The sequence below is a fragment of the Winogradskyella costae genome (genome assembly GCF_013403865.1).
Taxonomy (GTDB): domain Bacteria; phylum Bacteroidota; class Bacteroidia; order Flavobacteriales; family Flavobacteriaceae; genus Winogradskyella; species Winogradskyella costae.
In genome coordinates this window covers 288,357-346,027 of the sequence record NZ_JABFDK010000001.1, presented here as the reverse complement: position 1 = coordinate 346,027, position 57,671 = coordinate 288,357, and the positions used below count along the sequence as shown (strand labels likewise).

Here is a 57,671-nt window from a genome sequence, read left to right as displayed (position 1 = left end):
ACCTCCCTGACTACCACCTCCTTGAGTGAAAGCCGGATCTAATGGTTCTACATCACAAGAGGTTATAAGAGTTAACGTGAATAATGCTAAGGCTAATTTCTTCATTTGTTTTTTAATTTTTGTTAGTTATTTTTAGAATAGTCAATAGCTTTTCCAATAAGCGTTGCACTTGTGCAATCTGTTATAAGTACATTAACTAAATCCCCCACTTTATAATGTTCTTTTGGAAAAACTGCAACCGTATTGTCTGAAGTTCTTCCAGACCATTGTAAATCCGATTTTTTAGAAGCTTTCTCAATTAAAATCTCTACGGTTTTATTGAGATGCGCTCGGGTATTAATTTCGCTATATTTTCGTTCCAATAGAATAATTTCCTTTAAACGACGCTTTTTAATAGTTTCGGGTACATCATCTTCCATTTTACGACCAGCTAAAGTTCCAGGACGTTCAGAATAGGTAAACATATAACCAAAATTATATTTTACATATTCCATTAAAGATAACGTGTCTTGGTGATCTTCTTCTGTTTCAGTTGGAAAACCTGCAATTAAATCGACACTTATAGAACATTCTGGGATGATACGTTTTATATTATCAATAATCTTAAAGTACTCTTCTCGAGTATGCAAACGATTCATTTCTTTTAAAATACGATCGCTTCCACTTTGTACTGGCAAGTGAATGTGATTACATATGTTATCATATTTAGCCATGGTTTCAATAACATCCATGGTAAAATCTTGCGGATTAGATGTAGAAAATCGAATGCGCATTTTTGGTTGTGCCTTTGCGCATAATTCTAAAAGATTTGCAAAATTAACAGCTGTTGCTTTTTGAAAATCAGAAGCATTGTCAAAATCCTTCTTTAAACCTCCTCCATACCATAGGTAACTATCGACGTTTTGTCCTAAAAGTGTAATTTCCTTAAAGCCTTTAGCCCATAAGTCATTTACTTCTTCTATAATACTTTGAGGGTCTCTACTTCGTTCTCTTCCTCTTGTAAAGGGAACAACACAGAAGGTACACATGTTATCACAGCCACGTGTAATAGAAACAAAAGCTGTAATTCCGTTACTGTTTAATCTTACTGGTGAAACATCTCCGTAAGTTTCTTCTTTAGAGAGTATAACATTTATAGCATCTCTGCCTTCGTCTACTTCGGCTAATAAATTAGGTAAATCTTTATAAGCATCCGGACCGACAACTAAATCGACAATCTTTTCTTCCTCTAAAAATTTAGTTTTTAGTCGTTCTGCCATGCAACCTAAAACGCCAACTTTCATTTTTGGATTTATACGCTTTACGGCATTATACTCTTGTAGTCGTTTTCTAACCGTTTGTTCGGCTTTATCTCTAATTGAACATGTATTTACCAAAACAAGATCTGCTTCTTCAAGGATTTGAGTGGTGTTAAAACCTTGCTCAGACAGAATAGAGGCTACAATTTCACTATCGCTAAAATTCATAGCACAGCCATAACTCTCAATAAATAATTTGCGTTGGTTACCTTCTTTCTTGTCTATGATTAAGGTTTCTCCTTGTTTGTTTTCGTCTATAATTTTTTCCATCAGCTGTAGTGAATACTTCAAATCTCAATAAGTATGCAAAGGTAATATTATTTTATAGATTGTGACAAAGTGGCAGTTATAATGTTTAATTTTAATTTAAAAGCTGTTTTAGAGTAGTGTTTTTCTTGACTATCTAATAAAAATAGATTTCTTTTGGCGAGCTAAATTATATGACTAAAAATGAACCGTACAGAAATTAAAAGCAAAATTCAAAATGCGAATGCACTAGATTTTGGAATTATCTTTAATCAATCCATAGAATTATTTAAAAAAGTTTGGGTACAAGGATTGGTAATGTTATTACTAAATATTGTTTTGGCAATACCAGTAATAATGATTGTTTATATACCTCTGTTGTTTGTTGGTTTTGCTAATGCTTTAACTGTTAGTGATAGTTATGATTCATATGGGTTCTATGGTAACTCAGGAATGGGGATTGCTTTTGGGTTGGTGTTTTTCATCGTTTATATTTTTCTCATTGTAGCTATGAGTGCAATTGGACTTGGTTTAAAAGCTGCCTTTTATAGAATATGTAAATTCAAAGATTTAAAGCAATCAGGGAAAGAAGACTATTTCTATTTCTTCAAAAAACCGTATTTAGGTAAAACGATTAAGTTGGGGGTTGCATTTACGGGGATTGCGCTTTTAGCAACGCTATTGTGTTTTCTTCCTATAATATACGCAGTTGTTCCTTTGTCTTTTATTGTTGTTGTTTATGCTTTTAATCCTGATTTATCGGTTTCTGAAATTATTGGATTAGGTTTTGATCTTGGTAATAAAAAATGGTTAATTTCATTTGGGTTAATGTTTGTAGCCGGTTTTTTAGCCATGATAGTAGGATTCTTAATGTGTGGACTTGGGGTGTATGTTACTTCTTCATTTGGTTATTTGCCGTCGTATTTTATATATAAAGATGTTGTTGGCTTTGATGAAGAGGATGATCAAATGCGACGAATTGAACAATTGTCTACATTTTAACGCAACCCTTTAATCCGTTTTACATCTATACAATAAACATACTCTTATGAAACTTAGAAAAGTTATAATGTTTTCGTTGACCTCAATGTTATTGATGAATTTTCAATGCAATGAAGATGATGTAGTGCTATTACCATGTGGATTAGAAGTCGTAAGCAATAATGAAGCCTATGAAACAGCAGAGTCTGATAATTTTGGTGTGTTAAACGTTGATTTGAGTGGTGATTGTTTAACAGTTGATGTGACCACTAGTGGTTGTGATAGTAACGATTGGGTGTTAACATTAATAGATTCAGGAAATATTGCCGAATCCATGCCGCCTCAGCGTTATTTAAAATTGACACTTTTTAATAATCAAGTTTGCTTAGTAGTGCTTGAGAAAGCTGAGACTTTTGATTTGTCTTCATTACGAGTCGATGGAACCAATGAGGTTTTGTTAGATATTGAAGGTTTGCCAGAATCCGTTTTGTATACCTATTAATTAAGATTTAAAAATTTTTATAAATCGAAGAAGCCTTATAATTTGTAGGGCTTCTTCTGTTTTTTATTACACTTGCATTACGACAAAATGTATGGTATTTACGACCAAATTAGGATTGTAACTTAATTTTCATATACATTTGTAAACGCAAAAATTTAAGAATGTCAAAGAATCTCGTTATTGTTGAGTCACCTGCAAAGGCTAAAACTATTGAAAAATTTTTAGGAAAAGATTTTAAAGTGGAGTCCAGTTTTGGGCACATTGCAGATCTACCATCTAAAGAATTAGGAGTTGATGTAGAAGGAGACTTTATGCCTAAATATCAGGTTTCTAAAGATAAGAAAGATGTCGTTAAGAAACTAAAAGACTTAGCAAAGAAAGCAGATATTGTTTGGTTAGCAAGTGATGAGGATCGCGAGGGAGAAGCAATTGCTTGGCATTTAGCAGAGACTTTAAAATTAGATAAAGAGAAAACAAAACGTATTGTATTCCACGAGATTACAAAGACGGCTATACAAAAAGCGATAGAGAATCCTAGAAGTATAGATTATAATTTAGTGGATGCACAACAAGCAAGACGTGTTTTAGACCGAATTGTAGGTTATGAACTATCACCCGTATTATGGAGAAAAGTTAAAGGTGGTTTATCTGCAGGTAGAGTACAATCGGTTTCGGTTCGTTTAATTGTAGAACGCGAGCGCGATGTGCAAGCTTTCAAATCAATGGCTTCTTATAGAATAGATGCTGAATTTACTAATGAAGACGGAAATTCGTTTAAAGCAAAATTGCCTAAGAATTTTGATTCTGAAAAGGAAGCATTAAAATTTTTAAATGATAATTTGGGTGCTACATATGAAGTTTCAGACTTACAAAAGAAACCTGCAAAGAAGTCACCAGCCGCGCCATTTACAACATCTACACTTCAACAAGAAGCATCTCGTAAATTAGGTTTTTCTGTTAGCAGAACCATGACAAACGCACAACGTTTGTATGAAGCCGGTTTTATAACTTATATGAGAACAGATAGTGTAAACTTATCTGATGAAGCTAAAAAAGGAGCAGAGAACGAAATTACTTCAGCTTACGGTGCTAAGTTTAGTAATCCAAAAAATTATAAAGGGAAATCTAAAGGAGCGCAAGAGGCTCACGAAGCTATACGACCTACTGATTTTTCAAATCACACTGTTAATGCAGAACGCGACCAAGCAAGATTATATGATTTAATTTGGAAACGTGCGATTGCCTCTCAAATGAGTGATGCTAAATTAGAACGTACCAATCTTAAAATTCAGATTAATTCTAAGAATAAAATTAGCGAACAGTTTACAGCAAATGGAGAAATCATCACATTTGAAGGGTTTTTAAAAGTATATTTAGAAGGGACTGATGATGAAGATGCAGAACAAGAGGGTATTTTACCAGACTTAAAAGTTGGTGAGCCTTTAAAAAACAAATACATCACAGCAACCGAACGGTTTACAAGGCCGCCAGCAAGATTTACGGAAGCGTCTTTAGTAAAGCAATTAGAGGAATTAGGAATTGGTCGTCCGTCAACTTATGCTCCAACAATTTCTACAATTCAAAATAGAAACTACGTAGAAAAAGGAACGAATGAAGGTGATGAAAGAAGCTATAAGCAATTAGTATTCGAAAATCAGACAATAAAAGATAACATGCTTTCAGAGCAAACGGGCTCTAATAAAGGGAAATTGGTGCCTACAGATATTGGTATTATTGTTACTGATTTTTTAGTTAACCATTTTGAAAGTATTCTAGATTATAACTTTACGGCAAGAGTAGAAGATCGTTTTGATGATATTGCTGAAGGTAAGGAAGATTGGCGTGCAATGATGAAGGATTTCTACAAAGGCTTTCATCCACAAGTTGAAGATGTACAAGAAAATGCAGAACGTGAATCTGGAGAACGTGAACTAGGCATTGATCCCAAAACAGGTCGAACAGTTTTAGTACGACTTGGTAAATTTGGACCATTAGTACAGTTAGGTAAACCTGACGATGAAGAAGAACCTCAGTATGCAAGTTTATCACCAGATCAACAATTAGGTTCTATAACTTTTGAAGAAGCTATGGACTTGTTTAAACTTCCAAAAGCATTGGGTCATTATAAAGACGAGGAGGTTGAGGTTAATAACGGACGCTTTGGACCATATGTTAAATTTGGGAAAAAATATGTGTCGTTACCCAAAGGCGTTGATCCATTGAGTGTAGAGATGGATGAAGCATTAATATACATTAAGGAGAAAGAAAAAGCAGATGCTCCTATATATATGTATAAGGATATAGAAGTTACAAAAGGTAAAGGCCGTTTTGGACCATTTATAAAATGGAACAATATGTTTATCAATGTGAATAAAAAATACGATTGGGATAATTTATCTGAAGAAGATATTATTACTTTGATTGAAGAAAAAATTCAAAAAGAAATTGATAAGGTTATTCATAACTGGGAAGATGAAGGAGTAAGAGTAGAGAAAGCTAGATGGGGAAGGCACAACATTATAAAAGGCAAGCAAAAAGTAGAGCTTGCCAAAACGGTGGATGTAACAAAAATGACCTTAGAGAAAGCGCAAGAGATTTTGGATAAAAATGCTCCAAAAAAGAAGGCTACAAAAAAGAAGGCCCCTAAGAAAACGGCGGCGAAGAAAACAGTAACAAAGAAGAAAGCTACAACAAAAAAGAAATAATTGGATATGAATTTTAGTTTCCTTACGCCTATATCAGATGCGGTTTTAGCTCATAATGAACTAACAGCGCAGCAGGCGCTAGGAAAAAAAATAAAGGTGCATTCACGTCAAAACGGTATTCCAGATTTGGAAAACGTTCAAATGGCAATCATTGGTGTTCAAGAAAATAGAAATGACGTCAATTTTATTGGTGCGCATGTTAATTTTGATTCTATACGCAAAACACTTTATACATTATTTCCTGGGAACTGGCATACCACATTAGCTGATCTTGGTGATATTGAACCTGGTGAAACGGTTGAAGATACGTATTATGCTATACGTACGGCGATATCTGTTCTGGTAGAAAAAAACATCATTCCTATTATCTTAGGAGGAAGTCAAGATTTAACTTATGCTAATTATCGTGCCTACGATTCACTGATGCCTATGGTGAATGTGGTAAGCGTAGATAGTAATTTCGATTTAGGTGATGCAAATCTTCCAATTAAGAATAATAGCTACGTCGGTAAAGTCATTGTGGAAGAGCCTTATAACCTATTTAATTATTCTACTATTGGCTATCAAACATATTTTAACAGCCAAGAAGAAATAGATCTTATAGAAAAGTTGTACTTTGAGGCCTACCGTTTGGGTGAGATTTCTGGTGACATCAGTAGGGTAGAGCCTTTGATGCGTGATGCTCATATTGTATCAATTGATTTAAAATCGGTTAGAGCTTCTGAAGTGAGTGAAAATCAGAAGTATTCTCCGAATGGTTTTTCAGGAAAAGAAATTTGCGCTATCAGTAGATACGCAGGTATAAGTAATAAAGTGTCATCATTTGGAATTTATGAATATCAGGGATCCAAAAATGACAGTTCAACGTCAATGCTAATCGCACAAATGATATGGTACTTTATTGAAGGTGTAAACTGTAGAATGAAGGATGACGATTTTAATAATGAAAAGACTAGTCAAAAATATAATGTTTTAGTAGAGGATGATGAATTAATTTTCTACAAAAGCTTAAAAACAGGGCGCTGGTGGATAGAAATTCCATTTTTACCAAATGTTAATAATAAATTAAAAAAGCATACGTTATTACCATGCATGCATTCCGATTATATACACGCTACTCAAGGTGAAATACCAGAGCGTTGGTATAAGGCTTACCGGAAGAATAGCTTTTAAAATGTACGCTTTATCGGATTTTAACACTTTTTTAATCGACGAAATACTTATTTTAAGGGTAAAGTGCAAAAAAAAGATAAAAAAAGTTGTTTATTCGGAAATATATAAATATGTTTACGACCTCAAAAATAATAAGGACTAATTTAACCTAGAGTTACTATGAATATTAAGAAGTTTATTTTACTAACCACAGTACTAGTTATGGTAGCCAGCTGTAATTCTGGAGATCGAGGACAATTGGTTGGTGTACAAGGTAAGAAATGGCATCCAGAAAAGCCCTATGGTATGACATTGGTGCCAGGAGGTGCTTTTATTATGGGTAAATCAGATGATGATTTAGCTGGAGTACAAGACGCGCCAACAAGAACAGCTACAGTTCGTGCATTCTATATGGATGAAACTGAGATTACAAATAGTGAGTACCGTCAGTTTGTAGAATGGGTAAGAGATTCAACTCTAAGATTAAAATTAGCTGAAATGGCTGATTTAGAAGGTAAGACACCTGGTAGTGGAGATATTGGTGAGTTTGCATATTTAGATGCAAACCCAGAAGATCTTAACGCTTACGAGAGCTACATGGTTAATACCTATGGGAACGAACAGAGAAAAATTAATCGCGACGCAAAGTTACATTTCAACACAGATGATTATCCAGATGAGTTGTATGCAGAAGTGATGGATGGTATGTATTTACCATTAGAAGAATCATATAACGGTCAACGTACTTGGGATGTAAAGCAATTTAAGTTCCAATATACTTATATGGATATTCAAAAAGCAGCAAAGGATAGAGGTTTAAAGCGTTCTGAAGTAATTATTCAACAAGAAGTTGAGATTTATCCAGACACAACAGCTTGGATTAGAGATTTCGCTTATTCATACAACGAGCCAATGCACAACGATTATTTCTGGCATGATGCTTATGGGGATTACCCTGTTGTGGGTGTGTCTTGGAAACAAGCACAAGCGTTTTGTCAGTGGAGAACCTTATATCATAACAGTGATAGAAAGAAAAGAGGATTGAAACCAGTAAACTCTTACAGATTACCATCTGAAGCAGAATGGGAGTATGCAGCACGTGGCGGCTTGCAAGGAGCAACATATCCGTGGGGTGGACCATATACAAAAAACGACAGAGGTTGTTTTATGGCTAACTTTAAACCATTAAGAGGTGATTATGCAGCAGATCAGGCTTTATATACTGTAGAAGCAGATGCTTATGACCCTAATGATTTTAATTTATACAACATGGCTGGTAACGTATCAGAATGGGTAAATGGTTCTTATGATCCTGCATCTTATGAATTTGCGTCATCAATTAATCCAAATGTAAATGATCCTAACAATGCACGTAAAGTTGTTAGAGGTGGTTCTTGGAAAGATGTTGCTTACTTCTTACAAGTAAGTTCTAGAGACTATGAATATGCAGATTCAGCAAGAAGTTATATCGGATTTAGAACAGTTCAAGATTACATGGGGACTGAAGTGACTAAAAACGCTGCAACAAATTAATTCAAACTTAAAAAACTTAACTTAAACCTAATATTAATCCTAAAATGAGTATTAATAACCAAGCTCATTTGAAAACAAAAACTTAAAATCATGGCACAAAAGAAATTATCAACAATGAATATGGTCTACGGACTTGGAGCTGCAATTGTAATTATTGGAGCATTATTCAAAATTCAACACTGGCCAGGAGGATCCCTTATCCTTACTATAGGTATGATTGTTGAAGCAATTGTATTTACTATATCAGCATTTGAAAAACAAGGTGATGATTTAGATTGGTCATTAGTATACCCTGAATTAGCAGGTGGTCAAACTTTAGGATCTAAAAAGAAAGCTATTGAAGAGCCTAAGGATGCAGATGGTATGTTATCAAAAAAATTAGATAACTTATTGAAAGACGCAAAAATTGATGGTGCACTTATGGCTAGCCTAGGTGATAGCATTAAAAACTTTGAAGGTGCAGCTAAAGGTATCTCACCAACAGTTGATTCTATGGCAGCTCAAAAGAAATACAGTGAAGAAATGTCATTAGCGGCAGCTCAGATGGAGTCTTTAAATAGTCTTTACAAAGTACAAATGGATAGCGCAAATCGCCAAGCAGCTATCAATGAGGAAGCTGTTGAAAATGCGACTAAATTAAAAGAACAAATGCAATCATTAGCATCTAACTTATCATCTTTAAACGGTGTTTATGGAGGTATGTTATCTGCAATGAACAAGAAATAATTGGTTTTTATAATCGAATTAATTAATAATTAAAAACTAATTAGAAAAATGGCAGGAGGAAAACAGTCCGCAAGACAAAAAATGATTAACCTTATGTATTTGGTATTCATTGCAATGATTGCAATGACCGCAAGTAAGGAAATATTATCAGCATTTAGTCTATTTGATAAGAAATTTGAAAATGCAAATGAGTTAGCAGTAAATTCAAATACAACCTTACTAAAGGGGTTAGAAAAACAGGCTGAAGAAAAGCCTAATGAATTTGGTGTAACATATAATAATGCAAAAAAGATCAGTTCTTTATCTGATGAATTTTATACATTTTTAGAAACTCAGAAGAGAATGATCCTAGATAAAGGTGAATTTGCAGAAGAGTATAAAGAAAAAGGCCTATTACCAGCTGAAAAGATGGATAAAGGAGATGTATTAGATGAACAGTGGTTTACTGGTGACCGTTTAACAAAAAATGGTGATGCGTTTGTTGCAAGAATTGAAAAGTACAAATCAGATATTAGAGAGGTTTTAGGTGAAGACGTTGCTTTTAACCCAGCTAAAGAAACACTTGAAACTCGTTTTACTACAGCTGATATGGAAAACAGCGAAGGTAAAAGTCAGAGTTGGTTAGAATATAACTTTAAAAGTTTTCCAGCAGTAGCTTCATATACTAAGCTTACAGCTATGCAAAATGATATTAAAGCTACTGAGGCTAATCTTTACAATGTATTTTTAGGTAACACCGTAGATGAAGTAACATCTTTAAAGAATTATACAGCTATTGTAATTCCAGATAAAAATGCATTTTTTGCTGGTGAAACATTTACAGGAAGAGTAGTTCTAGGTAAGTATGCGAATGTAATCCCAACAAAATTAAAAGTTGGAGAAAATGAGTTGGATTTAAATAGAGAAAATGCTATTGATTCTACAGGAGCAGCACGTATCGAATTTAAGGTAGGTAATGTTGGTCAACATGACATTAACGGCCAATTTACTTTTTCAGAGAAGGGACAAGATTTACCAATTGATTTTACAGGTCAGTATGTTGTAGTGCCAAGACCAAATTCTGCTACAATTTCAGCAGATAAGATGAACGTTGTTTATCGTGGTGTTGCTAACCCAATGACAATTTCTTTTGCTGGAGTGCCAGATAATAAAGTTTCTGCAAGTGGATCTGGTTTATCTAAAACATCTGGTATTGGTAAATATGTAATGAATCCTGGTACAGGAAGAGAAGTTACTATTAACGTATCAGCTACTTTAGACGATGGTACTAGAGCAAGTGATCAACAAACGTTTAGAATTAAAGATATTCCAAAACCTACTGGTACTATTTCTGGTCAGGATGGTATGGTAAGATTACCTAAACGTAACTTAGAAATTGGTACAATTGGTGCTAAACTTGAAGATTTCGTATTTGATTTACCAATCAATGTAACGTCATTCCAAGTAAAAGTGCCTGGTCAACCAACAGTAAATGTTGCTGGTACTAAAATGAATAGCCAAGCAAAATCTGCCATTGGTAGAGCACGTGCTGGTGATGTAGTTACAATTTTTAATATTAAAGCTAAGATTCAAGGGAATTCAAGCTATAATTTAAAAGGTGTATCTCCTGTAACGATTGAAGTGTCAAATTAATCACTAATTTAATTAGATATTAAACGTTATCATTAAAGAAAATCCCAAATTATAATAAAAAATAAGATGAATTTAAAAAGCTTTTTATGTATAGGATTAGGTGTTTTAGCCGCAAACTCTATGTTTGCCCAAGCTAACATCCTAAATGCAAAAATACCAGAAGAAATTGGTATGAAAACTGAAGCGCAGTTACTTCTAGATAACGACAAGCCTTTAGAATATGGATATGTCGGTGATAGAGATATCTTATTTTCTAAAATGACATGGGAGAAAATTGTTTTAGACGAACGTGCTAACTTTCCTTTATACTTTCCTATTGAAGATAATTTAGGAGATGACAGAAAATCTTTATACATGGTGCTATTGCAAAATGTTAAAGATGGTACTATCCCTAAGGTATATGCGGATCCATATTTTACAGAAGAACGTACTATGGAAGATTTAGAACCTGCATTAGTTATGGAACGAATTACCGATGTTGGAATTGATTGGATGAATGCTGAAGGTGTTACTGATACAGCTTTGGTTCCTGAGGAATACAAGATTCGTAGAGAGATTGGTCCTGCGGATATTAATTCTTATTTAGTGAAAGGCCTTTGGTATTTTGATAAGCGTCAAGGAGAATTAAAGTTTCGTATCTTAGGTATTGCGCCAGCAGCGCCAGATGTAAACTTTATTGATTCTGATGATGAAACTAATAAAGAACCTATCGGTTTATTTTGGGTGTTTTTTCCAGAAATTAGAGATATTCTTCATGAAGCAAAAGCGTTCAATAACAAGAATAGCGCTGTGCCATTATCTTTCGATCATTTATTAAACAGTAGACGTTTTAGTGGTTCAATCTACAAAGAGGAAAATGTTTATGGTGACAGAGAAGTTAAGGAGTATGTTGCAGAAAATGCATTAATGCAACTTTTAGAATCAGAACGTATCAAAGACAAGATTAGAAACTTTGAACAAGATATGTGGAGCTACTAATAAGCTTTAACATAAATAATCTAAACGCTCACTTAAAAAGTGAGCGTTTTTTTTGTTTTTAACTGATATTTATGCGAAAGCAAGAATCTTATAATAAAGATTAAAATTAGATTCCTGCCTTCGCAGGAATGACAAACATTTATTTACTTTTGCTGTAATGAAAGAAGTAGATTATATCATCGTAGGATGTGGCTTAGCTAGCATCTCCTTTTGCGAGCAATTAAGAGCAAACGATAAAACGTTTGTAGTATTTAATGATGACTCTCAGAAGTCGTCTATAGTCGCTGCAGGATTGTATAATCCGGTTATATTAAAACGGTTTTCAGAAGTGTGGAAAGCTAAAGAGCAATTGAAACTAGCGTTACCTTTATATTCTAAAATTGAAAGCGAATTACATATAAAGATAGATCATAAACTTCGAATTTTAAGACGTTTTACATCCATAGAAGAGCAGAATAAATGGTTTACGGCATCAGATAAACCATCTTTAGAATCTTATCTTTCACTTCACTTGATAAAAAATAATACATCTGAAATTGATGCTCCGTATGGGTTTGGTGAAGTATTGCATGCTGGTCGTTTAGATACAGAAATACTCATTGAGAATTACAAGTGTTTTCTAAAAGAGAATAATTGTTTAGAAGAACGATCATTTGTTCATCATGATATTCAATTTAAAGATGATGCCATTTGTTATGAAAACCTTAGAGCAAAACAAATAGTATTTGCCGAAGGTTTTGGTGTGAAACAAAATCCGTATTTCAATACAATTCCGCTTACAGGTTCAAAAGGAGAAATCTTGACCATAAAAGCACCTGATTTAAAAATTGATTATGCTATAAAGTCTTCAGTATTCATCATTCCATTAGGTGATGATTTATATAATGTTGGTTCTACATACAATAATGATGATAAATCAAATGCACCAACGGACTCAGCGAGGGAAGAATTAATTTCAAAATTAAAGACATTCATAAACTGCGATTTCCAAGTCGTTAATCACGTTGCAGGCGTTAGACCTACAGTAAAAGATAGACGCCCTTTAGTTGGTAGACATTCAAAGCACGCTAATCTTTATGTACTTAATGGATTGGGGACAAGAGGAGTAATGATTGCGCCATATGTTGCTGATAAACTATTTAAATTTATAGAAAATAACGAAGCGTTAGATGATGAAATTGATGTAAATCGCTTTAAATAATTAGGGTTAGTTTTTTTTCAAATGCTGGTTTTCTGCTAATTCTTTATTGTAGCTCATAAATAGGTTGATCCATATATTGCGAGATAAACGCATTATTATAGGCATAAACCCAATAAGGGTAGCAATAATTGCAATAAAAGCAACAGTTAAAGACGATCCTAAAATATTATAGCTAGTAATAAAAGCAGCGACAGCAAAAGCGATACCAACAGCGTAACTGACATACATAGAGCCATAAAAAAATGAAGGTTCTATTTCGTATTTTGTCTTACAATGCGAGCATGTGTCTTGCATTTTTATAATCTCAGAAAGTGCATAAGGGTTTTTATTCTGATACATCGATTCTTGGTGACATTTCGGACAGACACCAAAAAGAATACTATAAAGTTTCATTCCTTTTCTAATCATAACTAAAACCTTTACTTTTGCGTTTTTCTAAATCAATGCGAAGATAAAATAATATAACTGAAGCATTGTAACAATTGTAACTGAAAAGGCAATTGTAATATTCATAAAACTTATGCTAAATATCCATAATCTTTCGATCTCATTTCAAGGAGAATACCTTTTTGAAGAAATTACATTTAAACTCGGACTTGGTGACCGTATTGGTTTAATTGGTAAAAATGGAGCTGGTAAGTCTACGATGCTTCGAATACTGTCTAAAGAACAAGAAGCCGATTCTGGTCAGATTGCCGCAGATAAGGATATGAAAATCGGATTCTTAAAGCAAGATATTGATTTTGATTTGGGTAAAACAGTATTAGAAGAATCTTATCAGGCTTTTAAAGAAATTAAAAAATGCGAATCGCAACTCGAAGAAATCAATATACAATTAGCAGAACGGACGGATTACGAAAGTGAAGCTTACCATCAATTGATGGTTGATTTGAATGACGTGCAGCATCAATATGAGATTTTAGGAGGTTATAATTACCAAGGAGAAACTGAGAAAATTCTTCAAGGTTTAGGTTTTAAACGTGAAGATTTTGATAAATTAACAGATACGTTTTCTGGAGGATGGAGAATGCGAATAGAATTGGCAAAATTGCTGCTTCAAAATAACGATTTGTTGTTATTAGATGAGCCGACCAACCACTTAGATATAGAATCCATTATTTGGTTAGAAAACTTCTTAAAAGGCTATAGTGGCGCAGTCGTCATTGTATCGCATGATAAGATGTTTTTGGATAATGTTACCAATCGTACTATTGAGATTTCATTAGGTAGAATTTACGATTATAATAAACCCTATTCTCAATTCTTAGTATTAAGGAAGGAGATGAAGGTGCAGCAATTGGCAGCTCAAAAAAATCAAGAGAAGAAGATTGAGCAAACCGAAAAACTTATTGAGAAATTTAGGGCTAAAGCGTCTAAAGCTACAATGGCTCAATCGCTTATTAAAAAATTGGATAAGATTGATCGCATTGAGGTCGATGAAGATGATAACAGTGTAATGTCATTAAATTTTCCAGTTTCTGTTACCCCAGGAAAAGTGGTGGTTGAGATTGAGAATATTTCTAAAAGTTATGGTGACCTACAAGTATTGCATAATGTAAATTTAGCGGTTCCTAGAGATATTAAAACGGCTTTTGTTGGTCAGAATGGTCAAGGGAAGTCAACCTTAGCTAAAATTATTGTTGGTGAAATTAAACACGAAGGAAAACTAAACCTTGGACACAATGTACAAATTGGTTATTTCGCGCAAAACCAAGCAGAATATTTAGACGGAAATAAAACCGTATTAGATACTATGATTGATGCTGCAAATGAAACGAACCGAAGTAAGGTTCGAGATATTTTGGGGTCCTTCTTATTTAGAGGTGAAGAAGCTGAAAAATATGTGAGAGTCCTATCTGGTGGTGAACGTAACCGTCTAGCTTTGGCTAAATTATTATTGCAGCCACTGAATGTGCTTATTATGGATGAGCCAACCAATCACTTGGATATAAAATCTAAAAATGTATTAAAAGAAGCCTTAACTAAATTTGAAGGCACATTAATTTTGGTGTCTCACGATAGGGATTTCCTTCAAGGATTGACGGATACTGTTTATGAATTTAAAGATCAGAATATAAAAGAATATTTAGGTGATATTGATTTTTACTTAGAGCAACGAAATCTCGAAAATTTAAGAGAAGCCGAAAAACGTACTGTTATAGCAGACAAACCTAAAGAAAGTAATAAGCAGAGTTACGAAGATCAAAAGAGATTAAAATCTTTAAATAATAAGTTAAGCAATATCGAATCTAAAATCAATCAGCTTGAAAAAGATATTAAATCTGATGATTTAAGATTGGCGACTGATTATGATAAAACAGCTTCAGATCCTAAATTTTTTGATGATTATCAGAAAAAGAAAAAATCTTTGAGTAAATTGATGGAAGATTGGGAGGCCGTTCAGTTTGATCTAGATGCTATTTCTTAATAATAATTAAGATTTTTTTAACGGCTTCACTTGGCTATAACGTTAGCTTTGTAAATAATTGACGACCAACGAGCTTATGTTAAGAAAAATTATTTTATCCGTTTTAGGAGTTGCATTAATAATAGGTGCAATCATTTTTGCAAATTATCTAATAGATAACAAACATAAACCAAAACCTGTTATACCTAAAGTGGTTAAGACGGTACTTGTAGACACCGTTAAAAACACAACTATACCCATCGTAATTGCAGCGAATGGAAACCTTACTGCTTTACAACGCGTAGAGTTGTATTCTGAAGTTCAAGGATTATTTATAACGGGTGCAAAGCTGTTTAAACCAGGTCAGAAATTCAATAAAGGTGAAACCTTAATTCGCTTAGATGCGTCAGAGTACTACGCAAGTGTACAATCCGCTAAAAGTAACTTGTATAATAGTATTGCAGCTATTATGCCCGATTTACGGTTGGATTTTCCAGATGTATTTCAAAAATGGCAAACTTATTTAAACGGATATGATTTAAATAAAACAACTCCAAAACTACCTGAAATTTCAGGAGAAAAAGAAAACTACTTTATTACAGGGCGTGGCATAGTAAGCGCGTTTTACAACGTTAAGAACTTAGAACAACGTTTAACAAAATATAGAATTACAGCACCATTTTCTGGGATACTAACTGAAGCATTGGTTACAGAAGGGACTTTAGTAAGAAATGGTCAGAAATTAGGAGAATTTATAAATCCGTCAGTTTATGAAATGGAAGTGGCTATTAGTAAGTCTTTTGCAAATGTTTTAAAAGAAGGAGAGGATGTTACTTTAACGAGCTTAGATCATACTAAAACCTATGAAGGTAAGGTGTCTCGTGTTAACGGAAGCATAGATGCAACAACCCAAACCATTACGGCTTATATAGAAGTTAAGCATTCCGATCTTAAAGAGGGGATGTATTTAGAGGCCAATTTAAATGCAGAAGAAGTTGTAAATGCTATAGAAATTGACAGGAATCTACTGTTAGATAGTCAAGAAATATATGTAATTAAAGATAGTTTGCTAGATGTTATTGCTGTAAAACCAGCGCATTTTTCTAATACCAGTGTTGTGCTAAAAGCAGTGCCAGATGGTACTATAATTCTAAGAAAACCGGTTCCTGGTGCTTATGCAGGTATGCATGTAAAGGCAGCGCCTAATAGCAATGAAACTTCTGATTCAATTCAATAATGAGAAAAATAATTGAATATTTCATCAGGTATCATGTTGCAGTAAATGTACTAATTCTTGCATTTATTGTTTTTGGTCTTATCGGGGCTTTATCTCTAAAGTCATCATTTTTCCCACTAACAGAAACAAAAATTATTACAGTTAGTATTACATATCCTGGAGCCTCACCACAGGAAATTGAAGAGGGTATTGTACTTCAAATTGAAGATAATCTAAAAGGTTTAAAAGGTGTTGATAGAGTTACTTCTACATCACTAGAAAATAGTGGTTCTATAACTGTAGAGATTGATAAAGGCGAGAATATAGATTTCATGCTTTTGGAAGTTAAGAATGCGGTAGATAGAGTTCCGTCATTTCCAACAGGTATGGAGCCCTTGGTGGTTTCAAAACAAGAAATTGTTAGAGAAACCATTTCTTTTGCTATAAGCGGTGAAAATATTCCTCTGGTTACTTTAAAACAGCTGGCGCGGCAAGTAGAAACGGATTTAAGAGGAATTGAAGGTATTTCTCAAATTGAATTATCTGGTTTTCCTGAAGAAGAAATAGAAATAGCCGTTAATGAATTAGATTTATTAGCCTATAACCTTACCTTCGAAGAGGTGGCTTCTGCCGTGAGTAGTTCAAATATTTTAGTAACAGGGGGTAATGTAAAAACGGTTGCTGAAGAGTATTTAATTAGAGCCAACAATAGACAGTATTACGGTAATGAGCTCTTAAATATTATTGTTAGAGCTTCTTCCGACGGTAAGGTAATTCGTTTAAAAGATGTTGCAATTGTCCGAGATCGTTTTTCTGAAACGCCAAATGCCACTTACTTCAATCAGAATTTATCAGTAAATATAGCCGTTACTAGCACTAACAATGAGGATTTAATTTCTTCTGCGAGTAAAGTAAATGAATACATCGAAGGTTACAACCAGATGTATAACAACGTGCAACTAGAAGTTGTTAATGATAGATCAATAACCTTAAAACAGCGTACGCAACTATTAGCCGAAAATGCTATTGCGGGTATGTTATTGGTGTTGCTGTTTCTATCTATATTTTTAAATACAAGATTAGCATTATGGGTTGCCTTTGGCCTGCCGATTTCGTTCTTGGGGATGTTTATTTTTGCATCTCAATTCGATGTTACCATTAATGTTTTATCACTTTTTGGTATGATTATCGTTATTGGTATTTTGGTAGATGATGCCATTGTGATTGCTGAAAATATTTATCAGCATTATGAAAAAGGTAAATCTCCGATTCAAGCTGCAATAGATGGTACCATGGAGGTGATACCTCCTGTAGTATCAGCCATTATAACAACAATTTTAGCATTTTCATTATTTTTCTTTTTAGATAGTAGAATAGGAGAGTTTTTTAGTGAGGTTGCTGTAATTGTAATTTTAACACTTATAGTTTCATTAATAGAAGCACTTATAATTCTACCAGCGCATTTAGCGCATTCTAAAGCCCTGAGAGCTCAAAAGGTAGATGAAAATCCATCAAAAATAAAACAGTTTTTCTCGTTTATGAAAAACTTAAATAAAGGTGGAGATCGTTTTATGTCTTTTCTAAGGGATAGAGTTTATACTCCGGCTTTAGGCTTTGTTTTAAACTTTAAGATTTTATCTCTAGGTATTTTTATTGCCTTATTAGTATTAACTCTTGGTTCATTAGGGGGAGGGGTTATCGGAGTTACAATATTCCCGAGAATTGCGAGTGATTCCGCTAACATTGAATTGGTAATGCCAGCAGGTACGAATGTGAAAATTACAGATTCTATAATTTCATTGATTGAAGAAAAATCATTTATTGTTAATGAGGAACTCACAGAGAAATATCTAAAAGGTACCGGAAAACAATTGTTTGAAAATACGATTGTTGATATTAATAGTAGCTCTAGTGCACGATTAAGAATTAACCTTCTGCCAGGTGAAGAGCGCCCAGATGAAATAAAAGCAGATTTAGTTACCAGTAGATTAGAAGAATTGGTTGGTCCTGTAATAGGAACAGAACGTCTTATTTACGGATCTGGTGGTAATTTTGGGGGTAGTCCTGTATCCGTATCTTTATTAAGTAATAATATTGATGAGCTTAAAGCGGCTAAATTAGAATTAAAAAAATATTTAGAAACCAATCCATTGCTTAAGGATATTGGTGATAATGATCCTGCTGGTATAAAAGAAATTCGTTTAGAGTTGAAGGAGAGTGCTTATTTATTGGGTCTCGATTTAAGAACCGTAATGGCTCAAGTAAGGTCAGGGTTTTTTGGCTCGCAAGCGCAACGTTTTCAACGTGGGCAAGATGAAATTAAAGTTTGGGTACGTTACGATAGAGAGAATAGAAGTTCTATTAACGACTTAGATGCCATGCGAATTGTAACACCAACAGGTGAGCGTGTGACTCTAAAAGATATAGCAAGTTATAGTATTGCTAGAGGTGATGTTGCAATTAATCACTTAGAGGGTAAACGAGAGATTCAGGTTTATGCCGATTTAAAAGATCCTAGTACTAGTAATACAGACATTTTAGAAGATATTAAAACAGTTTTTATTCCGCAATTACAATCCAAATATCCTACTATTAATGCCTCATTTGAAGGGCAAAATCGTGAGGCCGATAAATTAACAGGCTCTTTAGCCATTGCAGGACCGGTTATTTTATTATTAATTTATATCACCATTGCATTTACATTTAGAAGTTATTCACAGCCGTTGTTACTTTTACTGCTAATTCCTTTTAGTTTAACAGCAGTAGCTTGGGGACATTGGTTGTTAGGTTTTCAGGTGAATATATTATCGCTTTTAGGGATTATTGCGTTAATTGGTATTATGGTCAACGATGGTTTGGTGTTGATAGGAAAGTTTAATAGTAATTTAAAAGAAGGAATGCCTTTTGATTTGGCATTGTCTGAAGCCGGAAAATCCCGTTTTAGAGCTATTTTCTTAACATCACTAACAACTGTTGCAGGTTTAGCTCCTTTATTATTAGAGAAAAGTAGACAAGCCCAGTTTTTAAAACCGATGGCCATTTCAATTTCTTTCGGCATTGCGTATGCGACTATTTTAACCTTATTAGTGCTGCCATTATTTCTATCATTTAGTAATAATATTAAAAAGAATAGTAAATGGTTAGTGACAGGGAACAAGGTTACTAAAGAGGAAGTAGAACGCGCAATAAAAGAACAAAATGAAGCAAATGATCATTAAAAGTAAACTTATCGTGTTGTTTTTGGCATGCTGTGTTGGTTTGCAAGCTCAAGAAATTTTAACTAAGGAAGATGCTGTTTCTAAAACTTTAGATAACAATTACGGTGTTAAAATCGCAAAAAATGCGGTGACAGTTGCTGAGAACAATACTAATATACTTAATACTGGCTTTTTGCCAACAGTTACAGGTAATGCTGGGGCAAATTATAATTTAGATGATTCAGAGGTCTCATTTTCGGATGGAAGAGCAGACGCGGTTTTAAAAGGTGCAGAAAGTTCAAATTATAATGCTAGTGTGAGTTTAAATTACACACTTTTTGACGGACTAGGGAGGCGTTATAATTACAAACGGTTAAAGGAGCAGTATCAATTAACAGAATTACAAGCACGAGAAACTATCGAAATTACGATACTTCAGTTGTTTTCTGTATATTATAATGTGGCTCAACTTTCCGATAATTTAAATGCCTTAGAGGAAACGCTTAACAATACGAAAGATAGACTAATACGGGCTGAGTATCAGTTTGAATATGGTCAAAACACCAAGTTAGAAGTGCTAAATGCCGAAGTCGATATTAATACCGATAGTATCAACATTATTAATACAAAGCAAGATATTAAAACGGCTAAGCGCGACTTAAAATTAGTTTTAGGAGAAGCGTATTCCAGTGATTTTAATGTAGAAACAGAGGTGGAATTTACACTTCAGTTTCAAAAAGAAAGTTTATTAGAAAAGGCAAAATCTCGTAATGTTGCATTACTTCAAACTGAAAAAAATATAACGATTAGCCAACTAGATATAAATTCGGGTAAGTCGGGATATTTACCAACAGTAGGATTGTCAGGTTCTTATGGTTGGAATAGAAATAATAATAATACGGCTTCACCAGTACTATCCTTAATTGGGACGGGATTATCAGCAGGTGTTAATTTAAGTTGGAATCTGTTTGATGGTGGAGCAACTATGACCAGAGTAAAGAATGCTAAAGTGAATCTTGAAACACAAAAGCTTCAAAAGGAAAGTATTTTACTAAGTATAGAACGTGACTTTAATAATGCTTGGGATAATTACCAGAATAAACTTGAAATTTATACTATCCAAGAAAAAAATATTATTACGGCTCAGAATAATTTTGATCGTACCCAAGAAAAGTTCAAAATTGGACAAGTTAATTCTATTGAATTTAGACAGGCTCAGGTCAACTTGCTTAATGCTGAATTAAGCCGGAATCAAGCTAAGTTTTCGGCAAAATTATCTGAATTAGAGGTGCTTCAAATTAGTGGGGAATTATTGAATGTTCAATTGTAAATGTTATGAACGAACATTTTTTTCAATGCCCCTATTGTTGGGAGCAAATCTCAATGTTAATTGATTTGTCTCAAAATGATCAAAATTATATTGAGGATTGCGAAATCTGTTGCAATCCTATTCAACTCTCAATAGCAATAAACGACCAAGAAATTAATAGTTTTGAAGCAAAAAGCATAGAACAGTGATACTTTTATATATAGCTGATTTTTAGTGTTTTATCGTTTAGACACGTGTAGTTCGTCGAAAAAATTTGCAGTTTGTGGTAATTGGAGTTATATTCGTGGTGTTAATGTGTCCCTCCGCAAAACCCAACTATTATGAAGACACTAAAAATATCATTATTATTCTGTTTAGTTTCAGTATTTGCTTTTGCTGAAGTTTCCAAAGATCAAAAAGCAGCACTTGTGGATTTATACAATGCTACTGATGGAGATTCTTGGACGCAATCGTGGGATTTAGACCAACCTGTTTCAAAATGGTTCGGTATAACTATAGAAAATGAAAACATTGTTTCATTAAATTTAAGTTTTAATGGCTTAAATGGAACCCTTCCAGAATCAATTTCAAAACTGACCTATTTAAAATCTCTTAATTTATCTTTTAATAAAATTGGAGGTGAGTTACCAAATACATTAGTGCATATGATTAACTTAGAAGAGTTAAAATTATTCTCTAATGTTTTTAACGGTAAAATTCCATCTGATATCGGAAACCTAGGAAAATTAAAATCATTAGAATTATTTAATAATGATCTTGTCGGTGAGATTCCTTCATCAATAGGAAACCTTACAAAGTTAGAAAGTTTAATATTAAGTAGTAACCAACTAATAGGTCATCTTCCTTCAAATTTAACTAGTTTAAAGTCTTTAAAAGTATTAAGCGTTTTTGATAATAGATTATTAGGAACGATACCTGCTTCTATAGGTGGACTAGCGCAATTAGAAGAGTTAGTCTTATCTAACAATGCATTCTATGGCGAGTTACCAAATGAATTAGCGCAGCTAACCAATTTAAAAACATTACTACTAGGACAAAACCAATTTAAAGGCAACTTTGCAGCGTTAAAAGAGAAGTTTCCTAATATTGTAGATTTTGATTTAGATGATGTTAATAGAAATAGTGCATTAGCAACATTAGATTCTGAGGATGAGGATGATAACTAATAATTAACCATCAATGCCATAAGCTAACGCTCAAATAAACTTTTATTTGAGCGTTTTTTTTGATTTATATTTTGGTATTCTAAAAAAAGTATTATCTTTGCAGTCCCAAAACGATATGTCGGCATTATGAACCGAAAGTTAAAAGCTAAGAAAATCGTTTTTTGATTAACATCGCGGGATAGAGCAGTAGGTAGCTCGTCGGGCTCATAACCCGAAGGTCACTGGTTCGAGTCCAGTTCCCGCTACTAAGTAAGACAAGGCTTTCGAGAAATCGAAAGCCTTTTTCGTTTCTTGTACATGGTCTTCTTATCAATATATCCTTATAACGCATTTTCTAATCGGTATGGTTTGCTCACCAATAGCATCAATAATTAATTGTATTGCATCAACTAAGAAGAGTTAATACTCATAATTTTATGGTAAGGAAGTTAAAGGCAGTTATCTCTGTTTAGTTTTATTACTTTCTTTAAATTAAATAAATGTTTAACCAATAAATTTAAAATTATGAAAATTAGAAATTCTATAGTAACGATGGCATTGATGTTTGTAACCGTATTTGCATTTGCTCAAAATAAAGATGACAAACGTGTTATGAAAGATGCCGAAAAAGCAAAATCAATGTTAAAGAGTTCAGATGTTGGCTTGGAGAAGTTTTTTAGTAATTCTACTGGTTATGTCGTATTTCCAAATGTTGGAGAAGGAGCATTAATTGTAGGAGCAGCTTCAGGTAATGGTGTCGTTTATGAAGGTGGAGTACCAACAGGTATGGCTGATATGAAAAAATTAGATATCGGATTACAAGCAGGTGGAGAGGCCTACATGCAAGTCATTTTCTTTGAAACAGAAGATGCATTCAATGAGTTTAAGCAGGGAAACTTTGAATTTTCTGCTGAAGCAAAAGCTGTTATAGTAGATAAAGGAGCTAGTAAAAATGCCAATTATAATGATGGTGTTGTCATTTTTGCGAAATCTAAAGCTGGTGCAATGGCCGATGTTTCAATTGGTGGTCAAAAATTTAAGTATTCAGAATTTTAGATGAATATCTAAATTTTAACCATAGAAAAAGCCGATTAGTTTAATCGGCTTTTTTGTACTTTGAAGAATTCGATTTAATGAAGTTATCATTTATTTTGCAGAATTTGATAATTCGTTAAAATAACATGATGAAATATGCGAATTTTAATATTAAATTTGAATAGTGATTATGTTCAACCTAAAGAACAAAGCTAGACGATGAAATTATTGCTAAAATTCGATTTTACTAAAGTTTGCAATGCTGTCTTAAAACAGAAGTTGCAGGCCCATCAATTAAAATTTCGGCAAACAGCATTTGGTGAAATAGAATTGATAGATAAAGCTTCAGAAGAACAATTAAAGGTGTTTTATGATGATATCAATTCTTTTGGGATTGAGGTTATAGAGGATCCTAAAAAAATTGTCATTCAAAAAATAAAGGATGTCATTGTAGATATGGTTTTTAACGAAAGGGATATACAAGTTAAGACGTCTGTGTATTTAGCGGAGCAGTTAGAAGAGAATTATAATTATCTCTCTAATCTATTTTCAGAAGTGACTTATACTTCCATTGAAAATTTTATTATATTACAGAAAATAGAGTATACAAAGATACTATTGACAAGCGAAGAACTTTCGCTCACCGAAATAGCCTTTAAACTCAGCTATTCTAGTGTTGCACATTTAAGTAAACAGTTTAAAAATACTACGGGTATTACACCGTCAGCTTTTCAGCGAATTATTGCTAAGAGAAAACAAATAAATTAACTTAACTGAAGTTTTTGTAAATATGAATAGCGATTATATTAACATAGCATTGGCTGATGATGATGAAGATGATAGGTTTTTCTTTACGGAGGCCTTTGATGAGTTAAAGCTTAAGAGTAAAGTTCTGCTTTTTAAGGATGGTATAGAATTAATGGAATATTTAAATGATTCCGATAACATGCTTCCAAGCCTTTTGTTTTTAGATTTAAATATGCCTAAGAAGTCAGGATTAGAATGTCTAAAAGATATTAAAGCGACCAAGCGACTAAGTGATATGGTGATTGCTATATACTCTACATCAGCATCTGAAGAAGATATCGAAAACACCTTTGTTAAAGGCGCTAATGTATACATTAAGAAACCGAATGATTTTGAGAAGCTCAAAAAGGTGCTTTCAGAGGTCGTCACCACTAATTGGCAATATCATACTAGTGGTTTAAATAAAGACAATTTTTTATTAAGATTATAAATTATGCCAACACCTTCAAATAAATATCTGAGAACCGCTTTTATAGCCGGGCTTTTCGTTATTTTATGTATAGGAGGTTTTACGTATAAACATATTAGTGAGCTATCCCAAACATCTAAAGTGGTTAAGGATAATTACTCGTTACGAAATGAGTTAGAGCTTATTATTTCTAACCTTAAGGATGCCGAAATAGGACATAGAGGCTTTTTGCTAACGCACGACTCTCTGTTTCTTAATCCGTATGAAGAGAGTTTGCAAAAAGTAACTAGCAATCTTGTCAAATTAGATACTTTAATTGTTAGTAATGGAGAGCAAGTAGAAAAATTGAAGCAGTTAAAAGGAGACATTAATAATAGATTTAAGAATTTTGATAAATCTTTTAGTCTTGCTAATGACGATTCAATACTAACGCGAGATTTATTATTCTTACTTCATGAAGGTGAAATAAGGATGGATAGAATCCGTGCAGACATTACTGAAATGTTAGCTTTAGAGCAGCGTTTATTAACCCATAACCAAGAAGTTAATGAAAAAAAGATAGGTTTAACACCTTTGTTTTTTTATGGATTATTAATCGTTACTTTGATTATTCTTTTATTAGCTTATGTTAAAATGACTACGGATTTAAAGGCTTTGAAAGAGAGTAATGTCGAATTGGAAATCTTTGAAAAACTCACTAAGCAATCCGAGATTGTGAGCAATACTAGTACTTGGGTGTGGTATATTGAAGACAATGAATTTGAGTTTTCAGATAATTTGTATCGTTTAATAGGTGAAGAACCACAAAGTTTTGAGCCAACATTAGAAAATTTTTACAATTACGTACACGAAGAGGATATTAGTAATTTAGGAGAGCAAGTCAATATGATGATGCGAGAGGAAGAATTACCCTTTACAAGTTTTAGGGTAGTGCATAGAGATGGGACCATTAGACATTTAAAAGCGTATTCTAAACTTATGGATGATACTGAAGGTGACGCAAAAATGTTAGGGGTAACGATTGATGCTACAAATGAAGTTGAGAACTATCGTATTATTGAGCAGCGCAACCAGGAGTTGGAGCGTACCAATAAAGAGTTGTCTGCTTTTAATTATGTTGCGAGTCATGACTTACAAGAGCCTTTAAGAAAGATTCAGACTTTTATGTCGCGATTAGAAAGTAAAGAGAAAGATCATATTTCTGAAAGCGGGCAAGTATATATTCAAAGAATGAAGTCCGCATCTGCTAGAATGCGTATGCTTATTGAAGATTTATTACAATATTCTCGAACAAATACATCCGAAAAAGAATATTTGAAAACGAATATGAACATGCTACTAGAACATGCTAAAACAGAGCTTATAGATAGTATTGAAGAGAAACATGCCAAAATTATATGTGATGATTTACCAACTATGGAGGTTATTTCATTTCAAATCCAACAACTATTCATTAATTTAATAAGTAATTCCTTAAAGTACAGTAAAGATAAAGTACCACCAGTAATTGAAATTACGCATCAAGAGGTGCTTTCTAAAGATATAAACGAGATAAAGGACTCTTTATATAAGTATCATCATAAAATTACCTTTAAGGATAATGGTATTGGATTTGAGCAAGCTTATGCCGAAAAAATCTTTTTACTCTTTAATAGACTTCACGGTAAATCTGAATATTCAGGTACAGGCATTGGTTTAGCAATTTGTAAAAAAATTGTAGAAAATCATAAAGGAGTTATAATGGCCGAGGGTCACCCTAACGGAGGTGCCTCGTTTACTATTTATTTGCCATTTCTAAAATGATATAAATTAAGCGCATTTTTAAAATAGTATAAACATTTTATAAAATTGTATAACACGCTCTATTCTCAATTCGGCATATTTGTTGGAAGTTTCGTGTTCTACATCTAGATAACTGCTTAAACTAATTTTTATTAACCTGTTTATGGCAAATTTTATTAACGTGTTAGAGCTCTGAATAAAATTGCTTTACCACCATGAAGACTTTTCTTTATACGTTTTTAGTTCTATTAGTTATCCTTTGGGCCATAGGATTTTTTGTTTATGCCTTGTCTGCTCTTATCCACATTTTGCTAATCGTAGCTGTTATTTTATTTTTAGTTATTAGTAAGACTAATTCTAAGGATTAACTTTCATTACTCTTGAAGTCATACAAATTCAAATTTTCTGATTTCATAGCTTTCTCCATTTTTCATTTTATTAAGCCGCCTTGTTATATGTATGTATAAGACGGGATTATGATGAGTTCAGACTTTATCCAAAAGTCATCTAGTCTATTGCTTTTTATGTTTTGTTTAACACTATTTCGCAATAATGTAACAAAAGGAAGGAATTGTATAACACAACAAGCCTGAAGAGTTCGTTACTTTGACATAAGAAAAATAACCTAATCCATCATACCATGAAAATCACATCTAAACATTTACAAAAGCAGTTTGCAAGAGTGGGAAGAATTTTTCCAAAACGCAAATTTGAGGCTGCTTATTCAGATCTAGACTATTCAAAATTGAATGCTGTTGTAAGCACAAGAAAGTCCTTTTAAGCAAACAATATTTAAAATCTATATTACTAAAAGTAATAGGATTTTTAAAAATTACTATCTAACCAAAAATAAACACATATGAAAACTATAGAGATTAAAGCAAATAATTTACAAGTTATGTTTCACGCTTTAAATAATGAAGTTGGTGGAACTTTTACAACAAACCGAAGAGAAGTTGAATTAAAAATTGATAACGAGTTAGGTGTAGGCCTAATTAGAGGGATAGAATTAGAAAGACATACTGTATTTATTGAGTTCGATGTAAAATTTAAGGAAGACGTAAAGTTTATAGTGGAAAGTTCAAAACGATCAGTTGTTAACTTTTTATATTGTTCAGAAGGGAAGTTAAAGCATTCGTTTAATAACAACGTAACTTCAGATACGGTCGAGACTTTCCAAACAGGTATATCTGCCAATATAAAAACGAACGAAAATCATATTAGCTTTTTTAAAGATGTTTATGTTAACTCTACAATTATTTCAGTTAATACATCTGAAAAGAGTTCAGCTAAGCATCATATTAACAGTATGGTCTCAGAACTTTTTATCTCTGGAAAAACAGCAGACTATTGTTATGTAGGCTCTTATAACTTAAAAATCGCAGAAAACATTAAGCAGTTAAAGGCGATTAAACAGGATGGTGTAGTAAAAACATTATTGATCCAAGGTTTAGTTAATTTTATATTAGCAATGGAAATAGAACAACACTCAATGGATGTAAAAAGTTCTCAAAACCCTACAGGATCATTAACTAGTTTTGAATTAAAACAAGTAAAAGAATTATCAGATTTTATTAATAATTTCCCTGAAACGAATTTAAGTGTAACGGAATTAGCAGCAAAGATTTCTATAAGTCCGGCTAAAGTGCAAGAAGGATTTAAGTTAATGCACGGTAAAACGTTAAATAATTTTATCAGATCCGTAAGAGTAAAAAAATCTGAAGAACTAATTAAAAACACAGATTTAAATATTTCAGAGATTGTATATTCTCTTGGTTTTTCAAGTAGAAGTTACTTTTCTAAAATATTTAAAGCGCAATACAATTGCTCACCAATTGAGTATAAGCAAAACATTAAGTTAGCTGCAACAGCATAATATATACAAAAAAGAAAGTGAAAAAGTAGCAATGTTGAAGAGTCACATTGAGTGCGGTCTAATAATTATAGGGATTTAATACTTCGGCTGCACTCAACTTGACATTATTGGAATTATTGAATAATATAAAGGTTAAGTTAGCTGTAACAGCATAATATATATCAGATGGAGGTTGTATAAATATCAATTAAGATATTCATACAACTTCTTTTTTATAAATTCATAACCAAAAAATAATGCAAATTTCTATTTTTGACTTATGAATGATAATTTTATAAATGAATTCTTCGGAATAGGGATTCAGAATGGAAAAACACCAGAAAATTTAGGTGTGCTTTGGAGATCAGCACAGAATTTAGGAGCAAGTTTTATTTTTACAATAGGTAATCGTTATGCTAAACAAGCATGTGATACGCACAATGCAGTAAAGTCAATGCCCTACTTTCATTATGACACTTTTGAAGAATTCTTTAATAACATCCCCAAAGGAGCAAGGCTTGTTGGGGTAGAGCTAACAAAAGAGGCTGCACCTTTAGAAACGTTTAATCATCCAAGGAGATGTGTGTATTTATTAGGTGCAGAAGATCACGGATTGTCTCACCAGGCAATTGAAAAAAGTCATTTTTTAGTAAAATTTCAATCGTACTTAAGTCTCAATGTTTCCGTAGCGGGTAGTATAGTGATGTACGATAGAGGAATTGATAAACCTAGGGTTTAACTCAATTAGAAAAAACATAAAAAAAACCTTGAACGATAAATTCAAGGTTTTTTTTAGTTTTATATATTTAGACTTTTAGCCGTTCATAGAAATTAAGAACTCTTCATTATTTCTTGTTTGCTTAAAGCGGTCATTAATAAATTCCATTGCTTCAACTGGGTTCATATCCGCAAGATACTTACGCATCACCCACATTCTTTGAATTGTAGTTGCGTCTAATAAAATATCATCACGTCTTGTACTCGATGATGTTAAATCGATAGCGGGGAAAATACGACGGTTAGAAATCTTACGATCTAATTGTAGTTCCATGTTACCCGTTCCTTTAAATTCTTCAAAGATTACTTCGTCCATTTTAGAACCTGTTTCAGTTAATGCAGTCGCTATAATGGTTAATGAACCACCATTTTCAATATTACGTGCAGCACCAAAGAAACGTTTTGGTTTGTGTAGCGCATTAGCATCGACACCACCAGAAAGAATTTTACCAGATGCTGGTTGTACAGAGTTATAAGCTCTTGCTAAACGTGTAATTGAATCTAAAAGAATCACCACATCATGGCCACATTCTACCAAGCGTTTTGCTTTTTCTAAAACGATATTTGCAATTTTCACATGCTCGTGTGCTTCTTTATCAAAAGTAGAAGCGATCACTTCTCCACTAACATTACGTTGCATATCTGTAACTTCCTCAGGACGTTCATCAATTAATAAAATCATTTGATAAACCTCAGGATGATTCGCTGCAATAGCATTGGCAACATCCTTTAGTAGCATTGTTTTACCCGTTTTTGGTTGCGATACAATCATACCACGTTGTCCTTTACCAATTGGTGCGAACAAATCCATAATACGCGTAGAAATCGTGGCTTGCTTTTCTGCGATATTAAATTTCTCTTGTGGAAATAATGGTGTTAAATGTTCAAAAGCAACTCTGTCTCTTACCACATTAGGCAACTGACCGTTAATTTTGCTCACCTTAATTAAAGGAAAATATTTTTCGCCTTCCTTTGGTGGACGTACATTTCCTAATACAGTATCACCGACTTTTAATCCAAATAATCTAATTTGGGACTGAGATACATAAATATCATCAGGAGAGGATAGGTAATTATAATCCGAAGATCTTAAAAAACCATATCCATCTTGCATAATGTCTAAAACACCTTCACTTTCAATGATCGCATCGAATTCAAAATCGGGCTCGCGGTAGCGGTTTCTGCTATCCTTGTTTCCATTACTTTTCGAATTGCCATGTGTGTTACCATCCTTAGCGCGTGGTTGTCTGTTCTCGTTGTTTTGTGGACGTCTTTTGTCGTCTTTACGAGGATTAGGCTTCTTTTGTTCTTGAGGTTTCTTAACGGGTTTATCCGTGTTAGTTTTGTCCTCGTTAGTCTTGTTTTCCTGTGGCTTGCGCTCCTGAGGTTTGCGAGGATTAGGTTTATTTGGAGTCTGAGGTTTCGGTTTAATGTCCTCTTTTTTTTCCGTTGACTCTAAAGGTTTTTGTTCTTTAGGATCTTTCGCTTTTTGTGGAACTCTAGCGCGTTTTGGAGCCGGTTTATCTTGCTGTGGCTTTGCGGCAGGTGAAGTTTCAGTAGCTACATTGGCTTTAACAGCACTAGGATTAGCAGCTTGGTAATCTAAAATTTGATAAACCAAGTCTAGCTTCTTTTGTGTACGGTATTTAGGTACGTTTAGTTGTTTTGCTATCTCCTGTAATTCAGGAAGTTTTTTAGCCTTTAACTGAGAAATTTCAAACATTCTGTATGTTGTATATGTATTATAATTTTGATATTATTAATTCAATATTTTCTAAATGAAATAAAAAGAAAAAAAGTGAGATTAATTTGGAAGATTAGGAGGATGCAACTCAGTACGTTACTTCTTTCTATTGCAATAATACAATTTTATTTTAAAATAATTTCTATCTTTTTAAAAAATAAACTCCTAATTTTGCAGAGCTTTTTTAATAAAAGATATGATTCAACGCATTCAAACTCTGTATTTACTTTTAACTGTTATTATTTCAGGAGGTTTAATATTTGTCTTTCATTTATGGACGGACAATGAAGGACTAAAAGTATACGCTATAAATAATTATTTGTATTTAGGTTTGTTTTTAGGCTCAGCTTTATTAGCTTTGACATCAATATTTAGATTTAAAGACAGGAAATCTCAATTTGTTTTGGGGCGACTTAATATAATATTAAACTTTATTTTACTAGGAATCTTTGTATATCAATCGCTAAGCTTATCTGGAGAAATTAACGTTTCTGAGAAAGGTATTGGGATTCTTCTTCCTATTTTTTCTATTGTGTGTTTAGTCTTGGCTAACAAGGCTATTAAGAAGGATGAAGATCTCGTGAAATCTGTAGATCGATTACGATAGACCTAAAATCTTAGTAGTATTAGTGTGAAAAACCCAGACTCTGCCGTCTGGGTTTTTTTATTATTATATCTTTTCAATTTAAAATTTATGCTTTTTTTATAATATTTCTTAATTTAGTATCGGCTCTGTGCATCTCTAATTAATAAACTATACACATGATAAAACAAGTTTTCTTACATGTATTAGCCGCTTTGGCTTTAAGTTTTTTACTGTATAAATTGGCTTCGTTTACTTTGGTAACATCATTATTTGTAGGTATTGGAACCGCAATTTTGGGATTAATTTACAGTGTAAAAAGCGCTAAGAAGTAATTCTGTATTATAATTACCTCGTCTCAAACTCTATAACTTCCAGGTCTTTAATAGCTGCACCATCAATTTTAAATCTTAACATCGTTCGTACTTTATGAAAGCCATGTTTACCAGCTGCTCCTGGATTCATATGTATAAGATTTAGTTTTTTATCTGGCATTACTTTTAGGATGTGTGAATGTCCCGTGATAAATAATTTTGGTGGATTTGCAACTAATGCGTCTCTAACAATGTTATTATACCTTGGAGGGTAACCTCCAATATGAGTCATCCAAACATCAACATCTTCACACATAAAACGGTTGTGAAGCGGAAACTCACTGCGCGCTTTAGCATCATCGATATTGCCATATACCGCTCGTAGAGGTTTTAATTTTTTTATTTGATCCGTAACATCTAAATCTCCAATGTCGCCTACATGCCAAACTTCGTCAGCCTGTTTTACATGGTTTAGAATAGCATCATCAATATAACTATGTGTGTCTGATAAAAGGAGGATTTTTTTCATATTCATTTTCCTAGAAATCGGAAATCTATAACTTTATACTTTAGCATTTTTTTAGGAATTAAAACCTTTATCTTTGTAGCTTCCGAAGCAAAAATAATGTAATCTTTTGAGATATTTTTTAGAGTTATCATATAATGGTAAAGCATATCATGGTTGGCAAAATCAACCTAATGCAATTTCTGTACAAGAGGTAATAGAAAAAGCGCTCTCTACCATCTTAAGTGCTAAAATATCTATAATGGGTGCAGGCAGAACGGATACAGGTGTGCATGCTTCACAGATGTTTGCACATTTCGATTATGATGGTGATTTTAAATCTATAGACATTGTTTATAAACTAAATTCATTCTTACCTAAAGATGTGGCCATCACCACTGTTTTTGAAGTTAAGCCAGAGATCCATGCCCGATTTTACGCAGAAAGTAGGACATATAACTATAAAATTTCGACCGTCAAAAATGTATTTAATTACGATTTTGCTTATCAGGTACAATCGTCTTTAGATATTGAAGCGATGAACGAAGCTTGTAAAATCCTATTTCAGTATAAAGATTTTCAATGCTTTTCAAAAACGAATACGGATGTAAAAACGTATAATTGTGATATAAAAGAGGCTCACTGGACCAACAATAATGGGCAACTTGTTTTTACAATAACTGCGGATCGGTTTTTAAGAAATATGGTTAGGGCCATTGTTGGTACGATGGTAAATATTGGTTTGGGAAAAATGAAAGCTGAGGAATTACATGCTATTATCGATTCTAAAAGCAGGAGTAAAGCCGGGTTTTCAGTTCCTGCGCATGGCTTGTATTTAGTGAAAATTATATATCCTGAAACCATTAAATTAGAACGTTAATTAATAAACGAAACTTCCGTGTTAGCGGAAAATATACCGAAACAAGTTCGGAATAAAATGACAGAAAAAAAGAAAAAAATATTTGATATATCCTTATTTACACGTTTATTAAAATACATAAAACCGTATCGTTCTGTTTTTATTATTTCACTATTTTGTGTTGTTGGTTTAGCCATGTTTGGTGCATTTAGACCTTATGTCTTAAAAGAAGCTATTGACGTTAAAATTGCTAATAAAGAATATCATGGCTTCGTAATTTACATGGTAGTAATGTTGGCGTTGCTTATTTTAGAAGTAATATCTCAGTTGCTTTTTATCTACTATGCGAGTTGGTTAGGGCAATCTGTAGTTAGAGATATTAGGGTGAAATTGTTTAAGCATATGCTTAAATTTAAAATGACTTATTTTGATAAATCTTCTGTAGGTGTTTTAATAACCAGGGCAGTCACGGATATGGAGCGAATTGCTGATATTTTCGGTGAAGGCTTATTCATGATTTTTAGTGATATTTTGAAAATGATTGTAGTCGCAGGGTTTATGTCATTTATAAATTTAAAATTGAGTCTTATTGTTTTTGTTACAATGCCAATTGTATTATTTGCAACTAAGATTTTTCAGAAGTATATGAAAATTGCTTTTGAGGACGTGCGGACGGAAGTGTCTAACCTGAATTCTTTTGTTCAGGAGCGTGTTACAGGAATGAAAATACTACAGTTGTTTACCCGTGAAACAGCTGAATATAGAAAATTTAAAGCTATTAACGAACGTCATAAAAAGGGGTGGTTAAAAACAGTGTGGTATAATTCTATTTTCTTTCCTATTGCAGAATTTTTAGCGTCTTTAACTATGGCGATGGTTATTTTGGTTGGCGGTTATAGTGCCGTTTCTGAAAATGCGGGTACAACCCTGGGAGATTTAATTGCGTTTACCATGTTTATACCGATGTTGTTTAGACCTTTAAATCAAATTGCAAACAAATTTAATACGCTTCAAATGGGAATGGTCGCTGCAGATCGTGTGTTTAAAGTGTTAGATACAACGTCTAATATTGATGATTCTGGTACTATTGAAGCTAGTCATTTTAAAGGATATATTTCATTTGAAGATGTACGATTCTCTTATAATAAAGATGAAGAAGTTCTTAAAGGTATTTCGTTTAATGTTAAAGCTGGTGAAACCGTTGCTATAGTTGGGGCAACAGGCGCAGGGAAATCCACAATTATCAATTTGTTAAATCGGTTTTATGATATCAATTCAGGAACTATAAAAGTTGATGATACAGATATTAAAGATATGACCTTAACCTCGCTCAGAAATCAAATTGCCGTAGTGTTACAAGATGTGTTTTTATTTGCGGATACTATTTTAAATAATATCTCGCTTAATAATCCTAACATTACAGAAGCCGATGTTGTAAACGCTGCTAAAGCAATCGGAATTCATGAGTTTATTTCCAGTCTACCTAATGGATATCATTACAATGTTAAAGAACGTGGGGTAATGTTATCTTCTGGTCAACGTCAATTAATTTCGTTTTTAAGGGCTTACGTGACCAATCCGAGTATTTTAATTCTAGATGAAGCCACCTCTTCAGTAGATTCTTATTCTGAGCAGCTTATACAAGATGCGACCGATAAAATCACAAAAGGACGAACTTCTATTGTGATTGCTCACCGATTAGCAACGATTCAGCAAGCGGATAAAATTATTGTTATGGATGCTGGTGAAATTGTTGAAATCGGAACGCATCAATCATTGTTAAAACAAGACGGGGGTTATTACAAAAATCTTTATGAAGTTCAGTTTTTAAAGGTTGAAGTGGCTTAATCTTATTTAATTTGGTTTAAAATCTTCAAGATTAATCAGTCCCGTTAATAAGGCAATAATCATGAGTCCGATAATATAAAAAATGTACAGAACGCCAAAAAAAGACAAGAATACCATAATCTGACCTATAAATTCAAAGCCATGAATTTTACTTATTCTGAATAAACTCCATAGCAAATATAATATTAGAAATGTAAGTGCAAATATAGAATAAGTCATATAGGCTTGTGGCACTATAATTAGAATAAAGATGGATGGGATAATGCTTGTGATGCTATATTGAGCCATTAAATAGGTGAAGGCAACGGTTCTTTCTGTAATGTTGTAGTTTCGTTTTTTTAAAATTAGCCAGCTTGCTGCAACCAATAAAGGAATATAGGAAATAAAAATTAACGATGCATATTCAGTTGTTAATGACTGTATTTTTGCCATGTAATTCTGGTTCATGCCTTGATTAAATACATCATAGTTTACCTCTAGTGTACTTCGCTTCATTAAGTATATAATAATACCAGTAAGCGTTAATGCAATTCCTAAGTAACTAATAGGGTTTACATATTTTTTACGTACACCTTCAATGTAGTCTCCAATAACGTCTTCGGGTCTATTAAATAGTCTTATAAAGGTTCTGAGTAGTTTGTTATCATAATTAAAAAAGGTTTCACTCAGATGCTCAAAAAGATTTCTAAAAGTTAAACGATTTCTAATCACTTTACCGCCACAGCATTTACAGTAGTCGTCTTTTGTTAATAGCTCTGTGTGGCAGTTTTTACAATTCATAATTTAAATTTTAAAATAACCATTAAAAAATAAAACTATTGCCGCGATTGTAATTAGGATAAAGTAGATAACCATATAAAAAACCATCACAATTAAAAATTTAGCAACTGTATTCCAAAAATCTTCTTTAAATACTTTTTTTAATACGTATGCTAAATAGATAAAAGTAGGTAAGCCAAGAATAGTTGATACGATTAGATAATTCATACCAATAACTAAGAACAATATGCTAAATACAGCTGTTATTATGATGATTTGAGCTGAATAATAAAGATTTATAACGAGGTGTTCTGTAAAATTAAAGCGCTTATCTCCAAGAATAAAATACACTAGCCAAGTTGCTAATGAAGAAACCGGAACACCCAAAATATATATTAAACCTTGATGCTTTGTGAAGAAATCGGGATTTAAACCTGCCATCGAATTGATGTTTTTCTCTGGCATGTTTTCTATTGCTTTAGCAAACTCTGGCGTAAAATCTAAGGCGTCTCTAAAAAATGTAGTAAGTAAAAAGACCTGAATACCAGCTAATGTTAAAGCAATTGCAAAATATTGAAGGACATCAATATACTTTTTTCGAGTACCATTAATATAACCTACGATTACAGTTTCTGGTTGTCTAAAAAGATCAATGAATGTGCGAAGAAATTTATTGTCTATAGAAATAAACTGCTCATTAACTTGTTGTGCTAATACTTGTGGTTTTAAGCGATTTTGAATGATTTTCGCGCCACATTCATCACAAAACTTCTGTGATGCTTTAAGCGTTTTATTACAATTTTTACAGTTCACTAACCTAAATCGTGTTTGATTTTATCTCTAAGTTCGTCCGTGTTTTTAAACATTTCAAACTCGCCATTTTTAATATAAGAAATCTGACCTGTTTCTTCACTTACACAAAGCGCTATGGCATCAGTTTTTTCAGTAATGCCAATGGCTGCCCTATGACGTAAGCCAAAACGTTCAGGGATATTTTTCTCATTGTTAACAGGAAGAATAACACGTGTGGCTTTTACCACGTTTTTATCGATAATAATGGCGCCATCATGTAATGGGCTATTTTTAAAAAAGATACTTTCTATAATGGGTTGAGAAACTAAAATATTCATCTCATCTCCAGTATTTGTTAAGAAGTCTAAGTTGTTGTTACGCTCAATAACAATTAAAGCCCCGGTATTGGACGCTCCCATTTTATTACAAGCATTAATAATAGAATCAACATCAGTTGAGGTCTGATCGTCGTTTTTAAGAAATTTAAAGTTTTTAAAGAGATTTCGCTTTCCACTAATATTAGTAGAACCCACCATAAGAAGAAACTTTCTAATTTCTGGCTGAAAGACAACGATTAAAGCAATAATACCAACTTTCATAAAACCATCAAAAATGCTGTAAAGCATATGCATATTGAGGTAATCAGTTAAGCGCCAGGCGAAATAGATGATTAATATACCAATAAAAATATTGATGGCAACCGTTCCTTTTACAAGTTTGTAGATATAATAGAGTAAGATAGCCACAAGGAAGACATCCACAAAGTCTATAAATCTAAAATCCCAAAGTTGTAAGTTTTCCAAAAGGTTGGTGTTTCTGCTAATTTAGTAATTTATGTTTAGTAGCGAAGAAAATGCTTAGTAATAATTAAGACCTGTGAGGTTTCAAAAAACTGACAGGTCTATTTTTAATAAATGAATTCGTTATTATCAATTCTGATTTTATCAGATTTTATTTTAGATAATTCTCTTTTTATAGAAATGTAATCTTGAAAGCTTAGATTTTCTTCAAAATAAAGATTAAGAGAATATCCTTTTATCACCATTTCTTCGGACATTGAAGTGCTGAGCTCCAATAATTCTATAAAAGATTGAATCTCTAATTGAATTTTAGCTTTATTCTTGTTATTAATTTTTAGCGGTATTTCTAAAAAATAAGATGTTGATGTCGCTTTACTTTTTAATTTTTCTGAGACTAAATTTTGAAGATTAATAGCGTCGTCTATAGGTTCAGAAAACTCATAGAAAACATCCGTAAACTCTAAAAACCCCAAACTCTCAATACTCGTATCATTACAAGTAAAATAATTTTTAGCATCTTCATTTTTATGCATTTCAGCATTCCGCTTTTTATCTTGTAAGAATTTAATATGAGGAATCGCTTGCGCTAACGTTAATCGCTTATCTACATTCACTAACCAATTGGTGGTGATAATTAAATTCTTTCGGTTTAATAAAGTAGAATCAGGTTGAGATTCATCATAAAATAGATAAGCAGGTGATACGTCTAAAACTTCGGTTACTTCAGCATTTTTAATTTCAGGAAGGAGTAAGGTGCGTTCGTTGTTGCAACTAAATAGGGATAGAATAATTAGTAAATAGATGTAGCGCATTCTGTGTTATAATTTAATATTTTGTGTTTTTTATTTTATAGTATAGACCTGCAAGGTTTTGAAAACCTGCTAGGTCTTAGACTAACTCTGTAGCTGATTGTAAAGCGTCACACATTCCATAGCTTCTTTAACGTCGTGTACACGTAAGATTTTTGCGCCTTTTTGTAACGCAACCATGTGTAAAGCAGTAGTGCCATTTAAAGCTTCTTCAGAAGTTGAATTTAGCGTCTTGTAAATCATAGATTTCCTTGAAACGCCAGCTAAAATAGGTTTGTCAGCCAATTGAAGCAATTCTAGTTGATTCAATAATTCAAAGTTTTGTTCAACGGTCTTTGAAAACCCAAATCCAGGATCAATAATAATATCATTTATTTTTTCTTGGTGAGCCGCTGCAATACGTTCCGCAAAATAAGCAATCACCTCTTTAGTTAAATCATCATACTGCGTTTGCTGTTGCATGGTTTTAGGATTCCCTTTAATATGCATCATAATATAAGGCACAGCTAATTTTCCAACGGTAGAAAGCATGTTCTCATCGAGTTTTCCGGCTGAAATATCATTGACTAATGCAGCTCCTGCTTCAACACTTTGCTTTGCAACTACACTTCTGAAAGTGTCAATTGAGATTAAAGCATGTGGGAAATGTTTCAAGATTAATTTAATTACTGGTATAACACGATTCAATTCTTCTTCCTCACATACATCATCAGCATTTGGTCGAGAACTATAGCCACCAATATCAATAAAAGTAGCTCCATGGTTCAGCATCGTTTCAACTTGAACCAAAATTTCAGATTCATTCTTGTATTTACCACCATCAAAAAACGAATCTGGTGTAATATTCAATATGCCCATCACTTTTGGTGTGGATAGATTGATTAATTTTCCTTTACAATTTATATTCATGTTTACTCTAAAAAAGACGTTAAGAAAACTTTAAACCCCAAACTTTGAACTTCTAATTTATTTATGCGAAATTTACGGAAATTATAACGTAATAGATGCAAGATACTTCAAAACAATACGATGCTGTTATCGCTAAATGTAGAGCGCTTTTTGTAAATAAAATGAGTGATTATGGGAGTGCTTGGCGAATTTTAAGATTGCCATCTTTAACCGATCAAATTTTTATAAAAGCACAGCGTATTAGAGGATTGCAACAAAATGCAGTTAGAAAAGTAGATGAGGGAGAGGTAAGTGAGTTTATTGGCATTATTAATTATTCTTTAATGGCTTTAATTCAGTTAGAAAAAGGTGTTGTTGAACAACCCGATTTAAATACCGACGAAGCTGCTAAACTTTATGATGAAAAAATAGCAGAAACGAAACAATTAATGCTCAATAAAAATCACGATTACGGAGAGGCTTGGAGAGATATGCGTGTAAGTTCTTTGACGGATCTAATCTTACAAAAGCTATTGCGTGTAAAACAGATTGAAGATAACGCCGGGAAAACGATTGTTAGCGAAGGTATTGACGCTAATTATCAAGACATGATTAATTATGCGATTTTTGCTATGATTCACCTAAATGAAGCTGATTAATTATTTAAAAATGATCACTGAGCACAGTAAAAGTGATAACTTAATTGAAGATAACTAACTAAAAAAAGATTCCTGATTTTGCGGGAATGACAAAAGCATATGAAGTATATAGTGCACCTTAGCAGAATTTTTACAGGAATATTATTTATTATTTCAGGGTTTATAAAACTTAATGATCCGCTTGGGTTTTCCTATAAATTAGAAGAATACTTCAGTTCAGATGTTTTGAATATTGAATTTTTAATCCCGTATGCCCTCGGTATTTCAGTAATGGTTGTGGTATTTGAAGTCGTTTTAGGGATCTTCTTATTAATTGGTTATAAACCTAAATTTACGGTTTGGAGTTTATTATTGATGATTGTGTTTTTTACCTTTTTAACCTTTTATTCGGCTTATTTTGATAAAGTAAAAGACTGTGGTTGCTTTGGTGATGCCTTAAAATTAACACCTTGGGAAAGCTTTACAAAAGATGTGGTACTGTTAGTATTGACTCTAATTTTGTTTTTTGGTGTAAAACATATCAAACCTTTATTTTCAAAATTGCCAACAACAGTGATCGCGCTATTGAGTTTTATTGTATCGCTTTGGTTTGGATACCATGTATTAATGCATTTGCCTTCTATAGATTTTAGAGCTTATGCGATTGATAAAAATTTACCTGAAGAAATGGCTGTTCCAGAAAATGCTCAAAAGCCTATTTTAGAGTATACCTGGACATTTAATGTCAATGGTGAAGAGCAAGAGTTTGTGACTAACGGAAGTTACCCTAGTGTAAACGGTGAGTATGTTGGAGTAGAAACCAAGACTATAGATGAAGGGTATATTCCTGCAATTCAAGATTTTTCTATAGAATCTGATGATGAAGATTTAACCGGTTATTTCTTAGAACAAGAGAAATTAATAATGGTTACAATGTATAATGTTACCAAAGGTGAAGCTGAAGGTATGGCAAAGTTGAAATCATTTACTGATGAAGCTATTAAAAAAGGCTATGCTGTAATTGGTTTATCATCATCTGGAGCTGCAGATAAAGCGCAAGCAAAAGCAGAGTATAATTTTAATTTTGATATTTATCTGTGTGATGAAAAAGTAGTTAAAACAATAGTACGTGCAAATCCTGGAATTATCATATTAAATAAAGGAACTGTCGTAAATAAAGCTCATTGGAATGATATTGAGGATATTGAATTGTAATCAATAGTCACAGTATTTAGTCTTAGTTTGCGGATTAATACTATTTAAACTCATTTCGGAATTTATAACAACCTATTTTTTGATAAGATATTTAATCAATAAAATCTTTTATGCCTTTATCACCTTACTGGGGGTAATAACCGTCATTTTCTTTTTGTTTAATAAGCTTGGTGATCCTGCAAAAATGATGCTCGGACAAAACCAATCAGAAGAACAGGTTGCTGCGGTAAAGAAGAAATACGGATTTGATAAGCCTATTGGAACGCAGTTTTTATATTATCTTAATGATTTGTCACCTATTTCGTTTCATTCTGAAGCCGAAAATGATTATACCTATTTAGGACCAAATAAATATACAGCAACAAGGTTATTCGGTTTTGGGAATATAACTACGGTTATTAAAGCACCTTATTTAAGAGAATCCTTTGCTAAACAGGGAAAGAAAGTAAGTCATATTATTGGTGAAACCATTCCTAATACGTTCGTTTTAGCAATTTCCGCTATTATAATCGCCATTGCGTTGGGGATTATTTTTGGAATCATTTCAGCATTACACAAAGACACTTGGATCGATAAAGCCATTCAGATTTTAAGTACGTTTGGGATGAGTGTACCGTCATTTTTTAGTGCCATTTTGTTTGCATGGTTATTTGGTTTCGTATTACATAAATACACTAATTTAGAAATGACCGGTAGTTTATATGAACTCGATGATTTTGGTGAAAAAATGAATATTCAATGGAAAAATTTAATTTTACCAGCAATCGTATTAGGTATTCGACCGTTAGCAGTGGTGATTCAGTTAATGCGAAATTCATTATTAGAAGTTTTAAACCAAGATTATATAAGAACCGCTAGAGCCAAAGGGTTGAGCGAGTTTCAGGTGATTAAAAATCATGCGGTTAAAAATGCTTTAAATCCTGTAGTTACGGCAATTTCTGGTTGGTTTGCATCTATGTTAGCAGGAGCTGTTTTCGTAGAATATATATTTGGATGGAACGGCTTAGGAAAAGAAATTGTAAATGCGCTGAATACTTTAGATTTACCCGTAATAATGGGAGCTGTTTTAGTGATTGCAATTATATTTATTACCATTAATATTTTTGTAGACATCATTTATGCTTGGTTAGATCCTAGAGTAAAGTTATCATAATGAAATACTGACATTTGTCAATTTACTTTCACCTTTATTATGTTATTTTTGTATACTAAAATTAAAAATTCAATATACTTATATTATGAGAAAACATATCGTAGCCGGAAACTGGAAAATGAATAATGATTTACCTCAAACGGAACTTTTGATAACAGATTTGTTAAAGCAAAATCAAACATCAGATGCTGAGGTTATGATTGCCCCAGCATTTACAAACTTGTGGCAAGCGTTTGAATCTTTAAGACAAGAGTCGATAGAGGTTGTTGCTCAGAATATGCACTTTGCAGAAAATGGCGCATATACTGGTGAAATTAACGCAAGTATGCTAAAGAGTATTGGAATCAAAACGGTTATTTTAGGACATAGTGAGCGTCGTGCATACTTTAATGAAACGGACGAATCTTTAGCTAAAAAAGTGGATGCCGCTTTAGCAAATGATATGAGAACAATCTTCTGTTTTGGTGAAGAATTACAAGATAGAAAATCTGAAAACCATGAAGCCGTTGTAGAAGGTCAGATTAAAAAGGCCTTATTTCATTTAGAAGCTGATGCTTTTAAAAGTATTGTTTTAGCTTATGAGCCTGTTTGGGCCATTGGTACTGGTGAAACAGCTAGCCCAGAGCAAGCGCAAGATATGCATGCCTTTATTAGAAAAACACTAGCTGATAAATATGGTAACGATGTCGCTGATTCTGTTTCTATTTTATACGGTGGAAGTGTAAAACCTGCAAACGCTAAAGAAATATTTGGAAAACCAGATGTTGATGGTGGTTTAATTGGAGGAGCAGCACTTAACGCAGAAGATTTCTATGCGATTGTAAATGCATTCTAAAATTTTTTAGATTATAAACTAAGTTTATAATAAATTAAAAGTCCTTAAACCCTTGGTAATATCCAATACGTTTAAGGACTTTTTTTTACTTAAAATTTATCATTTCAAATTAAATACCTATCTCTACCTGAAATCTTAAATACCAATTGCTAGTACTATTAGAATCCAAGTAGTTTAACTCTGTATTGGTAACTTCAGCTTGCAATTTTAAGGCATGTTCCCAAATATACTTCGTAACGCCAAGACTGTATTGATTAGTTTGTGGTGTTAATACTTCAATATCTTTATGTGGTTCTTGGTAAGAATAGCGCCCAATAACTTCATAGTTGTTGTCAAAAATATAACTCAATTGGGTGTCAAAACCACTTCCTGTAAAAACGTATTGCGAATCTAAAGCATCATCCGGATTAAACGTTATAGGGTCATCAGCAGTTCTTTGCATATAAGCCGTTTGAAACGCCCAACCATTGTATTTTACAATAGCATCTAAAAATAAAGATTGTACGTCTCGCGCTTCAAATAAATCATCGCCAATAGTCCCTCGGGTTCTACGAGCATTATTATTGTAGTGGTAAACTCCAGAGAGCATTAATTTAGGTGTTGCTTCACGCTTTATGTCACCTTCAAATAACATTCCATTACTTTTAAAAGCACCAAACGGGAAGAGTTCTAAACGCCCTGTAAAAGCTAATCCGTTATCTGGCTCCTTAGTCCAATTTCGACCTTCACCAGTACTAATTGCTGTTTTAACGTTATAAGAAAACTTATCTTGTAATTCATTGAGGTAATAGACTTGAAGCCCAAAATCTCTATCAATATTAAAGCGTGCATTGTTTATAGAGCGATCCGTAAGTTGTAAAGCACCAGAGGAATTAATACGTTGTCTATTTCCAGGCAGTTTGGTTTGTCCGAAACCAATATTCCAATGCTCATCTGGCCTGTAGAACACAATTGCATCTCTAATAATATTAAGATTATCTCCGTCTTCAATAGCACCTACATCATTGGGGGAAAACGATAATTGAATGACATAAATAATACTTGGGTCACCAACATACCCATCGAAACGCAAACGCAAACGTCTAATCATTGCTTCGTAACCATCTTCTTCATCTTCATTATATAAAGACGTAAATCGGTTTTGCATTCTAAAACGAATGTTTAGTTTAAAAATGCTATCGGGTGATGTAATTCCCAGGCCTTTACCATAGCTGTAATATGGTAACGCAGATAATTTAATGTCATTGTTATCTTGAGCACTGGATATTTGAGATAAAACCAAAAATAGAATGCCTACAATATATTTATTCATATAATTTTAATTTGAAGCAAAAATACTAGTAACTAAATTAATGATTAGTAAATTTGCAAAAAAAAGATGAATGTCTGAAATATATATAGGTTATACGTTTAAAGTAAGTCCTTTACAGCCGGCAGTAGAGATTTTAATTGCAGAATTAGGTTACTCCGGTTTTGAAAGCTTTGTAGAAAATGAAGAAGGCGTCATAGCGTATATTCAAAAAGAGGAATGGAATGATAAGATTCTAGAGGAGATTTATATTTTGACTTCGGACGAATTTAAGATTAATTATACGTTTGAAGAAATAGAACAAACCAATTGGAACGAAGAGTGGGAGAAAAATTTTAATCCTATTGTGGTTGATGATGTCGTGTCAGTGCGCGCTCCCTTTCATGCGAAACGAGATGATGTGAAGTATGATTTAATCATTGAGCCTAAAATGAGTTTTGGTACAGGTCATCATGAAACCACGCACATGATGATTCAACATATATTACAGAACGATTTTAAAAATAAATCGGTTTTAGATATGGGCTGTGGAACCGGCGTTTTAGCCATATTAGCTGAAAAAGTAGGAGCTACGAAATTAGATGCTATTGATATAGATAATTGGTGCTATTTAAATAGTTTGGAAAATGTAGAACGAAATGATTGTAAACATATTTCGGTTTATGAAGGAGATGTAGCGTTATTAAACGGTAAGAAATATGACAGTATTATAGCGAACATCAACAGAAATATCTTATTGGCTGATATATCAGAATATGCCAAATGTTTAAATGAAAATGGATCTTTGTTTTTGAGTGGTTTTTATCAAGAGGATATTCCGATTATTGAAGCAGAGTGTAATAAGCAGATGTTAAAGTTGACTAAAACTCTTCAAAAAGGACAATGGGTGTCATTAAAATTTATAAATTAGTGTAAACTTAAGTTTAACTATGATGTTTCCTAAAGGGGAATTTCTGAAGGACAAAAGGGATGACAAAAGAAAAATATTCAGAAGAACTGCTTCTGCAAGAAGAAGAATTAAAACAAAATGAAATTGTATTATTTAATGATGAAGTCAATACTTTTGACCATGTTATTAATACACTTATTTATGCTTGTGATCATGTGCCAGAGCAAGCAGAGCAATGTGCGCTATTAGTGCATTATAAAGGTAAATGCACGGTTAAGACTGGTCCATATGATGATTTAGAACCACGCTGTTCTAAGCTTTTGCAAGCTGGTCTTAGCGCTGAAATAGTTTAAATAAAAAATCCCACAAATTGTGGGATTTTTTATTGTTTTTTAGATATATAAATGCGCCATTCTTTATAAAGTAGATGGACAAACAAAATTCGTTGTTTTTAAGTCTGTGTCTTTAATGGCACCAAATCCCCCAGCAATATCAATAAGCTTATCAAAGCCTCTTGCTTTTAATATGGAGGCTGCAATAACAGAACGATAACCACCTGCACAATGTACATAATACGTTTTGTCTTTATCTACCTGATTCATGTTTTCGTTAATAAGATCAAGCGAAAAATGTTGAACGCCTTCAAGATGAGTAGATTGGTATTCCCCATCTTTTCGCACATCTAATACATTAAGATTGTTAGCCTTTGCTCTGTTAGCAAATTCTAAAGCAGATATGGAGTCTAATGTTTCGATATCTTTTCCTGCTTTTTTCCAAGCTTCTAATCCACCTTCAAGATAGCCTAAGGTGTTATCGTAACCCACACGTGATAATCTTGTGACGGCTTCTTCAGACTTGCCTTCGGGCACCACGAGCACTATAGGTTGTTTTATATCTTTAATTAAGGCACCAACCCATGGTGCAAAACCACCATTCAGACCAATAAATATAGAATTAGGAATGTGACTTATTATAAAATCAGCTTGTGTTCTAACATCTAAGACTAAGGCAGATTCATGATTTGCCATAGCTTCAAACGCTTCTGGATTGAGTGGTACATTTCCTGTTTTTAAAACGGTATCAAACGTGTCATAACCCATTTTGTTCATCATAGCGTTTTTTGCAAAGTACTGCGGAGGTGGTGCAATGCCATTTAAAACTTCTATTACAAATTCAGCTTTAGTCATGTCCGCACGTAAAGCATAGTTTGTTTTTTTCTGTTCACCTAACACACCTACGGTTTCTTTACTTAAGTTTTTTCCACATGCAGAACCTGCGCCGTGAGCAGGATATACAATAACGTCATCGGCTAAAGGCATAATTTTATTTCGAAGTGAATCGAATAACATGGCTGCTAAATCTTCCTTTGTTAAATCAGATTTAATGGCTAAATCAGGTCGTCCAACATCACCCAAAAATAAAGTGTCTCCAGAAAAAATAGCATGATCTTTACCGTTCTCGTCTATGAGTAAATAGGTTGCAGACTCTAAAGTATGTCCTGGTGTATGCAATACCTTAATAGTTGCATTTCCTAGTTGTAGTACTTCATCATCAGTAGCGGAGTGTATGTCATATTTTGTAGTTGCTCCTGGGCCAAATACGATAGTTGCACCAGTTTCTTTAGCTAAATCGACATGACCTGAAACAAAATCAGCATGAAAATGAGTTTCTAAAATATATTTGATCTTTGCGTTATTAGTTTTTGCCTTATCAATATATTGCTGTATTTCCCTAAGAGGATCGATAATGGCAACCTCACCTTCAGATTCAATATAATAAGCTCCTTGGGCTAAACAGCCAGTATATAATTGTTCTATTTTCATTCTTTGTTCATTTGTGTTACAAATTTACGAAACTTCAAATTTCGAGATATGATAATTATCACAAAGAGTGTTAAAAGAGCTCTTTGAAAATAATGTAGATGGCCATTACAATAGTAAAATATCCAAATCCTTTCTTTAATCGTTTGGCACTAATTTTTTTAGAGAGTGCCAATCCTATAAAAATCCCAAAAATTGAGATTACGGTAAATGTAACTAGAAACTGCCAATCGATATTAGTTGTTTCGTTTATATCACCTAAAAATCCTATTAAGGATTGAATGGCAATAATAAATAATGATGTGCTAATGGCTTTTTTTATAGGAAGTTTTACTAATAAAACTAATGCAGGTACTATAAGGAAACCTCCGCCAGCTCCTACTAAGCCAGCTAAAGCACCGATACCTATTGCTTGAGTACCAATGGCAAAATAGTGCGAATTATCAAAGTTGTTAATGACGCTATCGCTATTAACAACTTTAGATTTTATCATTGACCACCCAGCTAAAAGCATAATGATTGCAAATAGCAACATGATGAAAAGGGAGTTGGTAAGTGAAAAATCAGCTACGGTAAATAATACCTCAGGTAAGTTAGGGATGACGATACTCCTCACCGTAAACACAGTAAGAATTGAAGGAATCGCGAATATGATAGCCGTTTTAAAATCTATCGTATTTTTTTTTATGTTACGAGCAGTGCCAACTAAAGCAGTACTGCCGACTATAAAAAGGGAATAGCCTGTAGCAACTATTGGACTAAAGCCTAAAAAATAGACTAAAATAGGAACCGTTAAAATCGAACCACCACCGCCTATTAGACCTAAAACAAGTCCTACAATTAATGCTCCGATATAACCTATAACTTCAATGAGTTCCATTTTAATGAGGTAGTTTATCTTTCAGTAACCCGTAAACAAAAGTACCTAATAAGGCAGCAGCAATCACTATTAATATTGAGAAAGCCGCTGTTCCAATTAAAATATACATTGGTCCTGGGCATGCACCACACAACGCCCAACCCAAACCAAAAATGGTGCCACCAACGATATAACGTGTAAAACCACGTTCTTTTAGTGGTACTCTCAGTGCTGATCCTTCGGTTGTTTTAACTTGGCGTGTTTTAGATAGTCTTAATAATATAATTCCTGTTACGACCGCAGTTCCGATGATACCGTACATATGAAATGATTGGAACTTAAACATTTCAAAAATCCGATACCATGAGACGGCTTCAGATTTTACTAAAACAATTCCGAAAAATATACCGACGATGAAAAATTTTAAATATTTACCCATAATTAAAAGAGTATTGGAAATATAAGATGAATCATAATGAGACCTCCAAAGAAGAAGCCAATTACGGCAATCAAAGAAGGTAGTTGCAAACTACTTAATCCTGTTATAGCGTGGCCAGAAGTACAGCCGCCAGCGTAACGTGTGCCAAAACCAACAAGGAACCCCCCAATTATCAAAATAGATAGTCCTTTAATGCTAAAAACAGCATCCCAACTAAACAATTCTGGCGGCAATAGGTTTTTACCAACATCATTGAATCCAAGCGCAGTTAAATCTGTAACGGTCGCTTCACTGAGATCCATATTTATAGGATTAGATAATACATAATGAGCGATAAAACCACCAAAAATAGCTCCTAACACAACAATGAGATTCCATTTCTGACTTTTCCAATCAAAATTAAAAAATGCAACACGTTTACCTGCACCCCCTATAGCACACATGGTTCTAAGGTTAGATGACATCCCGAAGGTTCTACCAAAATAGAGTAGTAAAAACATGACAACTGCAATACATGGTCCAGAAACATACCAAGGCCAAGGTTGTAAAATATATTCCATAATTTTTATTTGGTGCAAAAATAGAGATCTCTAATTAAGAGAATGTGTTAAAGGTTACTAAAATTCTAGAACTACAATCTTATTTCGCCCAAGCTTAATTTTTTTCTCACGTTCTAATTGTTTTAATAGGCGAGAAATAACTACACGAGACGTGTTTAAATCTTCAGCAATTTCTTGATGTGTGACCTCTAAACTTGTCGAAGAGGTAAGTTTTACATGATCTGTTAAGTATTTAAATAGACGTTCATCCATCTTCATAAAGGCAAGTGCATCAATAGTTTCTAACATTTCATCAAAACGTACTTGATAACTTTGTAATATAAAATTTCTCCAGCTTTCGTTGGAATTAAACCACAGTTTCATGTAGTCTATAGGGATCATTATAACAGTGGCATCCTCATCTGCAATAGCGCGAATTTTACTTACAGATTTTACCATGCAGCAAGTTAAAGACATAGCACAAGTATCTCCAGACTCTAAAACATATAATAAAAGTTCATCTCCATCATTGTCTTCTCTTAAAACTTTGATGTTTCCCTTTATTAAAAGCGGAATGAAATTTAAATCTTGACCTAAATCTATAATAATATCAGCTTTTTGAAAGGTTTTTAGAAGTGCAACATTGGAGATGTTATCGATTATTTCGGAATCGAATAAGTAATTAAATGGGGAGAGTAATTCTTTTGAAATCATACCTCAAAAATACTAATTTAAAAATTTGAAATAAATTGTTTGGCTATCATTTAATAAATGTATTATATTTGCACCCACTTAAAAAAATACTGATAAGTATTATTAAAGTGAAAATAATGGCCTCGTGGCGCAACTGAATAGCGCACTTGATTACGGCTCAAGAGGTTACTGGTTTGAATCCAGTCGAGGTCACTAAAAAAGAATAAAAAAATTCTTATTAAAAGCTTGTAAAATCTATGATTTTACAAGCTTTATTCGTTTTTAGAGGGTAATAGTTGTCTCTTTTTATTGGCAATTTAGCTGTTAATTGGGATAATCACTGAATATGGTTTATCAATTATTAGCTCAATTCAGTTTAATATTTATCCATAATTTACGACTCGATAGTTTCAAATAATCTACTTCAACGTAACTATAACATTTATTTTTTGAAAAATAAATGTTAGAAATTAATAGCCAATTGTGTGTATATGATTTTTAAACTGATAGGCTGAAATATTAAATCAACATCTTTTTTACGAATGTCATTATCTAATTTTATTTCTGGAAATGAAATTTAGGTAATTTATTGATCATTAAATGTTTAATGCTTCAGTAGCTGCGTCATTTACTTCATTTGGTTAGCTGCGCGTTCAATATAATTATCAAGGAAAGTATGGAAATGTTCCATTTTTAATTTTTTTATATGTTGATATGAAATTCACGCGTAGCCTAGCGTCAATAGAAGTTTTAACATCTTTATAAAGATCTATCTCTGTATTTGACACGTATCTAGTGAAGTACTAATTAACAAAAACTTTAGAAAAAAAAATTTCATGAATAAATTTATATTATCATTTATTATAGTGAATTCATTTCTTTTTGGAGGCATAACTACTGTGTTTGGCCAAGAATTAAATGTTACTGGAATTATTAAGGGAGCTGATGGTATGCCGCTGCCTGGAGCAAATATTATAGAAAAAGGTACCAAAAATGGTGTTCAGACAGATATTGATGGACAATTCACAATCGATTTAATAGATCGTAACGCCACAATTGTAATATCATTTATTGGTTTTACAACACAAGAAATTCCTGTTAACGGACAAGAAACCTTAGATATAACATTAGAGAATGCAGATACAGCGCTTGAGGATGTTTTAATCGTCGGTTATGGAAGCGTAAAGAAAAGTGATTTAACCGGTGCTGTATCGCAGGTTAGTTCTAAAGAAGTCAATGCCTTTCCTTCAGGATCTGTTATGCAATCATTGCAAGGTAGAGCAGCAGGTGTTCAGGTGTCACAAAATACAGGAGCCCCAGGTGCTGGATTCAGTGTAAGGATTAGGGGATCTAATTCAATTCAAGGAAATAATGACCCTTTATATGTTATAGATGGTTTTCCTTTTTCTGGAAGTCCTACAAACTTAAATAATTCAGACATAGAAAGTATTGAGGTTCTTAAAGATGCTTCAGCAACCGCCATTTATGGTTCGCGAGGTGCGAATGGAGTTGTACTAATTACTACTAAAAAGGGAAGAGATGGTGCAACTAAAGTAGAAATAGAAAGTAGTTATTCTATACAGCAGCGATCGTCAAAATTAGATTTGCTTAATGGTACCGAATATGCGGATTTTATGAATTTACAAGCACAAAATGATGGTTTAGATCCTTACTTTACGTCACAAGAAGTTGCTGGATTTGGAGAGGGATTTGATTGGCAAGATTTTGTTTATCGTGAAGGTAATATTCAAACAAATTCAGTTAATCTAAGTGGTGGTGATGAAAGAACCCAGTTCTCTATGGGAGGTAGTATTTTTAATAATGAAGGTATTATAAAAGGAAGTGATTATAAAAGATATTCTGTACGCCTCAATTTAACACATAGACTAAATGATAAAGTAAAGATAGATTGGTCTAACTCACTATCGTATTTAGACACCAGAAGAAAAGATAGCAGTGGTGGCAGTCGAGGCGGTTCACTTATTGGTGCCTCTATTTCTGCAGCGCCTATATCAACGCCATATAACGATGATGGAACTTACCGCGTGTTATCTACACAATATCCTTTCATAGCTCCGGATATTGTTAATCCAATTAATTTTATTAACGAGAATAGTTATAGGATTCAAGCCAATGTTGTATTGAGTAACTTGGCTTTTGTTTATAATCCGACACCCGAATTAACACTTAAAATTTCAGGGGGTATAGAAAATAGAGATGATAGAGCAGATGGGTATACTACGCGTAATTTTTTTAATTCTGACGGATCTGCAAGTGTTTCAACAAATCAACAACGAAGTTTATTAAGTGAGAATACAATAACGTATCAAAAAATATTTAATGATAAACATGCCTTCACTGCTCTAGCAGGTATCACCTATCAAAATTTCAAAAACACTAATTTAGCAGGAAGTGGTTTAGGTTTTATAAGTGATGTTTTTGAGTCTAATCAATTACAAAGTGCCGAAAATCCTGGTATTCCATCAACAGGATATTCAGATTCTTCATTAATGTCCTATCTCGGTCGGATAAACTATAGTTTTAATGATCGCTATTTGTTAACCTTAAGTATGAGAAGTGATGGATCTTCAAGATATAGTGAAGGTGAAAAATGGGGTAATTTTCCTTCAGCAGCATTAGCTTGGAAAGCAAGCGAAGAAAGCTTTATAGATAATTTAAATATTTTTTCAGAACTAAAATTTCGTGGCAGTTGGGGCTTAGTAGGTAGCCAAGCCATAAGTCCGTATACAACGTTAAACATATTGTCTTCAGGATATACAGTTTTTGATGACGAATTATACAATACATTGGCGCCAGGTTCTAGACTGCCTAATGATTTAAAATGGGAAACGACAGAGCAATTGAATGTGGGAGTGGATGCTGGGTTCTTTAATAACAGATTGTCTTTAACCTTAGATTATTACGTAAAAAATACTGAAGACCTTTTAAACACAGTTAGACTACCAAGTTCTACAGGGTATCTTTCATCAATAAGAAATATAGGCGAGGTTGAGAATAAGGGAATCGAATTAGGTATAAGTGGAGATATATTTAGAGGTGATTTTAAATGGAACCTTGCTGCAAATATTTCAGCAAACCGAAATAAGGTTATTAAACTTAACGGAGGTGAGGATATTTTAACTTCGAATATTTCATTATTGGCTGTTCAAGATAATGTTTCCATACTGAGAGAGGGAAGACCCATAGGACAGTTTTGGGGGTATTTAGAAGATGGTTATACCGATGAAGGTCAGATTAATATTGTAGATTTAAATGAGGATGGGGTAATTTCAGCAGAAGATAAAACATATATTGGGGATCCTAATGCTGATTTTATCTACGGTATCAATTCAGAAATGAGTTATAAGAATTTCAATTTATCATTTTTTATTCAGGGATCGGAAGGAAACGATATTTTTAATGTAAGTGCTATTCCTGTAACCATGGATTACGGACAGGGGTTAAACACATTGCGTGAAGTCTATCAAGATAATTGGAGCCCTACAAATACAGATGCTAAATATCCTCTAGTAAGCAGAAGTACCTCTGCATATGTTTCAGACCGATGGATAGAAGATGGATCATATATACGTCTTAAAAACATTGAGTTAGCTTATTCTATTCCACTTGATTATGATTTTATGGAAAAAGCACAAGTCTATATTAGTGGTCAAAACCTTGTTACTATAACAAATTATTCTTGGTTAGATCCTGAAGTGAACTCTCAAGGGGCTGGTAGTCCAGGAATTGATTATTTATCATACCCTGTAGCTAAAGGGTTTACTTTAGGCTTAAGAATGGTTTTCTAAAAAAAAAAACATTAATAAATAGCAATTTTTTTATTATTAAAATTTATATAATTAACATGAAAAATTTAGAAATCACTATATATAATTTCATAAAAAACTTAAAAATTAATACTAATTTCATCGGTATATTGGTAACTCTAATTGTGTTTAGTAGCTGCAGTTTAGATGAGAATCCACAAACGGTTGTAGAAGAGAATTTTTACAATACTGCGGAAGAGTTAGAAATTGCCATGAATGCTTCTTATTCACCACTTAGAGGTTCATATGCGGAACAAATAGCTGTTTTAGATGCACATACAGATTGGGGTTATGGACGCGGAAGTAGAGCGGATTATAATGATTTTCAGGGATTTAATTCGGCAAATATCAATGTGGCTGGTTTACGCTGGAATGCATTTTATCAAAGTATTAGAAATGCCAATTTAGTGATTAGAAATGCCCCTTTAGGGTCCGATGTCACTCAAGAGGAAATTGATCTAATCGTCAGTGAAGCTAAATTTTTAAGAGCCTTAAATTATTTTATCCTAGTTAGAAATTGGGGAGGTGTACCAATAAGAACAGATGTAAATTATGAACAACCTGATTTAGTTAAAAGTACTGCGGAGGACGTGTACGACTTTATCCTTCAGGATTTGCAAGAGGCTGAAGAAATGCTACCTGAGATAGCAAGAAACGCAGGTCGACCATCAACATATGCGGTAAAAAGTTTAATGGCAGATGTGTTCTTAACATTAGGAATGTACCCTGAGGCGGCTGCAAAAGCCAAAGAAGTTATTGATTCAAATCAGTTTTCTTTAGTTCCTGCTACTTCAATTGAAGACTTACAATATGATTTGTTTGGACCAGAAATAGTGAGTTCTACAGAAGAAATTTTCTCTCTTAAGTATACTAGAGAATTGAATCAAGGTAATTTTCTGTTATTTATTTTAAATCATCCAAGTACCAACTTATTTAACTTTGGCGGTGCCTATGCACATTATAGTGAGTCTACAAATCCTTTTTATATAAATTGGGATGATAATGATTTACGAAAAGCGTTATGGGATCAAATAGATTTTGGTTTAGGACCTAATACGTTGGTATCTAAAAAATATGTAGACCAGTTTGCTGTAAACAATAGTGGGGCAGGAAATGACCTTCCGGTTTACCGATTTGCAGAAGTACTTTTAATATATGCAGAAGCATCAGCTAGAGACGCAGGAGCGCCTACAACAGAAGGTGTGGAAGCATTAAATTTTGTACATCGAAGAGCTTTTGGACAAGATATTTATTCGTCTAATGCGATAGATTTTATTGCGGCAGATTATGATTTGAATTCTTTTGTAGATTTAGTCTTAGACGAGCGTGCTTATGAGTTTATTTTTGAAGGGAAACGTTGGTATGATTTAAAACGAACCAATAAGGCTGCTGAAACCATTTTGAATGTTAAAGGGATTACAATCGCTGAAAAACATTATTTGTGGCCGATTCCAAATTCTGAAATCGACTATAATGATTCTATGAGTAGTGGAGATCAAAATCCGGGGTATTAAATTAGACTATTATAAATTGGATAGTAAAAAAGTGTGTGAAGTAATCGATCGTTACTTTACACACTTTTTTTTTATTTAAAAAAAGCTGATTTCGAATTTTAGAGTAAGCAAATTTAATTAACGACGTGTTATATAAGACACCGTAAGCGAAAATTTGATAAAGTAAAGGGATTAAGAAATGACCAAAATTTTTGTTGCGAGAGTGTTCTGCTTGATGTGTAATGCTCAGTTTTTTATGAATTGTTCCTGTTTCTGAATGTTGTCTTTATAATCAAGGGAAAGAGAAGTGGAGCTTTTATAGTCCTATAAACTTCAATAATGATAGTTTCTATCAATTAAGTATGTGAAAACTAAGGATTGTTTATGGGAAACTATATATAATTAGAACAATAAGAGCATGTGTTTATCCTGCAAACATAAAAAGAAAGTCCCGAAGAATTGAACATTATGAATGCCAACACTTAAATGAAATTTAAGCTGGATTTAATAAGAAACGATATCAATTTAGTAACTGAACAGAATTTACAGTATACTAAAGTTGTAAAATAAAAAAAGTCTACACCAATTTTAAAAGGTGTAGACAACTTTAAGTTTTAACTTTTAGAATAACTAATAATTATTCGTCTAGTAACAAATTTAAATTTACTGTAATATTATCACGTGTAGCTTTACTAAATGGGCAGGCCTCATGCGCTTTTTCGACTAAGTCTTGTCCTGTTTCTAGATCCACTCCAGGAATATAACAGTCTAAAGTGGCTTCTAGGAAAAAGCCATCTTCATCTTGGCAGAATCCAATAATTGCTGTAACACTCAATGCTTCTTCGTCAATTTCTATCCCTTCATTTTTTGCGACCGATTGCAAAGCGCCTCCAAAACATGCTGCGTAAGCTCCTCCAAAGAGTTGTTCTGGGTTTGTACCAGTTCCACCTTTACCTCCCATTGATTTTGGAACGGATAAATTATGATCTAATGGTCCTTCTTTAGAAGTAATGTGTCCTGTTCTTCCGCCTTCGGCTTTTGTAGTAGCTTCATATAATGTTTTCATTCTGTCTCGTTTTTATATTAATGTCTTAAATATACTGAGATACAATAAAGTGAAGAAATGTACACTCATAAATTTCTCATAAAATCAGACTATACAAGTATATATTAGTCGTTAGTCTAATATAAACCCTCGATAAAACTATGTTAAAGGTGTAATTATTTATTAGATTAGAATGGGACTTTGCTTTTATGATTTTTAGACGATTACTAGAAAAATTACAAAAAAGTAATTTACAGAAAAAGTATTCCAACTAAAACATTTGGCAATATAAGTTAGTCATTTTTATTTTGTTGACGTGTTTCACGACGCTCTTCGCGTCGTTCCTTTCTTAGTTCTTTCTTTTCTTCAGAGGTAAGACCTTTACTTTCTTGTGCATCTCTAAAAGCATCTTTATATTCGATACTTTCATCAGTTTCTCCTTTAAAGGCTTTAATCCAACCATTTTTAAATATTCCACCTACAGAAGTCCAAATTCCAGCTTCAAGGTTATTAAGATCACCTTCAATAGGAACTTCTGTTGCTATAGTATCTGTACTTTGGTTCTTTAAAATAAATTTGAAAAAACTAGTAAATCCTTCCCATAGTATTTCTAAGAAACTATCCTCTTTACCAATCATGGTTGAATTAGTTAAAAGCGGTTTTATATAGCCTTTCATGTAGCCGTCTGCTATTGCCATTTCACTAAAAACTTCAAAAATTCCGGTTTCAAAATCTATTCCTGCATAGTGGCTAGTAAGTGCATTAAGCGCTTTGGCTTCAGCATTTTCTAATGCAAAGGCAATATCCATATCAGGTATATCCTTAAATAGATTTAAATTTCCATCTAGCTTTACATTTCCGTTTCCAAATGAAACCGCAGTGGCATGTATTGGTGATGGTAGAATGCGTTCTTCTTCAGTGACATTTCTTAAGTTATCGGCGGTGAGATATAGATTATTTAATTGTAAATCTATGTTCGGATCTGCATTTAGACCCACCATGGCAATTTTGCCTTCCACGATTTCAAAGTGGTTAATTTCTAAAGGAACTAAGTCATCCAAAGCTTTTGTCCAATCTTCTGCTTCAGTTTCTCCTTCTTTTGGAGTGGTTTCTTGGTCTTCTAAAACATAGATTACTTCTGGGTTTGTCATAATGATTTCTGCAACTACAGCACCATCAAAAAGCGCACTCCATTCCACCGAGATCTCTGTTTTTGGAAAATTTAGAAATGGCACTTGAGTTTCAGCATCTACTTTATTTAGGTATAAACCGTCAATAACATATGCTCCACGATATAAGGAAATATCAATGTCTTCTACTTGACCATAATAACCAGGAATATCAGCCAACACCTCATTAATATAATCTTTGGCCCAAATTGGGAGGTATAATCTGCCCCCAATAAGTATTAAAACTATTAATAGAGGTATTATAATTCGCTTTCTTTTATAAAACGGACGTTTAGATGTATTCGACATTTTCTATCACTATTACACAACCGATAAAATAAAGGTTGAAAATTATTATATAGTAATATGGCAATTACTTAGGACTAATGGAAACAATTAACTTATTTTTTTATAATAAGTATGCTTTATTCAATTGCATGTTTGGTGACATATACACGCCAACCTATTATAGCAAGCTGAAGTTTAGACGCTTTGCTAAGGTCTAATTGTTTTTTAGTGTAAGAAGGAAGTATGGCTTTATTGAGTTTCGCCAAAATTTTAAAGATTTTAGTTTTCATAGTGTATTGAATAATAAATCTTTAACAAAAATAGTAAAACTTATTCTAGAACTAAGCTTTACAAGTTTTTGGTCAGTGGTTAAGTTGGGTTTCTTTTTTAGATTGATGAAATAATAATTTCAATAATCAATTTAGCTAGTGTCATCATAATTTTAAGTTTAGAGGTTAATAAAATAGGTTATTTATTTGATTGAGTTTTCAATATATAATCTAAACTATATTCCTCCAAACAATTAGGATTAAATCGACGAATTTGGATTCGTATTTATAACTAAAAAGATGATTTATGTTTTAATATTATGTGACCTGTCTATCTTAAGGTTATATTTTGTAATGTTTAAAGTTGATTAAGATT

Annotated in this window: 54 protein-coding genes and 2 tRNA genes (1 of these 56 only partly in view); 37 read left to right on the top strand and 19 right to left on the bottom strand. The window is 33.1% G+C overall.

Features of this window, described 5'->3' with window-relative positions:
* A protein-coding gene (locus tag HM986_RS01505) for a hypothetical protein (RefSeq protein ID WP_179333318.1) crosses the window boundary here: on the bottom strand, positions 1–105 show its beginning. Its footprint begins 828 nt before the window's first position; only the first 105 of its 933 coding nucleotides appear in the window; the start codon lies at positions 103–105; the stop codon falls past the left edge of the window.
* Positions 106–122: 17 nt separating this feature from the next.
* Complete coding sequence (gene miaB, locus HM986_RS01500; RefSeq protein WP_179333317.1) at positions 123–1,568, bottom strand: tRNA (N6-isopentenyl adenosine(37)-C2)-methylthiotransferase MiaB; 1,446 nt, start codon at positions 1,566–1,568, stop codon at positions 123–125.
* Positions 1,569–1,748: 180 nt separating this feature from the next.
* Between miaB and HM986_RS01495 the strand changes: the two genes are divergently transcribed.
* The 9 genes from HM986_RS01495 to HM986_RS01455 all read left to right on the top strand — a co-directional run bounded on the left by HM986_RS01495 (position 1,749) and on the right by HM986_RS01455 (position 12,954).
* Positions 1,749–2,546: a hypothetical protein gene (locus HM986_RS01495; protein ID WP_179333316.1), complete on the top strand. Its 798-nt coding sequence runs from the start codon at positions 1,749–1,751 to the stop codon at positions 2,544–2,546.
* Positions 2,547–2,592: 46 nt separating this feature from the next.
* A complete protein-coding gene (locus tag HM986_RS01490; RefSeq protein WP_179333315.1) occupies positions 2,593–3,027 on the top strand; it encodes a hypothetical protein in 435 nt (144 codons plus the stop codon).
* 161 nt (positions 3,028–3,188) lie between these two features.
* A complete protein-coding gene (gene topA / locus HM986_RS01485; protein ID WP_179333314.1) occupies positions 3,189–5,732 on the top strand; it encodes a type I DNA topoisomerase in 2,544 nt (847 codons plus the stop codon).
* Positions 5,733–5,738: 6 nt separating this feature from the next.
* Positions 5,739–6,905 (top strand): formimidoylglutamase, encoded by a 1,167-nt coding sequence (locus HM986_RS01480; RefSeq protein WP_179333313.1) that lies wholly within the window; start codon positions 5,739–5,741, stop codon positions 6,903–6,905.
* A gap of 165 nt (positions 6,906–7,070) precedes the next feature.
* Positions 7,071–8,417, top strand: a complete 1,347-nt coding sequence (gene porK / locus HM986_RS01475) for a type IX secretion system lipoprotein PorK/GldK (protein ID WP_449441496.1) — start codon at positions 7,071–7,073, stop codon at positions 8,415–8,417.
* 90 nt (positions 8,418–8,507) lie between these two features.
* On the top strand, positions 8,508–9,143 hold the full coding sequence (gene porL / locus HM986_RS01470; protein ID WP_179333311.1) for a type IX secretion system motor protein PorL/GldL: 636 nt from the start codon (positions 8,508–8,510) through the stop codon (positions 9,141–9,143).
* Positions 9,144–9,191: 48 nt separating this feature from the next.
* Positions 9,192–10,775, top strand: a complete 1,584-nt coding sequence (gene porM, locus HM986_RS01465) for a type IX secretion system motor protein PorM/GldM (protein WP_179333310.1) — start codon at positions 9,192–9,194, stop codon at positions 10,773–10,775.
* Positions 10,776–10,841: 66 nt separating this feature from the next.
* The gene (gene porN / locus HM986_RS01460) at positions 10,842–11,753 is read left to right on the top strand and encodes a type IX secretion system ring subunit PorN/GldN (protein ID WP_179333309.1); all 912 of its coding nucleotides are present in this window, start codon (positions 10,842–10,844) and stop codon (positions 11,751–11,753) included.
* A 157-nt stretch (positions 11,754–11,910) separates the two neighbouring features.
* On the top strand, positions 11,911–12,954 hold the full coding sequence (locus HM986_RS01455; RefSeq protein WP_179333308.1) for an NAD(P)/FAD-dependent oxidoreductase: 1,044 nt from the start codon (positions 11,911–11,913) through the stop codon (positions 12,952–12,954).
* 6 nt (positions 12,955–12,960) lie between these two features.
* On the opposite strand, the gene HM986_RS01450 is transcribed toward HM986_RS01455, so the two are convergent.
* The gene (locus tag HM986_RS01450) at positions 12,961–13,362 is read right to left on the bottom strand and encodes a DUF983 domain-containing protein (RefSeq protein WP_179333307.1); all 402 of its coding nucleotides are present in this window, start codon (positions 13,360–13,362) and stop codon (positions 12,961–12,963) included.
* A gap of 112 nt (positions 13,363–13,474) precedes the next feature.
* Here HM986_RS01450 and HM986_RS01445 point away from each other — a divergent pair, with 112 nt between their 5' ends.
* The 15 genes from HM986_RS01445 to HM986_RS01375 all read left to right on the top strand — a co-directional run bounded on the left by HM986_RS01445 (position 13,475) and on the right by HM986_RS01375 (position 28,876).
* A complete protein-coding gene (locus HM986_RS01445) occupies positions 13,475–15,382 on the top strand; it encodes an ABC-F family ATP-binding cassette domain-containing protein (RefSeq protein ID WP_179333306.1) in 1,908 nt (635 codons plus the stop codon).
* A 76-nt stretch (positions 15,383–15,458) separates the two neighbouring features.
* The gene (locus tag HM986_RS01440) at positions 15,459–16,598 is read left to right on the top strand and encodes an efflux RND transporter periplasmic adaptor subunit (RefSeq protein WP_179333305.1); all 1,140 of its coding nucleotides are present in this window, start codon (positions 15,459–15,461) and stop codon (positions 16,596–16,598) included.
* Positions 16,598–19,795 carry an efflux RND transporter permease subunit gene (locus HM986_RS01435; RefSeq protein ID WP_179333304.1) on the top strand — a complete coding sequence of 1,066 codons (3,198 nt, stop codon included), beginning with the start codon at positions 16,598–16,600 and terminating at the stop codon, positions 19,793–19,795. Before HM986_RS01440 ends, HM986_RS01435 begins: the two co-directional genes overlap by 1 nt.
* Positions 19,785–21,104 carry a TolC family protein gene (locus HM986_RS01430; RefSeq protein WP_246288460.1) on the top strand — a complete coding sequence of 440 codons (1,320 nt, stop codon included), beginning with the start codon at positions 19,785–19,787 and terminating at the stop codon, positions 21,102–21,104. Before HM986_RS01435 ends, HM986_RS01430 begins: the two co-directional genes overlap by 11 nt.
* Before the next feature lie 5 nt (positions 21,105–21,109).
* Positions 21,110–21,292 (top strand): CPXCG motif-containing cysteine-rich protein, encoded by a 183-nt coding sequence (locus tag HM986_RS01425; protein ID WP_179333302.1) that lies wholly within the window; start codon positions 21,110–21,112, stop codon positions 21,290–21,292.
* A gap of 132 nt (positions 21,293–21,424) precedes the next feature.
* Positions 21,425–22,270: a leucine-rich repeat domain-containing protein gene (locus HM986_RS01420; RefSeq protein WP_179333301.1), complete on the top strand. Its 846-nt coding sequence runs from the start codon at positions 21,425–21,427 to the stop codon at positions 22,268–22,270.
* Positions 22,271–22,442: 172 nt separating this feature from the next.
* Positions 22,443–22,515, top strand: a tRNA-Met gene (locus HM986_RS01415).
* A gap of 259 nt (positions 22,516–22,774) precedes the next feature.
* Complete coding sequence (locus tag HM986_RS01410; RefSeq protein WP_179333300.1) at positions 22,775–23,305, top strand: lipid-binding SYLF domain-containing protein; 531 nt, start codon at positions 22,775–22,777, stop codon at positions 23,303–23,305.
* Between the two features lie 198 nt (positions 23,306–23,503).
* Positions 23,504–24,052, top strand: a complete 549-nt coding sequence (locus HM986_RS01405; RefSeq protein ID WP_179333299.1) for a helix-turn-helix domain-containing protein — start codon at positions 23,504–23,506, stop codon at positions 24,050–24,052.
* A gap of 22 nt (positions 24,053–24,074) precedes the next feature.
* A complete protein-coding gene (locus tag HM986_RS01400) occupies positions 24,075–24,521 on the top strand; it encodes a response regulator (RefSeq protein ID WP_179333298.1) in 447 nt (148 codons plus the stop codon).
* A gap of 3 nt (positions 24,522–24,524) precedes the next feature.
* On the top strand, positions 24,525–26,303 hold the full coding sequence (locus HM986_RS01395) for a CHASE3 domain-containing protein (RefSeq protein ID WP_179333297.1): 1,779 nt from the start codon (positions 24,525–24,527) through the stop codon (positions 26,301–26,303).
* Positions 26,304–26,497: 194 nt separating this feature from the next.
* The gene (locus tag HM986_RS01390) at positions 26,498–26,650 is read left to right on the top strand and encodes a lmo0937 family membrane protein (RefSeq protein WP_179333296.1); all 153 of its coding nucleotides are present in this window, start codon (positions 26,498–26,500) and stop codon (positions 26,648–26,650) included.
* Positions 26,651–26,922: 272 nt separating this feature from the next.
* Entirely contained in the window at positions 26,923–27,063 is a 141-nt protein-coding gene (locus HM986_RS01385; RefSeq protein ID WP_179333295.1) for a hypothetical protein, read from the top strand.
* A 78-nt stretch (positions 27,064–27,141) separates the two neighbouring features.
* A complete protein-coding gene (locus tag HM986_RS01380) occupies positions 27,142–28,158 on the top strand; it encodes a helix-turn-helix domain-containing protein (RefSeq protein WP_179333294.1) in 1,017 nt (338 codons plus the stop codon).
* 259 nt (positions 28,159–28,417) lie between these two features.
* The gene (locus tag HM986_RS01375; RefSeq protein ID WP_179333293.1) at positions 28,418–28,876 is read left to right on the top strand and encodes an RNA methyltransferase; all 459 of its coding nucleotides are present in this window, start codon (positions 28,418–28,420) and stop codon (positions 28,874–28,876) included.
* Positions 28,877–28,951: 75 nt separating this feature from the next.
* On the opposite strand, the gene rho is transcribed toward HM986_RS01375, so the two are convergent.
* On the bottom strand, positions 28,952–30,637 hold the full coding sequence (gene rho / locus HM986_RS01370; RefSeq protein WP_179333292.1) for a transcription termination factor Rho: 1,686 nt from the start codon (positions 30,635–30,637) through the stop codon (positions 28,952–28,954).
* A gap of 217 nt (positions 30,638–30,854) precedes the next feature.
* Between rho and HM986_RS01365 the strand changes: the two genes are divergently transcribed.
* Both HM986_RS01365 and HM986_RS01360 read left to right on the top strand, forming a co-directional pair.
* On the top strand, positions 30,855–31,265 hold the full coding sequence (locus tag HM986_RS01365; protein WP_179333291.1) for a DUF4293 domain-containing protein: 411 nt from the start codon (positions 30,855–30,857) through the stop codon (positions 31,263–31,265).
* 155 nt (positions 31,266–31,420) lie between these two features.
* A complete protein-coding gene (locus HM986_RS01360) occupies positions 31,421–31,576 on the top strand; it encodes a hypothetical protein (protein WP_179333290.1) in 156 nt (51 codons plus the stop codon).
* A 13-nt stretch (positions 31,577–31,589) separates the two neighbouring features.
* On the opposite strand, the gene HM986_RS01355 is transcribed toward HM986_RS01360, so the two are convergent.
* Complete coding sequence (locus HM986_RS01355) at positions 31,590–32,084, bottom strand: metallophosphoesterase family protein (RefSeq protein WP_179333289.1); 495 nt, start codon at positions 32,082–32,084, stop codon at positions 31,590–31,592.
* Between the two features lie 106 nt (positions 32,085–32,190).
* On the opposite strand from HM986_RS01355, the gene truA reads away from it, so the two are divergent.
* Together truA and HM986_RS01345 are read left to right on the top strand one after the other, a co-directional pair.
* Positions 32,191–32,940 (top strand): tRNA pseudouridine(38-40) synthase TruA, encoded by a 750-nt coding sequence (truA, locus tag HM986_RS01350; protein WP_179333288.1) that lies wholly within the window; start codon positions 32,191–32,193, stop codon positions 32,938–32,940.
* Between the two features lie 57 nt (positions 32,941–32,997).
* A complete protein-coding gene (locus HM986_RS01345; RefSeq protein ID WP_179333287.1) occupies positions 32,998–34,767 on the top strand; it encodes an ABC transporter ATP-binding protein in 1,770 nt (589 codons plus the stop codon).
* Positions 34,768–34,773: 6 nt separating this feature from the next.
* Here HM986_RS01345 and HM986_RS01340 read toward each other — a convergent pair whose 3' ends face one another.
* From HM986_RS01340 to folP, 5 genes are all read right to left on the bottom strand, one after another.
* A complete protein-coding gene (locus HM986_RS01340) occupies positions 34,774–35,547 on the bottom strand; it encodes a DUF3667 domain-containing protein (RefSeq protein WP_179333286.1) in 774 nt (257 codons plus the stop codon).
* Between the two features lie 3 nt (positions 35,548–35,550).
* Positions 35,551–36,339 carry a DUF3667 domain-containing protein gene (locus tag HM986_RS01335; RefSeq protein WP_179333285.1) on the bottom strand — a complete coding sequence of 263 codons (789 nt, stop codon included), beginning with the start codon at positions 36,337–36,339 and terminating at the stop codon, positions 35,551–35,553.
* On the bottom strand, positions 36,339–37,121 hold the full coding sequence (gene cdaA / locus HM986_RS01330) for a diadenylate cyclase CdaA (protein ID WP_179333284.1): 783 nt from the start codon (positions 37,119–37,121) through the stop codon (positions 36,339–36,341). The genes HM986_RS01335 and cdaA overlap by 1 nt, the downstream gene beginning before the upstream one ends.
* A gap of 104 nt (positions 37,122–37,225) precedes the next feature.
* On the bottom strand, positions 37,226–37,930 hold the full coding sequence (locus HM986_RS01325; protein WP_179333283.1) for a hypothetical protein: 705 nt from the start codon (positions 37,928–37,930) through the stop codon (positions 37,226–37,228).
* Positions 37,931–38,011: 81 nt separating this feature from the next.
* Positions 38,012–38,836, bottom strand: coding sequence for a dihydropteroate synthase (gene folP / locus HM986_RS01320; protein WP_179333282.1), 825 nt, complete (start codon positions 38,834–38,836; stop codon positions 38,012–38,014).
* A gap of 95 nt (positions 38,837–38,931) precedes the next feature.
* On the opposite strand from folP, the gene HM986_RS01315 reads away from it, so the two are divergent.
* The 4 genes from HM986_RS01315 (at position 38,932) to tpiA (ending at position 42,656) form a co-directional block, all read left to right on the top strand.
* Positions 38,932–39,474: a DUF1599 domain-containing protein gene (locus tag HM986_RS01315; protein WP_179333281.1), complete on the top strand. Its 543-nt coding sequence runs from the start codon at positions 38,932–38,934 to the stop codon at positions 39,472–39,474.
* A 99-nt stretch (positions 39,475–39,573) separates the two neighbouring features.
* Positions 39,574–40,668 (top strand): BT_3928 family protein, encoded by a 1,095-nt coding sequence (locus tag HM986_RS01310; protein WP_179333280.1) that lies wholly within the window; start codon positions 39,574–39,576, stop codon positions 40,666–40,668.
* A gap of 79 nt (positions 40,669–40,747) precedes the next feature.
* Positions 40,748–41,821, top strand: a complete 1,074-nt coding sequence (locus HM986_RS01305) for an ABC transporter permease (RefSeq protein ID WP_179333279.1) — start codon at positions 40,748–40,750, stop codon at positions 41,819–41,821.
* A gap of 85 nt (positions 41,822–41,906) precedes the next feature.
* A complete protein-coding gene (gene tpiA, locus HM986_RS01300) occupies positions 41,907–42,656 on the top strand; it encodes a triose-phosphate isomerase (protein WP_179333278.1) in 750 nt (249 codons plus the stop codon).
* 109 nt (positions 42,657–42,765) lie between these two features.
* On the opposite strand, the gene HM986_RS01295 is transcribed toward tpiA, so the two are convergent.
* Positions 42,766–43,968: a porin gene (locus HM986_RS01295; protein WP_179333277.1), complete on the bottom strand. Its 1,203-nt coding sequence runs from the start codon at positions 43,966–43,968 to the stop codon at positions 42,766–42,768.
* Between the two features lie 70 nt (positions 43,969–44,038).
* On the opposite strand from HM986_RS01295, the gene prmA reads away from it, so the two are divergent.
* Positions 44,039–44,875 (top strand): 50S ribosomal protein L11 methyltransferase, encoded by an 837-nt coding sequence (prmA, locus tag HM986_RS01290; RefSeq protein ID WP_179333276.1) that lies wholly within the window; start codon positions 44,039–44,041, stop codon positions 44,873–44,875.
* A 59-nt stretch (positions 44,876–44,934) separates the two neighbouring features.
* A complete protein-coding gene (locus tag HM986_RS01285) occupies positions 44,935–45,207 on the top strand; it encodes an ATP-dependent Clp protease adaptor ClpS (RefSeq protein WP_179333275.1) in 273 nt (90 codons plus the stop codon).
* Positions 45,208–45,270: 63 nt separating this feature from the next.
* Here the strand turns inward: HM986_RS01285 and HM986_RS01280 are convergent, their stop codons facing one another.
* The 5 genes from HM986_RS01280 to HM986_RS01260 all read right to left on the bottom strand — a co-directional run bounded on the left by HM986_RS01280 (position 45,271) and on the right by HM986_RS01260 (position 49,225).
* The gene (locus HM986_RS01280) at positions 45,271–46,677 is read right to left on the bottom strand and encodes an MBL fold metallo-hydrolase (RefSeq protein ID WP_179333274.1); all 1,407 of its coding nucleotides are present in this window, start codon (positions 46,675–46,677) and stop codon (positions 45,271–45,273) included.
* 70 nt (positions 46,678–46,747) lie between these two features.
* Positions 46,748–47,554, bottom strand: coding sequence for a sulfite exporter TauE/SafE family protein (locus tag HM986_RS01275; RefSeq protein WP_179333273.1), 807 nt, complete (start codon positions 47,552–47,554; stop codon positions 46,748–46,750).
* A gap of 1 nt (position 47,555) precedes the next feature.
* Positions 47,556–47,972: a DUF6691 family protein gene (locus tag HM986_RS01270; RefSeq protein ID WP_179333272.1), complete on the bottom strand. Its 417-nt coding sequence runs from the start codon at positions 47,970–47,972 to the stop codon at positions 47,556–47,558.
* Positions 47,973–47,974: 2 nt separating this feature from the next.
* The gene (locus tag HM986_RS01265) at positions 47,975–48,532 is read right to left on the bottom strand and encodes a YeeE/YedE family protein (RefSeq protein WP_179333271.1); all 558 of its coding nucleotides are present in this window, start codon (positions 48,530–48,532) and stop codon (positions 47,975–47,977) included.
* Positions 48,533–48,589: 57 nt separating this feature from the next.
* Positions 48,590–49,225 carry a Crp/Fnr family transcriptional regulator gene (locus HM986_RS01260; protein ID WP_179333270.1) on the bottom strand — a complete coding sequence of 212 codons (636 nt, stop codon included), beginning with the start codon at positions 49,223–49,225 and terminating at the stop codon, positions 48,590–48,592.
* A gap of 118 nt (positions 49,226–49,343) precedes the next feature.
* Between HM986_RS01260 and HM986_RS01255 the strand changes: the two genes are divergently transcribed.
* The 3 genes from HM986_RS01255 to HM986_RS01245 all read left to right on the top strand — a co-directional run bounded on the left by HM986_RS01255 (position 49,344) and on the right by HM986_RS01245 (position 54,545).
* A tRNA-Arg gene (locus HM986_RS01255) sits at positions 49,344–49,417 on the top strand.
* Positions 49,418–50,040: 623 nt separating this feature from the next.
* Positions 50,041–53,013, top strand: coding sequence for a SusC/RagA family TonB-linked outer membrane protein (locus tag HM986_RS01250; protein ID WP_179333269.1), 2,973 nt, complete (start codon positions 50,041–50,043; stop codon positions 53,011–53,013).
* 56 nt (positions 53,014–53,069) lie between these two features.
* Entirely contained in the window at positions 53,070–54,545 is a 1,476-nt protein-coding gene (locus HM986_RS01245; RefSeq protein WP_179333268.1) for a RagB/SusD family nutrient uptake outer membrane protein, read from the top strand.
* 616 nt (positions 54,546–55,161) lie between these two features.
* Here HM986_RS01245 and HM986_RS01240 read toward each other — a convergent pair.
* The 3 genes from HM986_RS01240 to HM986_RS01230 all read right to left on the bottom strand — a co-directional run bounded on the left by HM986_RS01240 (position 55,162) and on the right by HM986_RS01230 (position 57,316).
* Positions 55,162–55,590: an organic hydroperoxide resistance protein gene (locus HM986_RS01240; protein WP_179333267.1), complete on the bottom strand. Its 429-nt coding sequence runs from the start codon at positions 55,588–55,590 to the stop codon at positions 55,162–55,164.
* Positions 55,591–55,862: 272 nt separating this feature from the next.
* Positions 55,863–57,047 (bottom strand): DUF748 domain-containing protein, encoded by a 1,185-nt coding sequence (locus HM986_RS01235; protein ID WP_179333266.1) that lies wholly within the window; start codon positions 57,045–57,047, stop codon positions 55,863–55,865.
* 116 nt (positions 57,048–57,163) lie between these two features.
* The gene (locus tag HM986_RS01230; protein ID WP_179333265.1) at positions 57,164–57,316 is read right to left on the bottom strand and encodes an SsrA-binding protein; all 153 of its coding nucleotides are present in this window, start codon (positions 57,314–57,316) and stop codon (positions 57,164–57,166) included.
* Between the last annotated feature and the right edge of the window lie 355 nt (positions 57,317–57,671).

Excerpts from the sequence above, each read along its gene's own strand:
- HM986_RS01440 (WP_179333305.1), top strand. The coding sequence starts at position 15,459 with ATGTTAAGAAAAATTATTTTATCCGTTTTAGGAGTTGCATTAATAATA.
- HM986_RS01380 (WP_179333294.1), top strand. The coding sequence starts at position 27,142 with ATGAAAACTATAGAGATTAAAGCAAATAATTTACAAGTTATGTTTCAC.
- HM986_RS01230 (WP_179333265.1), bottom strand. The coding sequence starts at position 57,316 with ATGAAAACTAAAATCTTTAAAATTTTGGCGAAACTCAATAAAGCCATA.
- HM986_RS01260 (WP_179333270.1), bottom strand. The coding sequence starts at position 49,225 with ATGATTTCAAAAGAATTACTCTCCCCATTTAATTACTTATTCGATTCC.
- HM986_RS01495 (WP_179333316.1), top strand. The coding sequence starts at position 1,749 with ATGAACCGTACAGAAATTAAAAGCAAAATTCAAAATGCGAATGCACTA.
- HM986_RS01425 (WP_179333302.1), top strand. The coding sequence starts at position 21,110 with ATGAACGAACATTTTTTTCAATGCCCCTATTGTTGGGAGCAAATCTCA.
- HM986_RS01365 (WP_179333291.1), top strand. The coding sequence starts at position 30,855 with ATGATTCAACGCATTCAAACTCTGTATTTACTTTTAACTGTTATTATT.
- HM986_RS01375 (WP_179333293.1), top strand. The coding sequence starts at position 28,418 with ATGAATGATAATTTTATAAATGAATTCTTCGGAATAGGGATTCAGAAT.
- HM986_RS01445 (WP_179333306.1), top strand. The coding sequence starts at position 13,475 with ATGCTAAATATCCATAATCTTTCGATCTCATTTCAAGGAGAATACCTT.
- HM986_RS01345 (WP_179333287.1), top strand. The coding sequence starts at position 32,998 with ATGACAGAAAAAAAGAAAAAAATATTTGATATATCCTTATTTACACGT.
- HM986_RS01450 (WP_179333307.1), bottom strand. The coding sequence starts at position 13,362 with ATGATTAGAAAAGGAATGAAACTTTATAGTATTCTTTTTGGTGTCTGT.
- HM986_RS01405 (WP_179333299.1), top strand. The coding sequence starts at position 23,504 with ATGAAATTATTGCTAAAATTCGATTTTACTAAAGTTTGCAATGCTGTC.
- HM986_RS01235 (WP_179333266.1), bottom strand. The coding sequence starts at position 57,047 with ATGTCGAATACATCTAAACGTCCGTTTTATAAAAGAAAGCGAATTATA.
- folP (WP_179333282.1), bottom strand. The coding sequence starts at position 38,836 with ATGAATATAAATTGTAAAGGAAAATTAATCAATCTATCCACACCAAAA.
- HM986_RS01285 (WP_179333275.1), top strand. The coding sequence starts at position 44,935 with ATGACAAAAGAAAAATATTCAGAAGAACTGCTTCTGCAAGAAGAAGAA.
- porN (WP_179333309.1), top strand. The coding sequence starts at position 10,842 with ATGAATTTAAAAAGCTTTTTATGTATAGGATTAGGTGTTTTAGCCGCA.
- prmA (WP_179333276.1), top strand. The coding sequence starts at position 44,039 with ATGTCTGAAATATATATAGGTTATACGTTTAAAGTAAGTCCTTTACAG.
- HM986_RS01490 (WP_179333315.1), top strand. The coding sequence starts at position 2,593 with ATGAAACTTAGAAAAGTTATAATGTTTTCGTTGACCTCAATGTTATTG.
- HM986_RS01315 (WP_179333281.1), top strand. The coding sequence starts at position 38,932 with ATGCAAGATACTTCAAAACAATACGATGCTGTTATCGCTAAATGTAGA.
- HM986_RS01400 (WP_179333298.1), top strand. The coding sequence starts at position 24,075 with ATGAATAGCGATTATATTAACATAGCATTGGCTGATGATGATGAAGAT.
- HM986_RS01325 (WP_179333283.1), bottom strand. The coding sequence starts at position 37,930 with ATGCGCTACATCTATTTACTAATTATTCTATCCCTATTTAGTTGCAAC.
- HM986_RS01455 (WP_179333308.1), top strand. The coding sequence starts at position 11,911 with ATGAAAGAAGTAGATTATATCATCGTAGGATGTGGCTTAGCTAGCATC.
- HM986_RS01360 (WP_179333290.1), top strand. The coding sequence starts at position 31,421 with ATGATAAAACAAGTTTTCTTACATGTATTAGCCGCTTTGGCTTTAAGT.
- HM986_RS01395 (WP_179333297.1), top strand. The coding sequence starts at position 24,525 with ATGCCAACACCTTCAAATAAATATCTGAGAACCGCTTTTATAGCCGGG.
- HM986_RS01385 (WP_179333295.1), top strand. The coding sequence starts at position 26,923 with ATGAAAATCACATCTAAACATTTACAAAAGCAGTTTGCAAGAGTGGGA.
- topA (WP_179333314.1), top strand. The coding sequence starts at position 3,189 with ATGTCAAAGAATCTCGTTATTGTTGAGTCACCTGCAAAGGCTAAAACT.
- HM986_RS01390 (WP_179333296.1), top strand. The coding sequence starts at position 26,498 with ATGAAGACTTTTCTTTATACGTTTTTAGTTCTATTAGTTATCCTTTGG.
- HM986_RS01250 (WP_179333269.1), top strand. The coding sequence starts at position 50,041 with ATGAATAAATTTATATTATCATTTATTATAGTGAATTCATTTCTTTTT.
- HM986_RS01435 (WP_179333304.1), top strand. The coding sequence starts at position 16,598 with ATGAGAAAAATAATTGAATATTTCATCAGGTATCATGTTGCAGTAAAT.
- HM986_RS01270 (WP_179333272.1), bottom strand. The coding sequence starts at position 47,972 with ATGGGTAAATATTTAAAATTTTTCATCGTCGGTATATTTTTCGGAATT.
- HM986_RS01265 (WP_179333271.1), bottom strand. The coding sequence starts at position 48,532 with ATGGAATATATTTTACAACCTTGGCCTTGGTATGTTTCTGGACCATGT.
- HM986_RS01275 (WP_179333273.1), bottom strand. The coding sequence starts at position 47,554 with ATGGAACTCATTGAAGTTATAGGTTATATCGGAGCATTAATTGTAGGA.
- HM986_RS01245 (WP_179333268.1), top strand. The coding sequence starts at position 53,070 with ATGAAAAATTTAGAAATCACTATATATAATTTCATAAAAAACTTAAAA.
- HM986_RS01340 (WP_179333286.1), bottom strand. The coding sequence starts at position 35,547 with ATGAATTGTAAAAACTGCCACACAGAGCTATTAACAAAAGACGACTAC.
- HM986_RS01310 (WP_179333280.1), top strand. The coding sequence starts at position 39,574 with ATGAAGTATATAGTGCACCTTAGCAGAATTTTTACAGGAATATTATTT.
- HM986_RS01480 (WP_179333313.1), top strand. The coding sequence starts at position 5,739 with ATGAATTTTAGTTTCCTTACGCCTATATCAGATGCGGTTTTAGCTCAT.
- rho (WP_179333292.1), bottom strand. The coding sequence starts at position 30,637 with ATGTTTGAAATTTCTCAGTTAAAGGCTAAAAAACTTCCTGAATTACAG.
- HM986_RS01355 (WP_179333289.1), bottom strand. The coding sequence starts at position 32,084 with ATGAAAAAAATCCTCCTTTTATCAGACACACATAGTTATATTGATGAT.
- porL (WP_179333311.1), top strand. The coding sequence starts at position 8,508 with ATGGCACAAAAGAAATTATCAACAATGAATATGGTCTACGGACTTGGA.
- HM986_RS01280 (WP_179333274.1), bottom strand. The coding sequence starts at position 46,677 with ATGAAAATAGAACAATTATATACTGGCTGTTTAGCCCAAGGAGCTTAT.
- HM986_RS01420 (WP_179333301.1), top strand. The coding sequence starts at position 21,425 with ATGAAGACACTAAAAATATCATTATTATTCTGTTTAGTTTCAGTATTT.
- HM986_RS01295 (WP_179333277.1), bottom strand. The coding sequence starts at position 43,968 with ATGAATAAATATATTGTAGGCATTCTATTTTTGGTTTTATCTCAAATA.
- HM986_RS01430 (WP_246288460.1), top strand. The coding sequence starts at position 19,785 with ATGATCATTAAAAGTAAACTTATCGTGTTGTTTTTGGCATGCTGTGTT.
- tpiA (WP_179333278.1), top strand. The coding sequence starts at position 41,907 with ATGAGAAAACATATCGTAGCCGGAAACTGGAAAATGAATAATGATTTA.
- miaB (WP_179333317.1), bottom strand. The coding sequence starts at position 1,568 with ATGGAAAAAATTATAGACGAAAACAAACAAGGAGAAACCTTAATCATA.
- HM986_RS01410 (WP_179333300.1), top strand. The coding sequence starts at position 22,775 with ATGAAAATTAGAAATTCTATAGTAACGATGGCATTGATGTTTGTAACC.
- HM986_RS01240 (WP_179333267.1), bottom strand. The coding sequence starts at position 55,590 with ATGAAAACATTATATGAAGCTACTACAAAAGCCGAAGGCGGAAGAACA.
- porM (WP_179333310.1), top strand. The coding sequence starts at position 9,192 with ATGGCAGGAGGAAAACAGTCCGCAAGACAAAAAATGATTAACCTTATG.